This window comes from Ponticaulis koreensis DSM 19734, from assembly GCF_000420665.1.
Lineage (GTDB): Bacteria > Pseudomonadota > Alphaproteobacteria > Caulobacterales > Hyphomonadaceae > Ponticaulis > Ponticaulis koreensis.
The window spans coordinates 1,745,588-1,803,258 of the sequence record NZ_ATVJ01000001.1; the positions used below are offsets into that span (position 1 = coordinate 1,745,588).

Genomic DNA, 57,671 nt, shown 5'->3' on the forward strand with positions numbered 1-57,671 from the left:
CTATGCGAGATGTGCGTACCTTCGGTCCGCCGCTATGCGAGATGTGCGTACCTTCGGTCCGCCGCTATGCAAGATGTGTGTTGGTCGTACCTCCCGCCACCATCTTGTTGAAAGGGGCTGCTCCGTGCCGCGCCCCCGTTCAAACTTCCCCCAGGCGATTGGATGCCCTCAGGCTCACTTCTTACACTTTAGCTTACGTGGATGGCTTGAGCCAGCTCCACTCCAGTTTCCGTTCCAGATCGTGTGTCTTCGGTCATCCAACTAATCGTATCGTCGATTAATCACTCAAAACGCGCGTCCGTTTCATCAGCGGTCAAGGTAACGGCGCCCGACACCCAACATCATGGAGGCTTCGCTCTCCCTACACCCATCGATCCCTTCAGGAGGATCAGGGTAAATTTCGCTTTCCTCGCATAGTTTGCTATTTTTTTGGGCAAGAAGGAGCGCCTTTATCGTCAAAAATTCCCCTGTAAACAAATCGATCTGGGTCTGTGAGAGCGGCGATTTGTAAAATCTATCCAGATACTGAAAGCTCGCTTCAGCCAGTCTTTCGGTCGCATCGAGAACATTCTATTGAGCCGTAGCGTTCGCGACAACATGGCCATCGCCAATCCCTCGCTTTCCATGGATGACGTCATCAGAGCCGCTGAACTTGCGGGCGCGCATGACTTTATCCTGGAGCTTCCGAATGGTTATGACGCGGAAATTGAAGAACGCAGTGGAAACCAAAGCGCTGAACGCTATCGTCGATTAAGAATAGAAAAAACGCGATCTCGTTAGTCACCGCAAGTCGAAAGGAGGCCTCAGGCCTCACGTCCAGTATGGCTCGGTGTACTCTAGCCAATTGTATCCATAGTAGAGAAGCGGCGCAGATGAGATCAGGATTACGATCGGCATCAATGCAGCAACACTGATCCATGCATACGCTTTGGCCAATTTGCATTTTCTGCGCGCCAAAAAATTTTTCAACTTTCGGCCAAAGATGCACCAGCGCAAGCATCAAATGAACAAAAGCATGCATGGCGATCAGGGAAAGACAAACAATGTATTCAATTTCCACATGCTCACTCACAAGGGAAGTCGAGTTCGCCAGCAGCTTCTTCAGCCGCGTTGGCCAAAGGCTTGAACCATTGGCGCCTCGGGCTCGCTCTCACCCTCAAGCGATTTCAGACGCTTGACCTCAGACATTGCCGTGCCGTTATGTTTCGATCGCCACTTGTAAAACGTAGCATATGCAGCTCAGGAAGGATGGGCTGCCGCCACCGAGCCTTAAGAACGAGAAAAATGATTTTTAATAGATATCATTTTGATAAATCTTTGAAGGAAATCGCCTGAACACGCGACGCACTTAATCTGGAACAAACTAGCCCGTCTCACGTCGTCCCCGCAAATCACCTCAACGAAACAGACTTTCGTTAGTTGAAGGTGCCATTGGTGACCGAAGCTGGCAGCTCAGTTTTCAGCTCTACAATTTTCAATTCCATCTGAGGTCACCGTCTGCCACATTTCACCCGTTCTCTCTGCATTCAATACTCGCCAGTGCACATTCAAAAAATGGAGTTCGTTGTTGCGCCAAGGTGAAGGCTCTAAATTTGAGAGCGCTATGAAAATCGTCCGCTCATGTAAGCACGATGCTTGTATGGGATGCCCCAGTCGCTGAGCGAGCTCATAAACGTCGATCCCCCAATCGAAATCGCCTCGATCTTCGGACAGCTCCAGTTGGTAGAAACTCCACAGCGGATCGTCTCGAAATCTTGGTACCTGCATTGCCTGAGGATTCTCGTGACCGTAATATGGCGAAATATTGATTGGATTGTTGCAGTTCGCAAAAACACTTGCGATTGCGATGCCCACGAGATCTTCCGAGACTACTGAATTATCGAATTCAGCTCTCCCAACATTACGGGTATCTAATACCACCCCCCAAAGTTGATTGTAACTTGGGGGCCGGTAGCGCCAAAAGCAGATTATTTCTTCTTGGTAATGCACCCCTCCACTAACGAGCTCAGGCGCAGGGATAACCCGCATGAAATCATCAATTTCCCACGACTCGTTTGAGACTTGAGCTTCCGAACATCCAAATATTGAAATGCAGGTCAGCAGGGTAAGCCACTTAAAGAAAGAATTCATTTTAATACGCTCCCAATAGCTAAAACCTACTCGAAGAGTACGCGTTTGAAGGCCCTCCCCCGCATGCGGCGACACGATCTCGACCTCCGCTAACGGAGCCCCAGCGATAAATACTGTACTCCAGTTCGACTTCTCCTCTTAGACCATCAAATGCAAAGCTAAATGGTTGATTTGTCAGGAGCGGGTGCGAACCTGACTCACTATAGCCAGTAGCATCAGTAATTCTGTAATGTATATCACCATAACGATATACTCTCGTATCTGGCTGATGGGATCGGCTGTCGAGCCAATCTACAAGAGCCATCATATCGGCAACAAAAATCAATGTATCAGCAGATAAAAGATCTTTTGGCAGCATTGGGAGGCTCATAACTCCCGCTCGTTCAAGATATGTGTTGGCGCCTGAAACCCTAACATGGCCGTTAGCAGTTGACAAACGTAACCGACGAAAAGTGGGCCCTGAGGTTGTGGCCTCATCACATTGATTTGAAATCCCATAACACATTCCTGCGTCTCCACCGCTCGCGAGACAAACAGCCACCTCCGAGTTAACGGCTCCTAAGTGAACCGAACCGGAAACGTTATCATTTCCCGAAAAAACACTGGCTGATACACCAGCATTTGTGAACCCGCTGTTCTGATTAGTTGCGGCGCCAAAATTGTCCCAACAAGAGAAATCGGTATGCGTCCCATTGGAGGTAGGGACAGTCCTGCCCCTAACACAATTGTCGTACGTAGTGCCTCTTCCTTCCAAGCCCCACGGATCGGTCGCATTCACTGGATCGCCGCCCACATAATTGTACATGTTGAGGCCGTCGCCATATCCGATCGGATCTGTTTGCATGAAGCGGCCGAGTTCCGGATTGTAGATGCGGGCTTTATAGTAATAGAGGCCGATCTCTTCGATCCAGAGCTGGCCGGTATACTGGAAGCGCCCAATATTGCCCGCATCCGGAATACCAAACACATCATAGGTGTTGATATTGATCACACCGCCAGAGTTGTTCGTGATCAGCGCCACGGAACCACGTTCATCCGAAGTGAGATAGCGCCGCGTTGTATTGTTAACAGCAGCGCCTTCATACCAGACGAGCGGCTCATCCATGCCAGGACCATGCACATAACGACGCAGCACGGTGCCGGATGTATTTTTCTCCAAAATGAGCTGGGCCCCCGCATAGACGAATTCGGTATCCGCAGTTGAATCAATTTCCTGCAGACGCCCGATAGGGTCGTAAGCAAGGTCGACACTGCCTGCATCCGTCATCCGGTTGAATACATCATAGGTATAGCTGGTTGCGCCATCACTCGTCATATTGCCACGCGCATCATAGGAGGTGCTTGTGGCATCGATCAACGTGATCTGGTTCAAATTGTTCAGGCTATAGTCTGTCGGGCCGAGCGGTTGCGCCGAAATCAGATAATCTGTGTTGTTCGTGGTACGCGATGCGATCTGACCGACAGAGGTGTAATCGAAATCGACCTGCTGATTATAGCCGGACGCGGATGGGAGGCTGAAATCAAGGTCTGACAGCATGCTTGCTTCGTCAAAGCCGTAATTTGTCGTGACGCCATTGCCGAGTGTCAGCGAGCTTCGGCGCCCATACTGATCATAAGCGATGGTTGCCAGCACAGTTGAACCATTTTCGCGGACTTGAGTCGTGCGGCCCAGATTGTCGGTCGTGTATGTGACGTAGAAGCTGTCCGGATAGGTCATCTGTTGCAGGCGACCAACGGCATCATAAGCATAGCTTACCGTGCCCGCGGATGTGACTTCTGATGTCAGCTGGCCGAGCGCGTCACGGTTAAACGTGACACTGGAGCCGTTTACTGTGACAGATTCCCGGCGCCCAAGATAATCATAGGTGATCGTCTGATCATTCACCGTTCCCGGTGCGTTGACAGTGATGACACGTGCCAGATTGTCATAATTATAACTGACTGTCTGACCATCACGCAGTCGACGGCTCGTTATATATGGTGTCGAACGGCCGCTGAAGAGCAGATAGTTTATCTGTTCGTAATCTGTCGTTGAACTGCCGGCAGAAGTTGGGTGTGGGAAATAGGTACGGAAGAGACGGCCAAGACCATCATACTCGTACGTTGTGAGGTTTCCTTCGCCATCCTGAACGGTCAACGTCTGATCATTGTCATTATATGTTGTGTACTGACTGAACGCTTCGTCATGGCCATAGCCACTATCGACACGATATATGCGGCTGAAGTTATCATAATAATATTTGGTGATGGAATCGTTCAGCGGTCCCGAGCCTCCCGTGATGAGGCTACATGCCGACGATGGAAGCATCCCCTGGTTGGCTGGTTCTATGCGAACAGCCGAGCAGTCCACTCGCCCATAGGTGTCATATGAGACCTGGTTCAGTGACAGGACATTTGCAGATGCATCGGTCGTCCATTGTTCGATTGGGCGGCCGTGAGTGTCGAAATCTATGAATGCATTACCAATCACCGTGAACGAGCGCGATGTGCCGATACCGGACACGCGGCCGACCTGAACCTGAACGGCGCGACCGTCATCATCATAGACAGTCTGCTGATATTGGCGCTCCAGATAGCTTGCACCATCCGGGTCTGCTCCGGTCGAGCGGAGCACGCGACCCATTTCGTCATACTCTATGCGAATGGTGTCTGAATCACCCGCGATTGGTCCATCCTGATACTCAAGGCGGCCCCAATGATCATAGTCGAACGAAACAGTTCGGATTACAGAGTTGTCGCCTGAGCGGGTTGTGACATGGTCGAGACGAACATTGCTCGGAACGGACGCGCTGCCTGTCTCGTAATAGTAATCGGTGATCCGGACGTCAGAACCGGATGTCGGGCAATCTCCGTCAGATGTTGACACTGTGCAGGAGCGTGCTTGCTCCAGTCTCCAGACTGGTGTCGATCCCTGAATTAATGTTGAACTCGTGCTATTTCGGAACCAAGGATAAAATTGCTCGTATTCAAAATTCTGTTTGAGAAATTCTCCTGATCCGGCCGCGGTCTGGTGAGATCGGATTTCCGTTACTCCACCATGATCGCTGTCGTATTCATACCGGGTAACTCGGTCCCGCGCATCCCACACAAAACGTGGGCGCATGCAGTACCGGAAGGTTGTGGAGTTGCACGCGTAGTAGCTGTATTTGGTAACAATGTTCGCCAAACCTGACCCAGCGGACGCGATCTGTCGAACTTCTGTTACGCGTCCTAAAGTGTCGTAAACGTACTCTGTCTGGTTCCCTTCAGGAAAGGTTATCACTTCGACCTGATTGTCGTCAGTGTAATCATAGGTTGTGATTGGCCCTGAGGACTGACCTGTTTCTCGGCGCTCAACTCCAATTGTGTTTCCATCGCCGTCAAAGGTGTAGAGTACTGTGTGCCCTGAGTTCGCGGTCACTTGGGTCACGGAATAGGACCCAAGGACACTATAGGTGTAATAGGTACTGACGCCACCCTCAATAATGCGGGTTACTTTACCATTCGGGCCATCCAGATATGCGGTCATGGTATAGCCTTCGGGTGATGTAAGGTGAAGACTGTAACCGTTTGGGCCTTGCGAGCCTTCTGTGAAGGTGAACGTCTCACCCGCGGCGTTTGTGAAGGCAGAGGAATTCGGCCATGAGGCATTCGGGTATCCCACGCAATCATCCGTCGACATTGAACACCAGGCGTAACCCAGGTTCAAAAGCGTGTTGTCGTCATCGCGGCGATACTGATAGCCAAGAGAGCTTTGAATGTTAGCTCCAGTATACGTCCAGACCTCACCATTCGGATAGGTCATTGAAAGAAGTTCGGCTTCATTCGTTGTGCCGTCCAGCATGCCGAACTCAGCGACAACGCCGGACGCAGATGTGTATGTAAACGTGCCGAGTTCATCATTCGCGGCATCATAATCCGTCCAGTCGCGCTCAAGGCTTGCAGGGCTAGGGCGGAACGGGGTATAGGTCGCCGATGTTACTTCGGGCTCGCTCGTGCCGTTCGACGATTCGAACTGCGCAACTGAGCTGCCAAGACGGACAATGTAACGATCCGTCACGTCATCAAAATACAGGTGACCATCAAGATTGCCGCGCGCCTGCCCATCAGACACTGATAAGGAATAGGTAAAACCGCCCTCACCGCCGGAGTCACCAATACCCGCCATAGCGAAAGTCCGGCTGAAGCGCCCCGTATAGAGGTTTACACCATTCCCTCCAAACACCTGAACCGTCTCAACTTCCGGCGTTGGGTCATAATCGCCGCCATCGAAGGTGAAACCGGCTGCGGCCTGAGGAGCGAAAACCGAGAGCGCAAGACCGGTGAACAGCGCGACGACAGACTGCATGCAGCCGTGAAGAAATTTTTTCGTCATCATTTCCTAAAAGCTCTCCAATGCCCAAACGACCAATTCACCTGTATCTGTCGCGCCCTGATCGTCAGACACAGTGTATGTCCAACCGTAACTGCCGGGGCTGTTTGGAACACAGAAATACCATTGAGTGTTGTTATTATAGATGCTGCCCGTGGTAACGTTTGTGAACGTTATCGGATCTCCGTCTGGATCATATGCCAAATAGGTAGCGGTAAAATTAGTGCACTGACCTGGAGAAAGAAAAATGCTCTGATCGGACGCGACTGGTGCCTGATTTGGGACCATTCCGGATGGCGTATCAACGCTGACTCGATTGTGAGCATCGTCGTACTCGAAAGAGAGATTTCCCGCTTCCGGGTTGGTTTCGAGAATCAATCGACCGTGCGCATCATACTCGTAAGTCACTGTCGCCGACTGCGCATTTACTACGAATTGTACACTGATAGCTGCCGGAAGCGTGATCAACGCTGCCAGGGAATGGGTTAACTTCAAGATATTGCCCCTCCAGAACCAACATAAGCTGCAACAGTAAAAAATTCTCGTCAATGTTTTAAGTTGAAAATTGTTCTACTAGACATTTAAAAATATGCCGTCCAAAATCCTTAAATTAAAGTTTTGGGAGGTGGTCATGTTTCGTGTTGAATTTGCAATATTGCGTCAGACAACAACAATCTTGCTGGGCTTTGCTGTGTGCTGCGCGATGGCAAATGCAGAAAGCTGCGACTTCGTGGGATCTTATGAAAATACTTGCGTAGAGGCTCTCGCAGGAGAGCGGAACGGAGGGGTACTTTTGATTTGGATGCCAAACCAGGGCGCCAGCTGTGGTCAACTCGTTGATACGGCAAACTTTACGGCACATCAGTACTGTACGAGCGAGATGGTCAATGGAACTCGAGCCAATCATAGCGCCGCGGCAGGAGCGGTCCCGTTAACCTGCGAGGGGACCATTCAGGGATCCTATATAGAAGACCGAGATGCGGCCCTGACGCAGCTTTTGAATGATGGGACTGGAAACTTGGCCAGTTCTGGATTTCCAACGCCGGCGACAAATTCCACACTCGCATACTCAAAATTTCTTTGCGATTGAGCCGTGCGAAAAAGTGATCACTATGCGGAGATTTTCCTCCGCAGCTTGCAGTTGAGCGATCACTGGCAAACAAACTTCGAATAAGCGAGCGTGGCCCCCTCTGGCGGCGAAGGAAAGCCTGAAGTCAGAATACTTTCAGTCCCGTCATTTAGCAGCTCGGTCAACATTTCGTCGCGATCTGAAGCAAAATTTGCACCGATTGCACCCTCGCATTGTAGGGCTAGTCCGCCGAGGCCAGATGCCGTTGACGAGAGGCTGGAAGAACCATTTTGTACTGCACAGAACTGATGCGCGGTGACTTCGGCTGTATCGGTGAGTTGTGAGCAGGTTGCAGCTTCTCTGGTTGACCAGATCAGCAGAACTCCTCCTACTCTGTCACTTTCGAGACTTCTGACACAGGTTTTAGAGTAGCGCCCCTGAAAGTCGCAGTTTTGCGCAAATGAATTTGGTACAAAAAAACTAAATGCTGCGCAAAAAACTAAACACTTGGTCACTGATACAAATTTCATACGTTTTCGCTCCAAAAAGAAACTTACCCGCATCACAGTCTCGCCTTTTCATAAATGACAATAGCTGGCGACGCGCTGTCATAAAAAATTCACACCTGAAATTGAAATTGTGAATAATCTATAGCTAGGATTTTGTAGTGGAGGGGCGTTTGAAGTTCAGAAACTTGTGCTCCATTTTGGCGTTTAGTGCGAGTGTTTATAACGCCTCTGCGCAATCAGTATTGATCACATATGAGTACGACGCACTCGGTCGGCTAATTGAGGTGGTAGATCCACATGCAGGGGATCGCAGCTATGAACTCGATGATGCCGGAAACCGAACAAACATGTCTGTTGCCGGCTCGGGAGGCAACCAGCCGCCTATTGCGCAGAATCTGACCTGGTACTTTGATCCCGGCGAATGCGACAGCATGCTTCACGCAATCTACGTCGCATCAGATCCGGATGGGGACCCTCTGATATATACATTCGTTTCAAGCGGGGCCATCGTCAACGGAGGTGCGTCGTGGAGTTACTGCGCTCCGCCCAATGACGGCGATGAAGTGACCTACACATTCACAGTAAGTGATGGAAATGGCGGCACGGCCAGTGGCTCGCTCCACATCATCGTTGAACTGTAAAATTGAACCTAACTTTACCTAAAACGGCGGGATACTACCATGAGCGCTTTGACACGTCGCCTATTGTTAACAATGGTAATGGTCGTTTCTCTGTTTTCAGTCGACGCGGTGGCTCAAAGCGAGCTGGCTCTTACTGTGCCTCCTCCACTAACAAATAATCTCGTTACGGCACAAGGCGTAAATCCGATAACGGGCGCGTTCAACATTTCTAATGAAGACCTGTCGACAGGGTACTCTGGAACTAACGCTACGTTGTCTCTGCAGCGGACTTATGCGTCGACCTCGGATGTTTGGAGTTCTCTTCACACTATATCGGGGCCGTTTGGTGTTGGATTTGATCATAACTACAATGGCTATGTTTACCTTAACACGCAGTCGCCCGCTCCGACTCGAGTCGTTTTGCTAGGTCAAACCTACGAGTTTCAAGGATATCCAAGTTTGAATGGCGGGATGGTGATTGATGATGCCAATGGCTCGTCAATAGAGATTGTCGCCGGTCCAAACAATGGAAACAGAGTACGCTTTGTCGGTCGAAATGGAATAATTGCATTTTTTGATTTGATTGAAGGCTACGCAATCGGAGAATATACAAACAATCCGACAGGCCCTCAGTTTTCTGCATTCGTAAACTATGTCGAATTTCCGAATGGCGAATTCCTTACTTTTGACTACCAGCCATACAAACGCGGCTCCTTGTGGAGCAATCGGCTCATCCACGTCACAAATTCACGAGGCTTTCGCCTGTCATTTGACTACGTCAATCCAAACACGACCACAGGAAATGACATAGATCGGCGATTGATTGAAAGCGTTAGCGCCTCACGGTTGAGCTGTGTTTCAGGAGCCACTGACTGCACTGTCGGTGCTTTCGCGAGTGTTTTTTATGAATACGATACGGTTTCCGACCCTGAACATGGGCAAGTTCCAAGGCTAAGAACATTTACTGATATGTCAGGCGAAGATACATTCTACGATTATGTAGGATGCAACGATACCGGGACACACTTCACCTCGGCACGCTATTTGCAATCGGTCCGTCATCCGCATGCGCCGTCCGTGCCATTGATGATCAATCAATACTCTTCGCCCGGTGAGTTTTTTGTTGAAAGCAACGTGGTTTACTATTCCTGCCGGGTGGATTCGCAAGCTGATCATTTGGGGCAGCTCACGACCTACGAGTACGACCTGAGCTTCCGTACGCGAACTGAAGTATCCTATCCCAATGGTGCATCAGAAAATTATTGGAGCGACTATGATGAAGCGACCGTCACTAACGATGCAATGACGGCGCCGGGCAGCTATTTCCCGCCAAAACCTGTACCTTCATCTGTATCAGACACGTTGGGCCGAGTTGCAAATTACACGTGGGACAGTCGGTTTCGGATGTTGTCGGTCTCCTGGGACGGGATGACGTCATCCCAGACCTATGATGCCAGAGGTAACATTACAGAAGTCCGGCAAGAAGCTCGCGCTGGATCAGGTCTGGCTGATATTGTAATGACAGCTGGTTATCCTAACTGCACGACGTCCAATTACCGTGTTTGCAACAAACCGACTTATATTGAAGACGGACGTGGCGCTCGAACAGATTTTCAATATTCATTCGCACACGGAGGATTGCTAGTTCAATTGTCTCCGGCGGATCAGAACAATTTGAGGGCCGTCACCCGCCATGATTACAGTTCCTTTCACGCGGCACCTTCGGTGAACGTGCCGACAGGTGTCACAATGCCTGGTGGAGCTTATCTGAAAACCGCAGACGTCGTTTGTCTCACGTCCAACATCACAGGTACCAGTATAAACTTTGGTTATACTTGTGCTTCTGGAGACCGTGTCCGCACCGGTTACCACTATACGTCATCGTCATCATCCTCGCGAACAGCATATGAGCTGATAAGCCAAACCGTGGATTCCGACAACGTGGCAGCGACGACAACATTTGGCTATGATGCAGTCGGAAACCTGATCTCGGAAGACGGCCCTTTGCCTGGAACGGCTGACACCACGAGTTACAGATATGACGTATCCCGGAGGAGAACTGGCACTATTTCACCTGACCCGGATGGCGCAGGCGTTCGCGTCTTGCCGGCAGAGCGGATTATCTATGACATGTCCGGGCGCGCAACCGCTACGCAGTCGGGGGTTCTCAACACTTTGCAGTCCGCGGCTGTCGATCCAGAGATTTGGACAGGCTTTACGATCTACACGACCGTTGAGACCGACTATAACAACCGGGATCAGGTTGTTGAGACGAGATTGCGTCAGGGCGCGACCGGCACGATCTTTAATGTGTCTCAAAACAGCTATGACAATATGTGGCGTCTGGACTGTTCTGCGACCAGAATGAACTCTTCTATCTTCGCATCTCTCCCGACGGATGCTTGCGTACTTGGCACCCAGGGCACAGACGGACCGGACCGGATCACGCAGAACATATATGATAATGCGGGGCAGCTCATCCAAATCCGACAGGGCGTCGGAACGAGCGTAGAAAGAGCTTACGCGACCTACAGCTACACTAATTCCGGTCAGATGGAGTACATTGTCGACGCGAACGGTAACAGAGCTCAAAGACAGTATGACGGGCTGGACCGTCTGTATCGCTGGGTGTTCCCGTCACAAACTCGTCCGAGCAATTTTGACGCATCTACGCCATCTTCCGCGCTGTCGAGCGCGGGGAGCGTCAACAATGCAGACTATGAACAATATCTGTATGATGCGAACGGAAACCGCACACAGTTCCGCAACCGCGCGGGCCAGACAATTACGTATTCTTACGACAGCCTGAATCGGATGACGCTCAGGAACGTACCGGAAAGTGGGCAGGACGTTTACTATACGTACGACCTTCGCGGGCTTGAGCTCACGGCACGCTATGGTAGTGTGGGCGGCGCTGGTACCACCAACACCTATGACACAATGGGTCGATTGAGCTCAACATCGAGCTCACTCACGGGAAATCATCAACTCAGCTATGAATATAACGCGGTCGGGAATCGTACGCGCATAAATCACCCTGACGGGCCTTATTTCACTTTCGATTATGACACGCTGAATCGTCCGACTTTTGTTCGCGAAAACGGCGGTTTCTGGGTTCATTATCGCAACTACAACAATGCGGGGCGCATGAATGTTTCCCGGAACCGCTTTACAAGAATTCTACCGCGCTTTGACGGTGTTTATCGAACGCGCGAACTAGAATATGATTTTGAGATAGACGGTACGCTCGAGCTCGAAGAGATTTATTCCTACAATCCGGCGAACCAACTCACTTCGCGTCAGGTCTCGAATACAGCCTTCCTGAATACCAATAATGACAATCTTTCTGGCTCCTACCAGACGAATGGCCTGAACCAGTATGACGCGATTGCCGGTATGTCACTGGATTATGATGCTAACGGCAATCTCACGGATATCGGCTCTGACACATATACGTATGACTCCCTGAACAGGCTGGTTGCCGCGCCAGGTGCGCAGTTGAGTTACGATCCGCATGGCCGACTTTACGAGATCAATTCAGGCGGAACGATCACCCGGTTTGTGTATGACGGTGACAGCCTCGTGCTGGAACTCGATGGCTCAAACAACATTCTCCGCCGCTATGTGCATGGCGTTGGTGTCGATGTGCCTGTTGTCTGGTATGAAGGAACTGCGCTGAATGCCTCTACCCGGAACCATTTGATCAGGGATCGTCAGGGGTCGGTCATCGCAGTCGCCAATGATGCCGGTACTTCGTACACGGTCAACAATTATGATGTCTTCGGTATTCCGGATCCGAATAATCTTGGCCGGTTTTCATATACGGGGCAGATGTATCTGCCGGAAATCGATCTTCTGTTCTACCGGGCACGCATGTATAATCCGCAACTTGGGCGTTTCATGCAGGTCGATCCGATTGGCTATGAAGACCAGATGAATTTATACACTTATGTCGGAAATGATCCGTTTAATCTGGTCGACCCCACGGGTATGATCAGTACTGAAAAGCCTGAGCCAGAGGCTGTCAGGGAGTACGATGTGATATCGACAGTAGGGGGCTCAGATAATTCAGAAACTGATACTCGATATCATCTAAGTTTTGGCGGTATAGCTGATGAGGGAAGTGCAGTCCCCACCGGCAGCATTCGGCGGTTGGATCAAACTCAAACACGCCCCGGAGTCGCGGCGACGGTGTCGGAAGCGATGCGGGGGAAACTTCTTGATTTATCCGAAGATATTGGTGAGACTGTTGATGTTCACAGTGGTATTAGAACACCGGCGCAACAGGATGTACTCCGACGTTCTAACGCTAATTTCGTTGCGAATCGTTCTCAACATGATGTGGGAGATGCCGCGGACATTTCCGTCAATGGGATGACAGGACGAGAGTTGTCGCGTGCAGCCATTGAAAATGGCGGATTTGAGAGAGTGAACCTTTATCCGACTGGCGCTGTGCATGTTGATCAAAGAGATGTCGGACGTGGTACGCAGTTTTACGAAGATTGGAATAGGGCGACAGGTCCATGAACCGAAATGTATTATTCGTGATCTTTATCGCCGTTATCGCAGGTGGTTGTGTTAATGGACACCCTTTCGAAGGACAAATAGATTTTGAGAATGGAGTTGCAACAGGCTTTTGCGAGATAGAGCTGGGAGCGCAATTGGAAGCAGACATCTATTCGAATTCGATTGATTTGCTGGCGGATGCCGACTCTGACTTATCCCGCCGGGAAATAAGAGTGTGTGAAAACGATATCCTCGTTGAAGTAACATATAGCTCTGTTGTTGAAGCAATATTTATTAAAGACTCAAGTTATTGCGGGCCTAACTTTTGCGTTCGCGACCAGTTTAGATTCATCGAGAATAGTTATCCAAATTATGCTAAGATTTTAACTTTAGAGGATGGGGGGATATATTCATTATACTCAGACGTGAATGTGAGCTTTGTTTTTGATACTGATAGTATTCCGCCGAATTGTTTTGTTGACCAGATCATATGCGAAGAAACTTTGGCGAGTGTTGAGTTGCTCGGGGTGTTCATTACTTTGCCTGCCACAGGTCGATAGAGGCGATGCGCTCTTTTACGTTGGCGCACTTGCTGTTTCCACGCTAGAAGATAAGTCTTTTTACTTGCTCTATGACCTTGATGATCGGTAGTTTTTGGACTTTGAGTAATCACTTTAAGTGGTAGTCGCTCTTATAGCGTTTTAGTTGTAAAAAAGGGCTGAGCGCTTTGGTGTAAACTTTCCACGCATTTCTAAGTTTCGGTATTGCATCAAATATCGATCAATTCGATGAAAGCCGAATAATTTCAAACAAACCGATCAATTGTGCTTAGGGCGTGCTGACTGAACTTTTCGGTTTGATTGGTGTCATTTTTTACAGAAGTTGGATCAAATCGTTGGGAGAAGTTTGTTGCGTCTCGGGCCGAGTAAAAGCGCTTTTTTGGCTATCTTATTCACGTTCACGGCGGCGTGTTCGAGCCTGCAATCGTCTGACCGCATGGAAAATGATGCCCTGCGACAGTTCCAAGTTCCATCAGGACCATCTCATGAAAGAACGTCGGAAACTTCAGACTTTCCAGAGGCTCACGTTTTAGATGCCTGGGTCTCGCAAGGGAACCACGGACTCTTTGAACGCGCTCAGCAGGACATTGATGACAACAGCAATAGTGGGTCTGGCGCAGGCCAATCCTTCATATTTGATAACGCGCGTCTCGAAACTATTTTGGCCGAAGTGCTCGGTGACGGATTTGGAGCATCTTTCTTTGTCGATCCGTCCTTTAGTTCCCAGTTTTCAGTCCGGTTATCCGGTATCCGGACGGTGGAACAAGCGATAACCGCGCTGAACGCGATCCTTTCCTCGCAAGGTTACTATCTTCAGGATTCTGGCGGTGTTTACATTGTATCTCGCGGTCCACCACCGGAAGCGTCATCTTCGACCGTTTCAGTATTAGATACCACAGGGCAGCTGGCAGGGGACACCGGAACGGCAATTCTTTTCCTGAGTTACCTCGAAGCGGAACGCTTTACGCGATTGATTGAGCCGGTTGTCGCAAACGGTTTGCGTGTTCGTGCAGATACTGAGCTCAACGCAGTCGCCATCTCGGGCACTGCGCGTGCTGTGGCAGAGGTGTTCGCAGTTGCCCGTTCTCTTGACGTCGACTGGCTGCGGGCCGTTTCTTACATGATTTTGCCGCTGAGTGACCTGACCCCGACCGAGGCAGTTGAGCAATTGGAGCCTGTGTTTTCGCAATTGGGTGGAGTTCAGTTTATTCCTCTTGGCGCATCGCAATCATTGCTGGTCATTTCCAACCAGGCAGATCGACTGGAGCCAATACGCGACTTTCTCGTCACAATTGACCGTGCCTATAGCGATGATGCGAACCGCCGTATTTTTGTTTATGAGGCTCGTTTTCTGGATGCAGACGCTCTGCTGGAAGGTGTATCCGACTTGTTTTCCGATACCGAGGCAGGGGTATCAGCCACTCAGAATGCTGGAGATGGTTCTCAAACATCGTCAGGCGGCTTAGCAAATGGATTGAGGCTTTCGGTCGACAGATCACGCAATGCGATTTTGGCGCGAGGTGACCCGCAGGAACTCGAAGAGCTCGCATCCCTTCTCGAGGAGCTGGATCAGGAAGAACCTCAAATTCTCATCGAGGCGACAATCGTTGAAGTGACGCTTTCAGATGGATTCCGGTTCGGCGTCCAATGGCAAGCTATCGAAGATCAGCTGCAGATCAATTTTAACGATGCTAGTTCCGGCGACGTGACCGCGCGCTTCCCTGGCGCATCACTTTCCTACGTGGATACGAATATTCAGGCAGTAGTGAATGCGTTGTCCAACCTGACGGAAGTGGAGATCGTCTCCTCGCCTCGCGTCACGACACTTAATAATCGCGTAGCGAGATTGCAGGTCGGTGACCAGGTGCCGGTTATCACGCAGTCTGCGGTTAGTGTTTCGGATTCCAATGCTCCAGTGGTGAATTCTGTGAATTTCAGAGACACAGGCGTCATTCTGGAGGTTCGCCCCCGCTATCGTGGGCAAAACATGGTTGAAATTGAAGTATCACAGGAGGTTTCTGCGGTCGCAGAAACAACGACCTCGAATATTGACTCCCCAACCATCACGCAGCGCCAGATTGAAAGCGTCCTTGTCGTTCCTGATGGTGCAACGGCTGTTCTGGGCGGATTGATCAGCTCTACGCGGTCCACGGCTCAGACTGGCATTCCGCTACTCGAGGATATTCCAGGGATTGGAGGCGCTTTCCGTGCACAGAACAATTCTGAACGTCGTACGGAGCTTATTGTACTTTTGCGGCCATCGCTCGTGGATACACGTTCAGGATATCTCACCTTGTCTGAGCAGATTGCGCAGGCGCTCAATCATGTCCGGCCTGACTATTTTGAATGAAGAGCGAGCAAGGATATGCGACACCAGTCGTGCTTGGTTTCATCGCCGTCATGTCTCTCGTGGCGGTCTGGGCTTTCAACCTGGCGCTGGCGCAAAACAGAGAAGTGCAAGCGAGGCAGCAGCTCTGGCTTTTAAAATTGAGTTTTTCCAGCCTGATTGAAGAGCAGATTTTTCAGGTTCTGGATCGGCCTCAAAATGTACAGCTGAGGCCTCAATTTCTGACGGTGTCTGAAACCAATGCTGTTTTAGAGGTCACAAATGAACACGCCAGACCGAACCTGCTATACGCGGATGAAGCGCAGCTTCGAACTGATCTGCAAAGATTGCTGCCTCCTGGAACGGACGCCGAACGGATTTTAAGAGACCGGAACTTATGGCAATTGGGAAGTGCGCCTGGATCCATAACCGAGCTCATAGGTGATCTTGAATTGACTGGACGATTGGAAGAATGCGTCGCTGATCGTTTCACGGTGTACGCCTCTACGGTTGATCCACTCGCATCAGGTCAGATCAGGAGTAATTTGGCGGGCGCAATTTTGCGCATAATTGTGAAGACATTGCCCGATGAAACGCCTAGTTTAAGGCTACAGGCAATTGTACTTTTTACGGGAAATGCGGAGCGGCCCTTTGAAATTTTGGAATGGGTGGAAGACCAACGAACCCAAGACGTGTCCTGCAGCACGAGGTGATGCCGGGTTCACGTTGACTGAGATGCTGGTCGTGATGGTTATTCTGGGTCTTCTTGCCGCAGCAATAGCGCCCCGAATAGTCGGTAGGCTGGATAGCTCGAAAATTCGCGCGGCACGACTGCAACTTGATACGGTTTCAGCTTCGATAGACGTCTATCACATTGATACTGGACAGTATCCGCAAGGCGAGAACGGCCTGGACGTATTGCTGTTCGCGCCTGACGGTGTTGCGAGTTGGGATGGGCCTTACGTACGTTCTCCTGATAATCTGGTCGATCCATGGGGCACTCCACTTCGTTTTGAGATTTCATCAAGCGGGATTCCGACTGTCATTAGTCTCGGCGCCGATGGCGCGCCAGGCGGCGATGGACGAGCGGCGGATATAGTGTTTCCGGATTTCTCGCAAAATGACTGATGTACAGTATAAGCACCCGCTATTGCGGCAAGGGTTTGTCTCTGAAGGTATATTTTCCAGAGCTGAGAAGCTTTCCAGACTTCGAGGGCATTCAATCGAGCTCACGCTCAATCAGATGGGAGCGCTCAGTGATGACAAGCTCGTCAGTTACTGGCGCGAGTCGACCGGTTTACAGGTCGCGGACGCAAGCGTTAGCGAGGAAGCCTTGCAGCACGGAAGTATTCTAAATCTTGAGTTCTTCCGGCACAATTTCATGTTCCCCATCGATGCGAGCGAGAGTGCTTTTACTGTCGGCATGGTTGACCCTACAAATGCCGAAGCAATTAGGGCGCTAGAGTTTGCGGTTAGTAGCAAGGTTGAGGTTCGCATTCTACCCGCTGGAGTGTGGCGAAAGCTTTGGCTAACTCATATAGATGCGGAATCACAAGATACGGTCAGCACTGTGGATAGCGAACAGAATGAACTTTCCGCTCAGGACCGAAATGCGCCGATAGCGCGCAAACTCACCGGCTGGATCGAAAATGCCGCGGAAGTCGGTGCTTCGGATATTCATTTCGAGGCAAAAGCTTATGGTCTGGAGGTTATGTACCGCGTAGACGGGCGCCTGCAGGCTATATCTTACGAACCCAAGGAAGCTGCACCATCCATTCTTTCTCGGTTGAAAGTCGTGTCGGGTCTGGACCTGGGAATTAAATCCAAACCGCAAGACGGTCGCACCAGTCTCGTCTTGCAGGGTAGGAAACTCGATGTGCGAGTTTCCGTTATTCCCTCAATTCACGGCGAGAGTGCGGTTCTACGCTTATTGGATAAGCCTACAGGCCTCCTTGATTTTGCATCGCTTGGATTTTCAGAAACAGATGAAGGAGAAATTCTTTCTATTCTCCAACACCGCGATGGGCTGTTTCTAGTAGCCGGTCCGACCGGCTCGGGGAAAACCACTACACTGTACGCCTGTATAGAAGCTTTGCGCGAACAAGGCCTGAAAATTCTGTCGGTAGAAGACCCCGTTGAATATCAGTTTGATCACGTCACGCAGGTTCAAGTTTCCGAAAAAGCAGGGCTCGATTTTGCGGGCACGCTCAGAGCATTTCTAAGACACGACCCAGAAGTTATTCTCGTGGGTGAGATACGAGACGCAGAAACTGCTGCTGTTGCCGTGCAGGCGGCCTATACAGGGCACTTTGTGATGGCGAGCATTCACGCAATCGATTCAGGAGCTATCCCTACTCGTCTTGAGAACATGGGGGTTGAGCGGTTTAAAATCGATGCCTGCCTCAGAGGAAGTGTCTCGCAGCGGCTGGTTGGGAAACTCTGCACTGATTGTCGGCAATCCAGGTCCGTACAGAGTTCAGAGGCCAGTTTGTTTATTCACCACGGATTGGAAGCTCCGGAGATGCTATTCGAAGCGAGTGGATGCCCCGCTTGCGAGCAATTAGGAGTAAGTGGGCGTACACTTGTTTGTGAAATTAATAGAGTGGGCTCTGATGATAATCCATCGTTGGTATCGCAGGCTCTGCGGCGGGCATCACTCGGCGAGATTAACTTTTCTTCCGCGGCGAGCCTGGCTTCAAAATGAAGAAGTTCCGATATGTCATCTTAATGCCAAATGGGAAGCGGCGATCAGGTCATTTAGAAGCAAGTTCTTTCCGACTGGCAACAATGGAAGCTGAAATGCTCGACGGCGTTCTGCTTGATCTGCGGTCCGAGGATGGAAAAAGATGGTACCAATTTGAGCGTAGCGATGACGTTTCGGTCGCGACCTATGAAAGATTTTTGTCCGCATTGACACCACTCCTCCTAGCCGGCGCTAATCTCACGACCGCTCTTGGAGCCGTTGAACAATCTACTTCCAAAAACGAGGTTCTGGAGCTCACGTCGAACCTTCGATCTAGATTAAATGCCGGTGAACTGCTTAGCCAAGCAGTGCGACGTGACGGCGGCGCAGGAGAAATTGTCGGAGCTTTCATTGCTGCGGGTGAAAAGGGCGCAGGCATCAGCTTCATGTGTGAAGAGGCCCTCAGCTATCTGAAGACAAACTCTTTGTTGAGAAAGGAAATCGAGAACGCGCTAGCGTATCCGATTTTCGTGATCATGATGGCGATTGTGGCCTTTGCAGTTCTGGCCGTACTTGTGGCACCTGAAATAGCGCCTCTTTTGCAAGACAGTGAAAACGGATCAATGATCCTGATGCTATCATCATTTGGTTCATTTTTGAGGGATCATTTCAGCACGATAATGCTATCGACCGCAGCTGTAACAGCATTGTCGTTTGCATTGCGCAAACAGCTTCGTTTGGGAGTGCTTTGTGAAGTTTTTCTTTTATCAGTTCCCATCTTCAAGGATGCTTACAAGGACTGGCGATGCGCTCCCGTGGCGAGAACTATGGGGAGCTTGCTCAGCGCTGGAATGAGCTTCAATTCTGCAATTGAAGCAAGCAGTTCCGTCGCCAAAGGCGCTGTGAAATCCGATTTACTTCGTATGAACGAGGCAATGAAAGATGGAGTTACTTTGGGCGTTTTTCTGCGCAATGAGAAAACGCAATTTCCCGAGCGGTTTACGCGCCTGATCTTAGTTTCGGACGCTGTCGGGAATTTGGAAATGGGTTTTCAGCAAGCTGGAGAACTCTGTCAAGCAAGTGCAATCTCGAGGATAAAAAAACTGTCATCCATTTTGGGACCTACGGTCGTCGTCGTCATCGGTGGATTTGTCGCCGTTCTTATGTTGTCATTTATGTCAGGCTTGCTGAGTTTAAGTGAGGGGATTTCTTGAGAACGCACGCCGATAACGGTTTTGCCATAATTGACACGCTTGTCGCGTTGTTCGTGCTTTCTTTGGGGGCTACTTCTTTGTTGCTTCTTCAGATTCTCTCCACAGAGCTCTCCGAAAATTCGCTACGGCGTAGCGAGGCCATACAAATTGCCTCTGAGCTACTTGAAGGGCCCCAGCAATACATCTCAGAGCAAAGAGTCATACATAATCGGATGTATCAGGTTGATTTGCAGTCTGAAGTTACGGCCGCCCGAAGTCACCCTCAACTTAGCTTAATTCAAAAAAACCTTACTATATCCTGGGAAAGCGACGGCGAACATCAGCTGGTTCTGACACGCGCGATCATTGAGGCGCGCCAATGAACGATTTGGGTTTTACGCTTGTCGAGACACTAGTCGCTTTATTGATTTTGGGTCTAACTTTTACTTATCTCGGCTCCATGGTTCAGATGCAGTTACTCGTTCTTGATCGGCTTGAAAGGAGCAAAGAAGTGATTTCGGAACTGAACGATCTTCCCGTATCTCGACCCCGACTATCAGAGCTTGATGCTAATTGTGTTTTTGATGCAGCGAGCAGGCAATGCCGCCCAAGCTGAGTCATGCCATCATTTGGACGGGAACAGGCGTTTTCGATCGATTTTGGATTTGGGCGTTGTCGTGCATCGTCTTTGCGGTTTCGTTTGGCCGATTTGGGAAAAGCTACAGATCGCTGAATACCAGTGAATACTTCTCCGGAGAATTTGACCGAGACGGTGTATCAGGGCGGGATCTGAAGCGAGCCTTTAGGGTAGCGATACAGCACCTTTCGCCGGTCCCACTCGACGAGGCAAGGATTCTTGCCATGCAGACGAATCGTGGGACGATTAATTATGTTGTGACGCGAAACAAAACCGAATTGGTCAGCTTTCAACATTTAGGAATAAACGTAGACGGTCGGCGGTATATTACCGGTCCTTTTTCTTCACTACGTATCGTCGTCCTGATTGTCATTGCCCTCTCGTTAATCGGCTCGTTAACTACTTCTGTTTTGCGATCCAATACTGAACGCGACGCTTTGGAAATTCAGCTTCAAGACCTGCAGTTCTCAAATGAACAGCTGCGTTCTCGACTAGTTCGAACTCAATCAAACTCTCAGATTTTAGCGGAAGCCAATCGATACATCGACCAGATTGAAAGTTGGAGTTCGCCTTCGTCTCACCATGCGATTCTTGAGAACATGTCCAACCTGACACCGGATGGCGCTTGGTGGAATACGGTTCAGTTTGACGGACAATCGGTTGTTTTTGAAATGCGTGCTGCAAATGCAAACGCCGTTTTATCGGGAATTGCTCAACCTGAAACACATCCACATCTACGCCCGGGACCACGAATATCGACGGAGCGACAAGGAGTTGAGTCTTTTTCAATCGTGGCAACCTCTCCTTATGGAGATTCGAATTGATGTCGTCACACGGCATTAAAGCATTGATAGGGTGGTCAATGATCTTGGCCATCTTCATTAGCTTTATGTACATTTCTTCTATCGGAAGGGAGCGTGTCAATCGATTGCGCGCGTCCGTTGATAATCTCGCGGCTCAGCGGCAACTTTTTTCAGACAGATTATCCGATGCTCGCTCAGACAATGCGTCTTTTGGTCAGCTTGAGCCAGAAGACTTCGAAACATTTAAACGAGCAAGACAATCGCAAGTCATACAGATAATTCGTCAACATGCGATAGAGTTACAAAGTGTCAGCGAAATACCAGTTCGAAGCCCAATTCTCAACGCGGCAAGCTGGCGTATAGAGTTCGAACTCACTCCAATGGCCCTATCCGAACTGTTGGACGAGTTTTCTCAGATTCCCGATCTTGTCCTGGATGCATATTCCATTCAACGACGGAGCGCTGATACTTTAAGCGGGGATTTCCGGATCACAACGGTGATGGGCGTGGATATTCAGCCAGTGCGTCAAGTCGACAATTGGGAGGCTTTCCATTCGCGAAACCCTTTCGATGAGCTGAGGAGGCCGATGAACTCAAGGGCACCAGAGTGGGTCGAAGCTGATCGAAGTGAATTTCGATTAATTGGATTGCGTTATGACGGCGCCGAGTGGCTCGCGCTTATGAGTGTCAATGGAAACTCTGAACCTGAAGCGCGAAAAGCGGGTGAAGAATTGGAAGGCCAAACCATAGCAAGCGTAACACATAACGGAGTTATCTTGATTTCAGCCGACGGCCAAGAAACGCGATACTCTCTTTTTTCTTCAGACTAGGATCTCAAGTTGCGCTCATCTGTTGAGCAGTATCATAAAACCTGAGTAATATGAGCTGGAGTTTCAACCTGGCAGTCTAGTGTGGCTTGAGGCTTAGGGCGTAATCGAAACAGTTAATGCTGATAAAATCAGTATAGCGCGCCATTCGGATCGCTCCGCCTCATTCTATGCCGTTCCCCGTGTTGCTGCCGCGAGCCGGTAGGCAAGTACAAATTTTCGTCTTTTTATCCTGTATCAAGTGCCGCTTCAGGATGAGCAATTAAACGGGAAAGATCGCCGGACTGTGTCCAATAGATTCTAGCGTTAGCTGGATAGATTGATGAGAAATTGGCACTTCCATCTTGATGTTTCACTTTGGATTCATTTTTTTGCCCGGTAGATCGAGAATCTGTTGGCGAAAAAGCTTTGTGGCCGCCACATCAAGGGATTTCAGAAGTGCCTTGACAGGAACTCATACAGATAGGCTTCGATCCTTTGCGCAAGGCTTAGGGCTGCTCGCCCTCAGCGCACTTCGTAGAAAATAGAGCGGTCTCCCGAGGCTCGGGTATTCCCTGCGCCCGCCGCCGATTTTCCCTCCGTTTGCACACCCCGCTTTCGCCAAGGGGCAGGTTTGCATGTGCAACCCATACCTGACGGAGGTTTTAAGATGAAAAGCGAAGGAGAGATCAGAATCTATGTGGCGTGTCTCGCCGCCTATAATAACGGCTATCTACACGGTCAGTGGATTGATGCGGCTTTAGGTGATGACTCAATCTGGAACGGGATCAGAGAGGTGCTCAAATCCTCGCCAATCCCTGACGCGGAAGAGTGGGCAATTCATGATCATGAAGGCTTTGAGGGGCTTGATATCTCGGAATATGAGGAGATTGAAAGCGTCTGCGAAAAAGCCGCCTTCATTGAAGAGCATGGGCGATTGGGCGCTGAACTTGCCTCACATTATGTCGGTGATCTTGAAGAGGCCAAAACTGCGCTCAATGATCACTATGCGGGTCAGTATTCCTCTCTTGCGGAGTTTGCAGAAGAGCTGACCGAACAGATCACACAAGTTCCGGACTCCCTGCAATACTATATCGATTACGAGCTTATGGGGCGGGATCTGGAAATCAGTGACGTGTTTGTCATTCGTCTTGGTTATGAAGAGCTGCATGTCTTTTGGAATGGCTGACCGATATGGTTCACTAACCGTCTCGTGAAGGGGTGATGCCCTTACACGGACGGATGGTGTCGATTTACCAATTTGCTGTGCAGCTTGAGAATAATGTTGCTACCCGTTCTCTTGAACATAAAGGGAAACAGCGCGTGCGCAGAGACAGCAATAGCGCCCATAGCCATCAAACCACCAACGCGCATTGCGAATAAAGCATGTTGAAGATAACTCTCTCCAACGCGCGTTGGGTGTTCAGTAAATAGACTTTTTATTTTTGAGAAGACTTCAGTCTGCATTTCCTTTTCCTCGGTTTCAATGTTGATTTTCCGGCGAAGTGACCGCCTCTAAGTAACTGAATTCAAAGTTATTTTTAGGTCTTAAGCGCTGGAGGGCGTCAAGATTTCTACGATAGTAGGTTCGAATCACAGATCGTGCTTTGATCGTCCCATCATCGTTCTGAGCAGATGCTCGACCATGCAGCATATAATCCTGAGGGAAAACAAAGCTGTCATTCGTTTTGACAACTATTTCGCGGGTTACCGCTGATATCGCATCGTCAAGTTCGTTTTTCGCTCCGAAAGCCACTCGGTCTGAATCGTTCGCGACTTTCGTTCCATAGCTTGAATAGGCGATCGAAAGACGACCACTGGGATTGATCCAGAGAACCGGTTTTTTTACACCGGGGTGGTCAATCCCGAAAGATGGCGACAACTTATGAAGGAATCGGTCCGACTGCTTCAGGACCCTTATAGTTTCCTCACTCAACCGACGAATGATGTCAGGCAACATCGCGAAATGTGTGGAGACCGATTGATCATTGTATTCGGCTGTCAGTTGAATGAAATGCGGGTGAAAATGGGGTGAACCAGCCGACAAGTCGGAATGAATTTGGTGAAGGCCTGGAGCAGAATTGCTGTTTGGCGTACCGTGCTTTTTGGGTTTCTGACTGTCAGCGAGACCGGGCAAATTCTCATCAACGTACGTAAACGGTCGCAGGTCTAAAGCAATGCCAACTGCGAGGTGACGAACTCGCTTGAAACTCTCGTGCGCGACGTCGTTCAGGAGACCAGAAATATAAAACGGCTTTGCAGCAGCAAACATTTTTAGAGCTCTCAAACGACAGAAGAAGGAACACCCTTGAAAAATTTCTGCAAAAAGAACTTCTTCTCTATGTCCACGAGGAATGTCGAAGATCTTTAACAGAGTCATTTCTGCCGCTCTGAGTTCCACAATCTCTTCAGGGGGCAAATTGACAAACACCTTTGGATCTGTAGCACCACAGAACTCGGTATTGCTCCAGACCACGTGTTCTGAAGAAAGGTGACACGCTTCTATTTCGGTGTCTGTATTTTGGACTGGCCTCAGTTGATTAGCGTCAGTGTTTGCTCGAAGGGGCAATCTGTTCATCGTGAATCTCCGATGACAACTGCATGCCTCACAGCCTTTTCTCGCGCTTGTTGGTACCGATAGCCAGCCAGATAGAGAGCTTTTCGTTCCGTGTTCCAAACACCCGGGGGCGTCTCATCTTGATAGTGATCAAATGCTGCACAGCCAGCTTTGAAAGCCTCGTGGGTTTTTACTTCAGTCTCGGAAAGATGACGGAGAGCGCGGCAATTTGTGTACGCTTCGATCGATTCATAGGCGCGATCAAACGAGACATGGGTATCTACATTTTGTGTGTCGGCGAATTTACGAAGATGCATTGGTAATCCTCCCTCGGTCCGAAGGAAGGATTATTTTAAAAAGTTATCTATGTCAATTACAATTTATCCGACCCGTAATGCGAGATCGGGCTGAGGTTCTAGCTTGGAAACCTCCTGTATGATCGCAATGACAAAATCTTGTGGTGTTAGGTTTGGAACATTACGCTTGTTGCAAGCAGCTTTCAAAAGATCGTAAGTTGCCACGGTAGGTTTCACATTCAGTCTATGAGTCGGCTCTCTATTGGGATCGGGACGTCCTTTTCGCGTAAATGCCCGAACGGACAATTCGTCAAGATGTTCTTGAGTGACCGTGTCTAACAAGCTGTTCACTGTCCCGGTGACCGTTTGATTCGGACAGCCAGTTTTAACCGGAATTGCCTCGACGAAAGTTCGAAATTTCTCATATATCGAAACTGGAACAACTACTCCTAACGTTTTTCGGTCGCGTGCAATTTCAGTGATCTCCAGGCGCAATGAAGGGTGTTCTCGAAGTGCAACTCGAACGAACTCTCCGCGCGACAAACCAGCTAGACGCGCCGCTGCTGCCAAAACGTACTCGGCATCATTCGAAACTGTCTCACCCAAGTTCCTCCTCTTCCGAACCGTAGGTTTGCGGTCAGAATGATTATTCTTTGCAGAAATACCTTGATTTTGCAAGGAAAAAGAAGTTTTTGGCTGATTTTTTAGTTTCTTGCTATCTCTTAGAAGGCCGGACTTCCGGGCTCGTTTCTCAGAGCTATCCACAGACGTTTCCGACTCTGCGGGGTCTTTCTTAGAAGCCATTATAGGAACCATCTCCTTAATACCAAATCCAATTCAAGCCGTCTGTGATGGCCAATGCGAGCGTGTGCAGTAATCAGTAATAGCATAAAAGTAAACCGTTAGCGTGCAGAATATGTAATTATACTTCTGGACCCAAGTTTGAGCGAAAATTTTACTAACTGCAGTCAGGGATCACCTCGGTTTCTCTCAACGAGATTGTGTTCGAACGTTCCCACAGGTGTAAGATTAGTTTTGTCCCATCGCGCGACAATCAGGCCTCCAAACACACCGGGCCATGGGCAGATTCTGTAAGTGATGAATTTGGTGAGGTCTTCTAATTCCTCGTAAGCAGGAATGTTGCGGGTACTATTAGCGGGCTTAAGTCGTTGTTCGAAGTGATTTCTGACGAGCGTTAGAAAGTATCTCTTTCCTTGCTCGGTTCCGTTCGGACCTCGCGAAATAAGACCGCCGATTGCAATACGACGAGGAGCAATAAATTTGGTAATCAGATGACAAAAGTCGGCGACGTAGGCGGCAGCAATATCCCAGATAGGATCGCCAATTTTTGCGAATTGAAGAAACTCGTCATTCCTCAATTTTGGATCTTCGTGCGTTCTGATTCTTGTCGAAAGAGCATGAACGCTCACTAAACCTTCGAGGCAGTCTCCATGGATCGAGCAGGAGCCCGGGAAATCGTCTATCTGTCCGTCGAAACTCAATTTTCGGGGAAGATGCGCATTCATCTGAGCGTGGTGACGTCCTCGACCGATCCAGCCGACGTCTGTAAAGCCGACGTTGACGGAATGACTTATCTTCACATACGCAGTCGTCGTGCGTGACCATCGCTGATACCAATGTGCTACGTCATTCCATTTGCGCATATCTGTTTGGCGAATTCTCGACGGCACGCGAGAGCCGGCCAATGAGAAAGTGTTGTGAAGGAGTTTCTTGCCTTCCTCGTCTTTGTCAAACAATCGATCTAATTCGAAGTAATGCTCTCCCAATGCACTGACATTGACGTCTAGACACACGAGGATTTCAATTTCCAGTTCCTTAAGTGTCACGTTCAGAATGTCGGCTAGAATAGTCCGAGATCGTTGGTACAAACTCTCGCCACTCCATTCGGGATAATTCGTGAGATGTTTTGGAAACCTGCCATATTCATCTGGGTTGTTTTCTCTATTGTATTTGCCCAAACGAACAAAGGGTCCGAAAGACGCCACTGCAACGTGGGTCACCTGTGGGGCATATTGCAGGATCAATTTAAGTGCGAGAGCAACATCTGTTAGCGTGATGATAGTGCCAAGTCCCGCGCTATCATGACCTGATCCTTGGATTTCTCCGTGGACACACAAGTCAATTTTCGACATTGCATTCTGTACCTGACCTGGAACTGGGCCGAGACTTCTCGCAACGCCAAAAAAAATCGAATCCTTAGTGAGACTGATACATCCTAAATCTCGCTCGTTTGCCGACCAGCGATTCATTGCTTCCGCATATTCGATGATCTCAATCTCTTCGGAATCTGGCATCTAATAATGCACCCCACCCCCCACGGGTTTTCTCGTTGTAGTACTGATAGTGCTTTTTTTCGGCTTCACAAGCATGATTGATTGTCGAAATTTATCTGTTCCGTACTCCGTATACGGACAAGTAGACTCCAATGTGTTCGCTTGAGCTAAGAACTTCAAATAAGTTGTTGTCGAGATTATCATCCGTCTCAGTCATGACGACCTGCATGTATTCTGGTCTCACTGAAGTCTCGGGCCAGACATATCTTTGATGAGCGAATGCGAGCGGGCCATATCCGGCTCGCGTTCCAGTTCGCGCAGCTTGTTCAGCCGCGCCCTGATTTGAAGCTCCAGCTCTCGTCGCTCTTTGCGCTGACGCGCGCCGAGGATTTCGCGCTCCCTTCGGTCGCGCGCCTGGCATTCTGCCAGATGGAGGGCATTTTCTTTGCGGAGTTTGGCGCGCTTGCCGCTCACAAACTCCCAGATCAATCCCAAGCCTCTTGCAAAGCGAGAAGAACGCTGTCGTGCCTCTTCAGTCGCACGGGAGGTTTGCTGGCTTGAGAGAGCGCGACGCGCGGCGCGATGCTGGGCGATCATTTCCTTCCGTGCCACGAGCATCGGCTTGATCCGCGATTTAAGCGCTTCAGCGCGTTCCTCTAGCGCGCGCTGCTTTTCGGCTTCGCCTTCGGATATCAGAACGGCGCGCACCGTATCGATATCCGGAAGTTCATCTGGTTTACCAAGGCGCGCTTTTAACTCTCGCGCTTTCACACCGCACCAGCGCGATAGTGAGTAGATTTCATCGCTCGTATCCACAGCGACAAATCCCCGGCGATCTCCTCTCGCAAGCCCAAAACCCTGTTCACGCAAGGCAGCGCGAAAGCTCGTCAGATCGTCAGAAACCTCCCAGCAGTTTTGGAATAGCCGCTTGAGTTCCTCAGGATCACATTTGGCGCGTTTTGATTGCTGGGCTTCAGCCAGCTCGTAATTCTCAGCACGCGCTTTACCATGGGCTTCAAGGCCGCTCGGAAGTTGCCAGCCATGCTCCAGATAGAGATCGTGCGCGATATCCATGAGCTTTCGCTTAAAGTGTGGTAGCTGTTTCGCTGTCATGGTTTCGGCGTCAATTTTTGACCAGACGACATGGGCATGTAAGCGGCCATTCTTGTCATGCAGAACCAAAGCGCGCGGCTGGCCGGACAGTCCGAGCTTTTCTTCAATCCGCTGCGCCGCGCCTTCAAAATCCTCCAAAGTGGCGTTCGCATCCTCAGGCGGATTGAGGCTCAGTGAGAAGAGATATTTGCTGGTGCGCTTCGTGCCACGGCAAAGCGCTTCGGCTTCCTTAAAAGCCTCGGCAAGGTCATCCGAGATAAAGCCACGCAGCTCGACCAGTTCGACATGCTCATTGTCTTCGACATTGAGAAGATGCCGAGCCAGGTTTTGCCCATAGGCGCGTTCGGAGGCTTTGAGGATCATGAACGAACCTCAGCGGCTGAGCGCTTTGATCAGCTCTTGGCGCATTGTGATCAAAGCAACCAGCGCCGTATTCAGTTGTGCCTTTGTCTCGGCATCAACGATCAGTGCGCCAATCTCTGCAGATCGGGCGAGCGTTCGAAGGCTTGGGCCGATCTCAGTCTCGCCCATTCGTGCCAGAAGACGCGCAAGCGTTTCTCTGTAGGGCGCATTGCGCTTCGATTTATCCCCAAGGATTTTAGAGCGCACATAGGCATTGATTGACTGATCACCGGCCAGCTTTTCGAGCCGCTTTTTCTCATCCTCTGTCACACGGATAGACAAGGGTGGGAGCCGTTTCCGGCGGGGTTTCGGTTGCGTATTTGCTGCGGTCTCGAAATTGTTCTGAAGCGTTCCCGTCATGGTTCCAGCTCCATAACGGGTGAATTCAGGTCTTCAAGAATGCGGTTCCAATCTGCTAATTCTTCAAACAGTTGGTTCGAGTTTGGTAACTCGGGCCGCACCATTTTCCCGACATTTTTCTAAAATGAAAAATCGATCCAGTGGATCGATTTGAGGGAAAACCGTGTTTGATGTGCCCCGCACCGTTGCAAGGCATTCCGTCCTTCGTGGCGATTTCAAATAAACACAGTATAAATTGCTGTTATGCGCCGTATGTCTTCGCGCGTGCCGATCTATACCGGTAGTTTTATGTCGTTTAGTTCATAACTAATATTCCGGTTTCGATTGCATCCCTTATGAAATGATGGGTAAGCTACATCTAAACACGCTGCATGACCGGAAAACCGGCCCCCAAATTGAGCAGCGTCGGGAGGAACAATATGAGTGTGACGTCAGCTCAGGGTGACAGCCCTGGCGTGATGGAAGGCTTCGGCACGCGCGCCCAGCGTACATATGTGCTGAACGCTCTTCTTCTTATCTACATCATGAACTTTATCGACCGCGGACTTCTGTCTGTCGTTGCCCCGGTCATGAAACCGGAACTTGGTATTTCCGATACCGCATTCGGTTTGCTGACCGGTTTCGGTTTTGCATTGTTCTATACGATAGTCGGTATCCCACTGGCGCAGATTTCAGAACGCCGTAATCGCGTTGCGATTATCGCGATCTGTCTCGCGCTTTGGTCGCTCATGACTGCGCTATGCGGTCTCTCGCGTGAAGTCACGATTGGTGGTTTGGTAATCGGAGGCTTCTGGAGCCTTCTGCTGTTCCGAGTAGGCGTTGGCGTAGGTGAGGCCGGCTGTACGCCGCCTGCAAACTCTCTGATTTCCGACTATTACCCACCCCGCAAACGGTCTTCAGCGCTCGGCTATTATGCTATGGGCGTGACGCTTGGAACCATGCTGGCGAACCTGATCGGTGGTCCGATCACAGACGCTTTCGGATGGCGGGTCGCGTTTTTTGCTCTCGGCCTTCCGGGTGTTATTTTTGCTGTTGTTTTCTTCCTGACAGTAAAAGAGCCGCCGCGCGGCTATTCCGATCCGGGGGGCGCGTCTGCACCGCGTGAACGTGTACCGTTTGCGGCCGGTTTGAAAGAGCTCGCGAGCAAGTCCTCGTTCTGGTTCATGACGGCTGCTTGCACGCTTGCGGCCTTTTGCGGTTATGGCGTCTCGTCGTTCCAGTCTCTTTATCTCGTGCGTTCGTTTGATCTGACGGCTGGTCAGGCCGCGGTCTGGATCAACGTGCCAGTCGCACTTTCTGCAGCGGTTGGTACATTCGCGACCGGCTGGATTGTCAGTAAAATCGCAAAGAAGCGGACGACAGCGATTGCCTGGTTGCCAGGTCTTGGCCTTGTCCTATGCGTGCCGTTTTACATTATTGCATTCATGACGAATACTCTCTGGTTATGTGCTGTTGGCCTCGCTATCGGTGCGTTCGTCAAGTATGGCTATCTCGCAGCTCAGTACACTATCGCGCAGGGTGTTGTGCGCAACACAATGCGTGCCGTGTCTACGGCGATCATGCTCTTTGTGGTGAACCTGCTTGGCTATGGGCTCGGCCCGTTGTTTATAGGGGCGTTGAGCGATATCTTCTTCAATATGCAACTTGCTGCCGCCGACGTGGGCGATGTAACTCGCGCTTCTTGTGCTCTGCTCGAGCCGGGTAACACTTCAGCGCTTGCAGAAGCTTGTGCGATGGCCAATCCGGTGAGTCTGCAATATTCAATGCTGGTGACAGTTTCGCTCTATGTGCTGTCTGGCGTTCTTCTGATCATGGCGGCCAAGCCTTTGAAGAAAGAGCTACAGGCAAACTAGTCTGATGCGACGCCCCGCCCGAAACGGCGGGGCGTTGTTTTTCTACCGCATTCATTGCGTTGCCCGCGCCTACATCCTAAACGTGTTAAGGCATATAAGGGGGAGGCCCGGATGACATTCACTAAAATTGGTAGTCTGATCATGGGCGCTGCGGCGCTCGTCCTGACGAGCTGTAGCACAACACCGGCGACTGAAATTTCGGATGGAACGGCTATAGAGCTGACCGAAGTGCAGGTGAATGGAATCGAACTGCGTGTCGCTGAAGCCGGTCCCGAGGACGGCCCTCTGATTGTATTTGTGCATGGCTGGCCGGAGCTCTGGTATTCCTGGCGCTATCAGATGCCTGCGCTTGCCAATGCAGGATATCATGTGATCGCCCCTGATATGCGTGGGTATGGAGGTAGCGACGCACCTGCAGAGGTTGAGCCGTATCGTATCCAGACTCTCACAAATGATATTGCAGGTCTTGTCGACCATTATGGATACGAGCAGGCGACGATTGTCGGCCATGATTGGGGCGCAATCGTAAGCTGGTATTCTGTATTACTCCATCCAGAAAAATTCGACGGCCTGTTCGCGATGAGCGTGCCTTACAGCCCGCGCGGAGATGTGTCTCCGATTGAACGAATGCGCGCAGGCTTCGGCGAGAATTTTTACTACATCCTCTATTTTCAGGAGCCTGGCGTAGCTGAGGCCGAGTTCGATGCTGATCCGAGAGGTATTCTTCAGCGACTCTACGCTTCGCCGGAAACTCCTCGTACACCACCGGAAATTCGTGACCCACGCCGGTCGGCTGGAGGGTGGACTCGTCGCCTTGGTCAGCCAACGGAGTTGCCGGACTGGCTGAGTGAAGCGGATTTGCAATACTATATCGATAACTTCACAGAGTCCGGGTTTCGCGGCGGCATCAATTATTACCGCAATTTCCATCGCAATTGGGAAACCACGGGCGAACTGGACGGCGCACGGATCGATATTCCTGTCGTCTTTCTGGCGGGTGAACAGGATGTCGTGATAGGCGGTGCGGACGCAGAGCAGCTTAGGGCAGGTCTGGAGCGAACAGTGCGTGACTTGCGTAACGTGCATCTGATTGAGGGCGCGGGTCACTGGGTGCAGCAGGAAGAGGCTGATCAGGTTAACGCCTATCTCCTCGAGTTTCTGTCAGACCTTCATGACTGACCGCGGGTTCCCAGCCACGTGTGTGACTGAAATTACAGCTTTTGCAGCCCAGAAACCTTTTGGGCTGCGATAGACATTGATTATTTTCGCGCACTCTGAAACTAACTCAATGAGCTGAAACACGTTCTGCGGAGGGCGCCATGGAAATGGATGACGAGCGAGAGCTTCCCGCTGCACAGGAGCTCAGCGAAGACGAGATCGAGGCCGCTCGCGTTGCTGAATTAGAGGCAGCGATTGAGACTGGGCGTCAAGCTGAAGTCCTTGAAGTTCTTGAGCAATATCACCCGGCTGATGCTGCGGATGTCATTGAGGTTCTGCCGCGCAGCCTGATCGGTGCAGCAACCGACATTCTTGCCGACAGCTTCCCGACTGAAGTACTTTTGGAGATGCGGGACGAGTATCGTGAACTCGTTGTCGAGCGTCTGCCCGACGCACACCTTCAGGAGGCTCTGAACACGCTCGATACCGACGATGCAGCCATGCTGCTCGACGACCTTGAGGACGAGCGCCAGAACGACATTCTGCAAAAGCTGGAAAGCAGTGACCGTGAAGAGCTCGAACGCGCAATGTCGTTCGATGAGGAGTCAGCCGGTCGCCTCATGCAGCGCGACTTTCTCGCTGCACCAGAGTTCTGGAATGTCGGTCAAACCGTCGATCATGCTCGCGGGAATGCTGAAGAGCTTCCGGATGTCTTTTTCGAGATCTACGTGATCGACCCGACTTTCCGCGTACTTGGCTGCGTTCCATTGCACAAGATTATGCGCACTCCGCGCAACGTGCCGCTCGGCGAAATTATGGAAGAAAACAAGGTCGAAATCCCTGAGGATATGGACCAGGAAGAAGTCGCATACCTCTTCCAGAAGTACGATTTGACGTCTGCACCGGTTGTTGATGAGTCGGGCCGGCTGACGGGTATGGTGACAATCGATGACATCGTAGACGTTATTCAGGAAGAAAACCGCGAAGACCTTCTCGCGCTTTCCAACGTATCGTCTGCTGAAGCGCTGGACACTGTCCTGTCCACCTTCCGTTCGCGCGCACCATGGCTGGCGATGAACGTGCTGACGGCCTTTGTCGCGTCCATTGTGATCTCTCTCTTCGACAAAACGATAGAGACCATTGTTGCGCTGGCTGTGTTGATGCCTGTCGTCGTCGCGCTCGGAGGGAATGCGGGTTCGCAAACGCTCGCTGTTTCTGTACGTGCGCTGGCAGAGCGGGAATTGTCAGGCAACACGACGCGCCGCGCGATTATTCGTGAGGCGCTGACTGCGCTCATAAATGGTGTTGTGTTTTCTGCCGCGGTCGCTGCAATCGCTTATTTCTGGTTCAGAGACCCTGTTTTATCAGGGGTAATTGCCGTGGCGATGCTTGCAACTTTCCTTTGGGCTGGCCTGTCCGGGATTATCATTCCTCTGACATTGAAACGACTAGGTGCGGACCCGGCTGTTGCGTCTTCTGTCTTTCTCTTAACCACGGTCGATATTATCGGCTTTTTGAGCTTTCTGGGGCTTGCCACGGTCTTCCTTCTGCCGTGATTATCCGGATAGGTTCTGAAATTGCATGAGAAGCGCTCAAAGCGCCACAGTGTGCCAGAAAGAGGCAATTCATGGGTCAGACAAATCGAATATCCCAGGCAGGACTTGATCTTATCAAGAACTTCGAAGGGTTGAGGCGACGGTCGAGCAAGCTTCCGACGGGAGGCTGGATCGTGGGCTATGGACATACGCGATCTGCGCGTGAAGGCATTGAGGTTTCAGAGCGTGAAGCGGAATATCTGCTGCGCTACGATCTGCAGGAAACCGAACGCCTAGTTTGCGATGTCGTGAGGGCACCGCTGCACCAGAACGAGTTTGATGCTCTTGTGTCGCTCGCCTGGAATATTGGTGAAGAAGCCTTCCGTCACAGCGATGTTCTGAAATATGTGAATTCCGGTGAGATGCTTGCGGCGGCTGAAAGCTTTGCGGCATGGCGTAAAGCACGCATTGATGGCCATCTGATCGTTCTGGATGCGCTGGTACGTCGACGCGCCGCTGAGAAAAACCTCTTCCTCAGCCACCCTGCCGGTGCGCCTGCTGCCCCGAGCCTCGTCGTTCGCCCGGTTCTTGATTCTGCTGCGTCTGTGCTGGCGCTGTCCAACGGCGCGCTGTCCCTTGAGAACAAGCGTACTGAGGAAGCTAAAGCGACTGCACTACTTCCGGCTGCCGCGCCTGAATTGAATGCGGCGAACAGCAATGGTGAAGGCGAAGCGGAGGCTGAGTCTGAAGCGGACGTTGAAGCGGAAGTCGAAGTCGAAGAAGAAGCTGTTGCCGAAACTGCTGAAGAACCGTCTCAGGATGAAACAGATGCGGTAGAAGCCGAGCCTCAGACCATTGAGGAAACGACAGAAGAAATCGGAAACCGTGTTCGCGCAGAAGCATCTATCTGGGATGCAAGCGACGTCGTTGGCGACGAAGAGCTCGCCGACTATGACGAGATCGAAGACGATGTCGAAGATGACGGCATTGACGATACGCTTCTGGCGGCAGCAATCGCTGCATCAAACCTTTCCCGTCGTGACGATGAAGCGGAAGATGAAGCTGAACCTGTAGACGAGACTACAGAGACGGTCGCGTTCGCAACTCTGTCTGATGACGAAACAACTGCCGAGCCTGTTATGCTTCCAGACCTGGAAGCCGCTGATGAAACTGAAGCCACAGCATCTGATGATGCGCAGGAAGATGATGCGACGTTGGAGGACAACGTCGCGCGTCCTAGCTTTCTGGACGATGCAGAAGCAGAGTCAGAAGCAGAAGCTACCGCTGAAGGTGCTAAGGAAAGCGAGACAGATGCCGAGCCGGTTGAGAAGGAAATCAACTTCCTCGCGTCCGAACAGGAATCCGAGACTGAGACGAGCGCTGAAGAAGTAGAGCTCAGCGATCTCGATGAAGCTGAAGCAGACGAAGATGCTGGCGAAGCGCCAGTTACCGAAGCGCTTGGCGACGAGGACGAGGTAGAAGACACGATTAAAGCAGAACCGGTCGCGGTTGAAGGAGCCGAGATCGAAGCTGTTGCTGACGTTGAGGAAACGACGCTGGTCGAGGCTGGGGTCGTGGAAGCCGAAAATGTTTCCGAGGCCTTGGAAGAGGCAGCTGATCTGGATGAAGAGCCTGCAACACTTCTCGAAGTCTCAGAGCCTGTAGAGGACGCAGTTGTCGAAGTTGCTGAGACGGAAGTCGAGGCTGCTGAGGAGACAATTGGCGAAGTCTGGCAGGAAGGCGAAAACTTCGTCGCCGAAACGCCCGAAGAGGCAACGGAAACCGTCGAAGCGCTGGATTACACGTCCGAAGACGACGATGACCGCCGCGTGACGATTGTTGATCCGCTCGTATCTGATCACTATCCGGGCGAAGACAACGGCGTTGATGCTGATGAGGTTCACGCGCCAATTTCAGGCAGCCGCAAGTCTGCTGGTGACTTCTGGTTCGGCGTGTTCCCGTTCATTCTGCTCGCACTTCTGGGCGCTGCGATGTGTGTGTTTGGCGTCATGGATTGGGGGGGGTTGATCGGTTCTGATGAGCCCGTCGCCGACAACCAGCTTTACGCGGGTCCATTCCTGACACTGATCGGTGGTTTTGGCCTGATCTTCGGTATCTACTTTATGATCCGCAAGCTTTCCGGCGTTGAAGACTAATCAAAACCGAAATGACAATTTTAAAGAAGCCGGGCCTCGTGTCCGGCTTTTTTTATTTGCCAATGGCGTGGTGTTGAACCGGAATTACAAACTCGGCTTTCAGCCCGCCCATACCGGACTGACCGAGATAAATATCGCCGCCATGGCTACGGGCGACATCGCGTGCGATAGCGAGGCCCAGACCGACGCCTTTGATATTCTGGTTGCGTGCAGCATCGAGGCGAACAAATGGCTTAAAGGCATCCTGCAGCCTGTCTTCGGGGATGCCTGGTCCGTTATCTTCGACCGTTACGCGCGCCATATTCTTATCCTGATGAACTGTAATCATCATGGCAGAGCCATAGTCAGCTGCATTATTGATCAGGTTTGAAAGCGCCCGTTTAATCGCCAGAGGCCGGATACGGACAATGACGCCGGGCAGGGCGGTGATCGAAAGCTGCGCTCTGTCTCCCATCACGCTTGCCGCATCATGTGTGATGGTGGAGAGGTCGCAGTCTTCATAGGCTTCGCCTTCTTCACCGCGTGCGAAGGCCAGATATTCGTCGAGCATGGCCGCCATCTCATCCAGATCTTTGCGGGCCGCTTTAAGGTCGTCGGAAGGTGGCAGCAAAGCGAGCTGTAACTTCAGGCGCGTCAATGGTGTGCGCAGATCATGGCTTACGCCTGCGAGCATGGCTGTGCGTTGTTCGGCGTGGGCCACAATTCTGTCGCGCATCTGGCGGATGGCGAGCGACGCCTGACGGACTTCGGTCGCGCCTGACGGCTTCAGGTCAGCCATATCTTCGCCGCGCCCCCAGGCTTCGGCTGCCGTTGCCAGCCGCAGAACCGATTTCACCTGATTGCGCAGGAAACCGATGGTGATGATGACCAGTAGAACAGAAAAGATCGCCACCCAGGCGATGAAGTTGTGTCCGGTTGTCGCAAATGCGCGCTTCTGGTCCACGAAGAAACGGAGCATCTGATCGCCCGCTGCAGCAGGCTGTACCAGGATCTCGATTTGGGAGGCTGAATAGGCCGTGTCGAACCAAAAGGGCGTCTGCCCGAGACTGATGTCGAGTTCGTGGCGAAGTATTTCATCGCGGCTTTCGCGCCAGAATGCGCCTTCAATCGGATCGGGCAGCGGTGCACGTGGAATGAACTCGACCTCGAGACGCAGTGCATCTTCGGCGGTTCTGATGCGCTCTTGTACGGGGCGCGTGTCAGTGTCTGCGACGAGCAGCCTGGTCACTTCAGCGACTTCGCCAGCCACTGATTGAGACATTTTCCGGCTGACCTGCTGAATATGTGAGTCATAGAACAGCCATGTCATCACGATGAGCAGCAATACGAGTGGCAATAGCACCAGAAGCAGGCTGCGCGCGTAGAACCCTCGCGGTGTGAAATCTCTCAATCGAAGCATGAATCAGGCGTCCGGCATTAAGCGGTAGCCAATGCTGCGCACCGTCTGGATATGGATTGGCTCTTTCGGGTCCGGCTCGATCTTGCGACGAAGGCGCGTGATCTGAACGTCGACGGACCGGTCTGCGCCAGCACTGGTTCCATTGGCCAGCGCTTCGCGGCTGACCGGCTCACCTGCATTCTCGGCCAGAATTTTCAGGAGCTGTGTTTCTCCATCAGTCAGGCGGACCAGCTTATCACCGTCCTTCAGTTCTTCACGCATCAGATTGAAGATAAGACCTGACATTTCGATCTCTTCGACAGGCTCCTCAACAACAACACGGCGAAGTACAGCCGCAATGCGCAATGCCAGTTCTTCCGGTTCGAACGGCTTGGTGAGGTAATCGTCGGCGCCAAGCTTCAGGCCTTCAATGCGATCTGTCGTTTCGCCGCGAGCTGTGAGCATGATGACAGGGGTGGTTTTGTCCGTCTGGCGCAAATGCTCCAGCAGCTCGAACCCGTCCACTTGTGGCATCATGACGTCCAGGACAATCAGATCAAAGACGAGTTGCTCCAGTAGCTTCTTCGCCGTCACACCTCCATTTGCAGCTGTGACGTGATATCCGAGATTGCTGAGAAAACGGCGGGTGAGATCACGGATACGGTCATCATCATCAACAACAAGAATATGACTTGGCGCACGGTTCATGGTTTCGGCTGCTCCTCATGAATGCTGATGATGGTTTGTAGAAGCTCGATGGCGCCGGTAACGGACGGTTCGCCAGACTGGCGGTAAACTTGCGTCATACCCTTGCGGATTGCAGCTAGCGCGTGGTCGATCAGTCCCATGCCCTGACGCGTAAGACGCAGTGCGCGGCGCCGGGCATCGCCTTCAGCTTTCGGACGGTCAATCAGTCCTTGTTTCTCAAGCCCCGCCAGAATGCGCGCAATGGTCGGCGTCGTGCCACCCACGCGGTCTCGTAGGCTGGAGACATCTATGCCGGGTTCAAGACAGATTTCCGTAAGTACAGCCACTTCTGTCGCGGATAATCCTGCATCGGAAATTGAACGGCGCAGCTGGACTTCTATTTTGCGCGCGGCAGCCAGAAGCGTGAGCGTGCCCCTGTCTAGATTTTCCTCTGTCAGGAAAAGTCTGCCATCGAGGCGCTCCGCTCGCGGCTTATTGGGGAAAGAATTGACGCTCATTGGGCTATTTTGACACGATTTTATCGGTTTCTGCCAGTGCGATTTCCATTGCCAAGCAGGCTATAGAAGTTATTCAGTAGATCAGATACTCATACTGAGATGAACTCAGACGCATAAAGAAGGAAAAAGGCTTTGGCCCCCTACGACGATCGCGACGGCTATATCTGGATGGATGGGGAATTCGTGCCGTGGCGGGATACGAAAGTACACCTGCTGACGCACGCCCTGCATTACGCATCTTCCGTTTTTGAAGGCGAGCGCGCTTACAATGGTGTGATTTTCAAATCTCGTCTGCACTCTGAACGCCTGCATAATTCTGCGAAGATTATGGGCTTCGAAATCCCGTACACGGTCGATCAGATCGAAGACGCAAAGAAAGAAGCTCTGGCGCGTTCAGGCCTTGAAAGTGCTTACATCCGTGCGATTGCATGGCGCGGTTCTGAAATGATGGGCGTGTCTGCACAGCAGAACACAATCCACCTCGCAATTGCGGTCTGGCATTGGGGCGACTATTTCGCAGACAAGATGAAAGGCATCCGCCTCACTCACGCACAATGGCGTCGTCCGGCTCCGGACACTGCGCCATGCCACGCGAAAGCTGCTGGCCTCTACATGATCTGTACGCTCTCCAAACATGCTGCGGAGAAAGATGGATATGCTGATGCGCTGATGCTGGATTACCGCGGTCAGGTCGCTGAAGCGACAGGAGCGAACATCTTCTTCGTTCGCGATGGCGCGATTCACACGCCAACACCTGATTGCTTCCTTAACGGTCTGACCCGACAGACGGTTATCGGTCTCGCCAAAGAGCGCCAGATTGAAGTCATTGAACGCGCGATCATGCCGGATGAGCTATCGACATTCTCAGAATGCTTCATCACCGGCTCGGCGGCCGAAGTGACGCCTGTGTCAGAGATTGGCGAGCATATCTACAAGCCGTCAGACATTTCCCGGTACATGGTGGATGACTATTCCAACCTCGTTCGGGGCGTGAAGGTCTGATCCGAAGCAGAACTTAAAACAAGAAAGGCGAGCCGCGCGGCTCGCCTTTTTCTTTGTGGAAGTCGGGTGGTCTTCCCTGTGCAGGCCAGATCCTCGTGAAATCGGGCATTATATGCTCTTCAGAAAAAGTTGGCGGCCGGTGACCCGGCCGCCAGTGATCGGAGCGTATCCCGTCTCCTGAATGAACAAAAACACGTTTACCTTTTAAAAGTTAATAGGGTGACAATAAAACACGTCGAAATCTTGATTTATTAAGTTGTATATACTGTAATTGAGACTGTTTCTCAAAATTTATACATTACAAACAATGATTTAAAGCTAAAACGGTTTCCTGACTTAGTAAGTATGTTTTTTCAAAACTATGCAGAAGCGGGTGCGGCGGATAACCGCAAAAAATTTAGGGCTGGAACCTTGTGTTGTAAAAATAGCACACCATGTTTCTTGAGACGGTTGCCGCATCCTGCGGCATAGATTTTCGAAGAGTAGAGCCATGAACCCAGAAACCTATACAGAACGCGCCCGCGCGGTCATTCAGGCTGCTCAATCCTCCGCGCTTGCGGCACGCCATCAGCAATTCACGCCGGAGCATTTGCTTAAAGCAATGCTGGAGGATAAAGACCAGCTCGCTGCTAACCTTATCACGGCTGCCGGTGGACGTGCCGATCTTGTGCGCTCAGCTGTGGACGAAGCCCTGACTAAACTGCCAGCCGTTTCCGGGGTTAATGGTCAGATCTATCTCGCCAGCGAAACCGCACAGGTTTACCAGACGGCGGATAAGGATGCGAAAGCGGCAGGAGACAGCTTTGTCACTGTGGAACGCATTCTGATCGCAATTGCCAAGACACAGTGTAAGGCGGCTGACGCGCTGCGGTCTTCCGGTGCAACGCCAGAAGGTCTCCAGCAAGCTGTCGACAAGCTACGCCAGGGCCGGACAGCGGACAGTGAAAACGCCGAAGAAGGTTATGAGGCGCTTAAGAAATATGCGCGCGATCTCACTGAGGATGCCCGTTCCGGCAAGCTTGATCCCGTTATTGGCCGCGACGAAGAAATTCGCCGCACGATTCAGGTGCTTTCCCGACGTACTAAAAACAATCCTGTGCTCATTGGTGAGCCGGGTGTCGGTAAAACCGCCATTGCAGAAGGTCTCGCCCTCCGCATCATCAACGGTGATGTGCCTGAGAGCCTGAAGGATAAACGTCTCCTCGCGCTGGATATGGGCGCACTGATTGCGGGTGCGAAATTCCGCGGTGAGTTCGAAGAGCGCCTTAAGTCTGTTCTCAATGAGGTTCAGACGTCCGAGGGTGAAATCGTGCTCTTTATTGACGAGATGCACACGCTGGTCGGTGCCGGCAAGTCGGACGGCGCGATGGATGCATCCAACCTGTTAAAGCCTGCGCTTGCGCGCGGTGAACTCCATTGTGTTGGCGCAACCACGCTGGATGAGTATCGCAAATATGTTGAGAAGGACGCGGCGCTGGCCCGTCGTTTCCAGCCGGTCTTTGTTGATGAACCGACAGTGGAAGATACGATTTCTATTCTGCGCGGTTTGAAAGATCGTTATGAAGTACATCATGGCGTGCGCATTTCTGACGGTGCGATTGTGGCGGCTGCGACGCTCTCCAACCGCTACATCACAGACCGCTTCCTGCCGGATAAAGCCATCGACCTGATGGACGAGGCGGCATCGCGCCTGCGTATGCAGGTCGACTCCAAACCGGAAGAGCTGGACGAGATCGACCGCCGTCTGATGCAGCTGAAGATTGAAGCCGAAGCGCTGAAGAAAGAGAAAGACGAGGCGTCTCAGGACCGGCTTGAAAAGCTGGGCTCGGAAATCTCTGAACTTGAGACGAAGTCAGCGGAACTCACGACAGCGTGGCAGGCGGAGAAGCAGAAACTGGCCGGGTCTACCGAAGCCAAGAAGAAGCTCGACCAACTGCGTGCAGAGCTCGCTGATGCTGAACGTCGTCAGGACTGGGGCCGCGCGAGCGCGCTCAAATACGGCGAAATTCCACAGCTCGAACAGCTGGTGAAAGATGCTGAAGCGCGTGATGGCGACGGAGCTGGTGCCGAAGAAGGTCTGGTTTCTGAAGTCGTTCGATCTGAAAACATCGCGCAGGTTGTATCCAAATGGACTGGCGTGCCTGTCGACAAGATGATGGAAGGCGAACGCGAAAAACTGCTTCGTATGGAAGATGAGCTTCGCAAACGCGTTGTTGGTCAGGAAGAGGCGCTGTCGGCCGTTTCTAATGCGGTGCGTCGGTCGCGCGCAGGCTTGCAGGACCCGAACCGTCCGATCGGTTCATTCCTGTTCGTCGGCCCGACCGGTGTCGGTAAAACCGAGCTTACCAAGGCGCTTGCCGGTTTCCTGTTTGATGATGAGCAGGCGGTGCTGCGTCTCGATATGTCGGAATACATGGAGAAACACGCGGTTAGCCGTCTGATCGGCGCGCCTCCGGGCTATGTCGGTTATGATCAGGGCGGCGCGCTGACTGAAGCGGTACGTCGAAGGCCGTATCAGGTGGTTCTGTTCGACGAGGTCGAGAAGGCCCACCCGGATCTGTTCAATGTGCTGCTCCAGGTGCTAGACGATGGTCGTCTGACTGATGGTCAGGGCAAAACGGTCGACTTCAAGAACACGCTGATCATCATGACGTCTAACCTTGGCGCAGATGCTCTGGCGAATGACGATAGTGACGATGAAATCTCTGACGGCGCACGGGAGTCCGTGTCTGCAGCGATCCGGTCCCACTTCCGTCCGGAGTTTTTGAACCGTATCGATGAGACCGTGTTCTTCAAACGCCTTGGTCGTAACGAGATCGACCGGATCGTGGACATTCAGGTCGACCGTCTGGCACGTCTGCTGGCAGATCGTCAGATTGAGATTGATCTGGATCAGGCCGCTAAGACCTGGCTCGCAAATCGCGGCTATGACCCGATCTATGGCGCGCGTCCGCTCAAGCGTCTCATTCAACGTGAGCTGCAGGACCCGCTTGCTCGCCTGATCCTTGAAGGGAAGGTGAAGGATGGGGAGACTGTGAAGGTTTCTGCTGAGGCGGGTATGCTCGAACTCAACGGCATGCCGGGCTCGATGGTGAAGGGCGAACGCGCAGTTAGCTAACGCCTTTTGCGAAAGCAATTTCAGAAACGCCCTGTTCGAACGAGCAGGGCGTTTGTCTGTTCAGGGCGTTTCAACCGCTGACGAAATCTTCTCCAGCATGCGTACGATCTCGTCCTGTTCTTCGCACGTGAGTGCAGAGAGCATCGTATTCATGTTGGCTAGATCCTGCCGGATTATTGCCGCGAGCATCTCATTCCCCGCCTCGGTCAGACGATGGGCTTTTGAACGCTTGCTTGTCGGATGCGGGGTGCGTTCTACCAGCCCCTGCTTTACGAGCCTGTCCATAACCGCCTGCTGCGTCGTTGGGACGACACCGAGGAACCGCGCGACATCTGCGGCGGACGTGTCCGGATAGTCCGCCAGATAGCGCAGGGTCTGAAAGTCCAGAGGATTGTAACGCATGCGTCCTTCCGCTGACGGATACTGTTGTTCGTCGACGGTAAAAATACGCAGCAATGTATTCACGCTCTGAAGCAGGCTCTGTGCGTTCCGGCTCGTCATTTATGCAGCTCACAATTTTATGATTATACGAAGTCCGTATAATTATTGTACGTTCCTCGTATTGTTAATCACGCGGAGAGGGTAAGTCGATGAAAACTATGTCCCGGACAATTACGGCAGGTATCGTGGCGGTCACGATGGCGGCGTGCAGCGCGAATATCGCGCCTCCCGACGTGCCACCGACATATACGGGTGAGGCGCCAACCATACGAGACGGCCAGTATGCGGAATACGAAACGCGCCGCGTCTTTAACGCGCCTCTGGTCCCACTTCGTGAATTCATCGAGAGTGAGCAGCGCATTGTCGGCGCGATGGAAGAGACCGATCAGATCCGCAAACCGATCGACGTCGTTGTGGTGCACGGAGAATGGCCGCAGGAGGGCTCTGTGCGTCGTCTTGAGTTTTCGGATGGCCATTTTGCGATGGAGCGTGTTCTGGAAAACGACTTTCCAACGCTGTTCCGCTATCAAGTCTGGAATTATACGAGCGCAGCGGGCCAGAATCTGGATTATGCGCTGGGCCAGCAGGCATGGCGCGAACTGCCAGATGGTCGTAGCGAACTTGTGTGGACTTACAGGCTGAAACCTAATGCCTGGTACAAGCACCACTTTATCCAGCAGTTCGTATCAAACGATATGCGACCTCTCATGGACAATGCACTGGATACTGTCGTGGAACAGGCGCACGCGCATTTCGGAGGGGAGTAGTTTTACTCCCCACTCAATGCGGCTTCGTATTCTTCGCGGGAGAAGCGTGGCAGAGAGCACATCCATGCACCAAAGCGCCCGCCATTATTGTTCGCGAGAACGATAATGTCAGAATCGTCTGCATAGCTCACGCCGCAGGTCGGATTTCCCGGTCTGCCTGTGTGAAGATAGATTTGGCTTGTTGGATCGCCCTTGAAAACATTGGAAATCGAAATGCGCGAAATCGCACCGCCACCTTGCGGATACGGCGGTTGGCGCGGCGGTGGATTTTCAGCGTAAAAGTCGTCGCTAAATTCATCAAGCCCACGTGTATCCTCGCCAGCTTCCACCGCTTCCACATATGCTTCCAGAGCGATCGTATAGACGCGTTCATACTCAAACATGGCTTCGCTCCCATCATCAACAGGCAGCTGCCAGACGTCTTCTACATGACCGAATGCAACAAAATCGAATTCTTCAGCGTGTTGCGCGGCGTCAGCATAAGGAGGGCAAGTGCACGCCTCTGCCATGCTTGTGACCGATAGCGCAGCGGCGCTCGCTATAATGAGCTTCAGGTGTGTCGACATAAAAATCCCCCCATTCGAGAGAATGAGGGGACTACGACAATCGTCAGATGTCAAACGCGGGCGACAGCGTCGCCGCTGCGCAATCTGTTCAGCTTATGCGATTTCGACGAGTTCGAGCGCGAAAGTGAGGTCTTCGCCAGCCAGACGATGGTTTGCGTCCAGTGTAACTTCTGTTTCTGTGATCTCTTTCACAGTTACGACCATGACCTGACCGTCCGGGCCTGAAGCCTGAAGCTGCAGGCCGACTTCCAGAGGAATGTCTGCCGGAATGTTGTCGCGCGGAATAACCTGAACGGCGCGAGGGTCTGGTTGGCCATAAGCCTGATCAGCAGGAATTGTGACAGTTTTCTTCTCGCCAACCGCCATGCCTGTGACAGCTGTGTCAAAGCCTGGAATGACCTGACCGGATCCGACTGTGAACTCAAGTGGGTCACGTCCGGCGCTGGAGTCAAAGGTGGAGCCGTCATTCAGTGTACCTGTGTAGTGAATGCGGACTTTATCGCCGGCTTTTGCTTCGGACATAGGAATTCCAATTCTGTTCGGAGGTGGATTTGCAAGGCTGCGTATCTGGCGCAGGTGCTTAAGCTTATGCCAGAACCTAGTCATCACGAGCGGCGCTGTAAACGTCACAAAGTCGATAAATTCAAGGTGGCTGCTGACGTGTCTTTCTGAGCCGGATCGTTCCGCTCTCTGTGTAATGCGGCCGGCATACCGAATTGATGCACTTTGGGTTGATTATGTTTGCGCTTCTTTTTTGGGTTGCTGAGGTGCTCTATTTTGTCGAAATTCGGTGAAATTTTCTGCTTAGCGAGGGCCATACCTTAACCATGTTCATGCAGATTCAGGCCAAAAAACCATAACGGTTGGATTGAGGAAACGGACATGGACTTCAAACCTGAAGATCGGATCATTCGATTTAGCACCGGCGACAGTGAGATGGGGCAGCATATCCGCGAGATGTTGGAACCGCATCTGGAGGATATGATTAATTTCACATATCAGAATGGCACTAAACCGGTTGATGTCCTTCCGCCAGAACTCATGGCGGCTGAAAAATTCAAGTTTGGTAAGATTGTACCGGGTGATTTTGATGCCCAGTATCTCGGGGCGCAGGAGAAAATTTCTGAGCGCCTCGCACAGTCGATCGACTTCTTTGATTACATGTTTGGCTATCACGCCTATGCGACGTCACTGGTCACTACGCTGATCAATAATATGCCCAAGAAGTTCGAAAGTCAGAGAGATGCTTATGTGAAGCTGGTACTTCGTTCGGTGTTCACGGATGCTGCAGTGACGCTATGGCACTTCTTCCGCGTAGCTCAGAATGATGCGGCTAAACAGAGAGAGGAGCTTGCGCAGGCATTCGACGCAGAGGTTCGCAGCTCGTTTGAGTCTATGCGTGAGACCATTGACTCGGTGGCGCAAATGGCAAAGTCGCTTGGCGATGAAACGCGGCGTGTGCGCGAAAGCGTGAGCGGTTCAAACACAGCGCCGGATCAGGTTCAGGCCAATGTTCAGTCCGTTGCAGCAGCATCCGAAGAGCTTTCAGCGACTATTCGTGACATTTCTGGAAGCATGGAAACCAATTCCAGTCATATTGACCGCATCGCGCGCAACGTCGAAGACGTTGTCGGGACTAATACCCGTCTCATGGAAGTTACCGGTCAGATCTCCAGTGTAACAGGCCTGATCAATGGCATCGCCAATCAGACTAATCTGCTCGCGTTGAATGCGACCATTGAAGCCGCGCGAGCGGGTGAGGCAGGCAAGGGCTTTGCTATCGTCGCGCAGGAAGTGAAGAAACTTGCACAGGATACCTCGCAGGCAACCGAGCGGATTGCAGATAATATTGCCCAGCTCGAGCAAACTGTTGCGGTTATTACTGAGGCGTTGGGTGACGTTAATTCGAGTGTGAATGAAGTTACTGAAGGTGCGGCTCACATCGCTGAAGCAGTTCGCCAACAGGAGCAAAGTTCATCTGAAATTGCAGGTAATGCTGAAAACTCCAGCGTAGCGGTACGGCTTATGGCTGAGAATGCGGGTATGACGTCGCAGGTCGCAGCAAAGAGCGAGCGCCTTGCTGTTGATACGGTGGATGCTGTTCGGATGACAAATGAACACGTTGCTCGAATTGATGAGGCGATGACGCGCTTCATGTCGGCACTTCGTCAAGCTAGTTAAGCACGAAAGTGCAATTTTAACGGACCTGAGACTGAAAAAAGAAAAAACCCGTCACTGAAAAGTGGCGGGTTCTTTGTATTCGGAGGGTGTCGGTGTCTATTCGAACGTAGACTCTTCACCTTCTTCCAGCTGAGAAGAGCTGGCGAATAGAGTTTCTGTCTCGTTTACACCGCGAATACGGTCGATCTCGGCTCGTGCTTCGTTGAACTCTTCAAGAAGAGGACCTTCAAGCTGGCGACCTGTTGGCAGGTCGAGAGACATTGCGTTGATATGGTTGCCATTCTCCAGCACCTCATAGTGGAGGTGAGGGCCGGTGGAGGCGCCTGTAGAGCCGACATAACCGATAATGTCACCTTGCTGCACGCGGACGCCGGAGCGGATGCCCGGGCCGTAGCCGTTCAGGTGAGCATAAGCCGTCTGGTAGCCGTTTGCGTGACGAATACGAACATAGTTTCCGTATGTGCCAAAGCGGGACGCGCGCTCAATAGTGCCGTTACCCGCCGCCATGACCGGTGTGCCGGTTGGTGCAGCGAAGTCGGTACCCTTATGCAGGCGGGTGTAGCCGGAGATCGGGTGTGTTCGGTAGCCGAAGTTGGATGAAAGACGCGCGCCGTTGATTGGCGTTTTCATCAGGAACTTACGGGCTGCTTCGCCTTCAGCGTCGAAATAGTCGGTGATGCCATCATCAGATGGTGTGAAGCGGTAGAATTCGCGATCGGTTGCGTAACCGTCCAGCGCTGCAAACAGAATGTCGCCGCTGCGGATATAGTTGCCGCGCTCGTCGACATACTCTTCGAATACGATCTCGAATTCGTCGCCAACACGCATTTCACGTTGAAAGTCGACGTCATAAGCGTAGATCTGAGCAAAATCGAAAACCTGCGCATCGTGTGCGCCAGCGTCGAGTGCTGCTTCGTAAAGGCTTGTCTGAACTGTGCCAGATACGCGGCGTGTCACCGGCATAAGGCGTGTGTGCAGTTCGTGAGCGGTAAAGCCGCCATCAGATGTGCGCGACACAACGAGGCTTGCTTCAGAAGCGTGCTTGAGTGTGAGGCCGATCAGGCGAACAGCGTCAGGGTCTTCTTCAGTTGGTGAAGCTTCAACGTGGGCTGTGACTTCAAGCCCGGGACGGACGCGGCGCGGGTCGATAAACTCTTCATCATAAAGAGAGTAGAGCGCGGAGTTGGCTTCAGAGCGGCTCACGCCAAGGCGGTCCATCAGGTCCGTAAGTGTGTCACGTGGCTGAAGTTCGTCTGTACGTTCGTAAATCTGTGGGAGTGGTTCCAGTTCCTGGAAAGACGTAAGAATGAGCTGAGGCTCTTCTGGGGCTTCTGAAATTTGTGGCGCTTCGAGGGAGGCAAGATAAACATCAGCCTCTGTTGAAGGGGATGAAGTAAGAGCTGACCAGCTCATTACACCAATGCCGCCAATTGCAATCGCTAATACGCCGATTGAGAGTTTAAGCCGACCAGAACCTGATGTTTTGGTAGTTTCCGACTTTGGATCAAATACTCCGACCACGTGGACACTCCGCTTTTTGTGTAAAGAAAACACACTCACTCGTAAAAATTCACAAGAAACGTTAACAATGAGCCAATTTATTCACGAATTATGCCAATATACATGGCTCATAGTTAAACACTTCAGCGGCTGGGTATGACTTCTGATAACACAATACCTAAACGACGTTTGAAACGTCGTTACTGGCTTTTATTGGCCGTTGGCGTTGGACTGGTCGTCATCCCTGCTTCTTTTTGGCTTTTCCGCATTCCGATTGCAGAAATAGCTGTTCGTCAAGTGTGTAACGATAGAGGAATTAACTGTTCGGTTCAAATAGACCAATTAAACTTCAGTTCTGTTAGTTTTTATGAACTCGAATTAACCAAAGACGGCGTAGAACCGGTCACTGCAGAGCGACTCGCTTTGACGATGGACTGGAATGGCTGGTTCAGCCCTGCGGTCACATCGGTCAGTGTTTTTGAGCCACACCTGACCGTCGACACACGCGGTGGCGAGGTAAAAGTTGCCATGCTTGAGGCACTTCAGTCCGGCGAGAGCTCCGGTTCGTCTGGCATGGAGTTACCACCTTTTGCCATTGAAGACGGTCGGCTCACTGTTTTGACTGATGCCGGGCCTGTGACAGGCACAGTCTCATCTTCTGGCGCTCTGCAGCGGGAAATTACGTCTAATATAACGTTAGAACCTGCTCAGCTTGCTATGGATGGTCACCAGCTGGATCTGAGAAGCGCGCACGCAGACCTTATTATTGCTGAAGGGCGTATCTCGGGTCAGGTCGAAATCGATCTACGTACAGCAGAGCTTGAAACCGTATCCTTTGCTGACGTGGTGCTTGAAGCGAACATAACGCCGGCGAACGACCATGAGTATGAAGCGAACTGGCAAATGCGCGCTGAACATCTGTCGCGCCCGGGTCAGAGCGGGCGAGGCATTCAATCTGACGGGCTTGTTCGGCTCACCTTCACAGGCGGGGAGGTCTCTACAGAAAACCTGTTGCTGGACGCAGTTGATGCAACGCTGTCCCTGTCGAGTTTCAACGCGGGCAGTCTGAACGGCGGGCAGGTCGCAGCCCAGTTGCGTCTTGATGCTGAAGGCGAGCGCCTTGTCGGTGAGATCGCAGGCACATCCCGGCTTGAGCTTGTGAATGTCATGCGTGCAGAGCGGTCCGTTCTGACCGGCAATCTCTCATTGGACAGGACTGCGCTGTTCAACGGTGCAGGGTCTTTGGAAGGCGTCGTGAGTGTGACCGATGCCGCGCTCGAGCCCGCATTCCGGCAGACACTGTTCAGCAGCTTTACCTTGCCACAGCCATTTACCGCCCATGCGCAGAAGGTTCAGGGCAGCCTTCTGAATCTCGCCAGCGGCTTTTCTACCGGCCTGGAATTTGAAGCCGGCTTTACCTTCATGCCGTTCACCTATGAGCTGAATGCTCTGCGTCCCGGCAATATTCAGGGCGATGCGCGGAGTGAAATTCTGCGCATTGGAACAACTGGCACCGACCCTTGGCTGCATATAGACGATGACCAATTCGTGGTGCAGGGCGATTTGCAGTTCTCGGCGCCGCGCTCCGGTGTCAACCTCTCGGCAAACCGGCTCGGGTTGATGCTGGACAGGACAGACAATGCGTTGCAGCTCTCTACGCGTCGCCTGCATCTTGATGAGATTGAGGCCGAAGGTCGTGAGATCATGATCGATTTTTCGCGAACGGACTTTCAGTCGAGTGAAAGTCAACGCAGCCTTTCTGCAGACGGTCACATTCATTTCACGGGCGATGCATTCGGTTTCGACTTTGAAGATGCTGAAGTTCGTGCGCGAGTTCAGGGTTTTGATGCCGGCAATGGCTGGAACTTCCGGTCCGAACGTGACAATTGCCTGGGTCTGGACTTTGAAACGGCAGCCCTTCCGACCGTCGCTTTTGGCCCGGCTGCGCTGGAGCTGTGTGCGCCGAACGATCTGCTATTTGTTCAACAGGGCAGCGCTTTTTCCGGCGGCTTTCTGACCGAAGCGATAGACATTCCGTTCTATACCGGTTTTGCGGCGGGCAGCATTTCGCTTCAGAATCCTCAGATTATCTGGCGGTATGACAGCGTGCTCGATCTGGAACTCGCAGGGGATAACCTCATGATCCCAATGCGGCTCGCGATTGAAGAAGCCGGACGGGCCGCACATTTCCGTTCCGAATTTGCGTCGACAGCGCTCGCTACGGATGAGCGTGGGTTGAATGTCCGTTTTGATCTGACGGACAATGATGCATCTCTGGAAGACCTGCCAGTGGATATTGAAGTCGCCGAAATACAGGGCAGCGGACACGCTGGCGCTGGCGGGCTTAATATCGACTACACCATCCTGGGTGCACTCTTTACCGATAGTATGAACGAGCCGGTCAACGCGTATTATCAGCCGCTGGTGCTCAACGGGTCGGGTGAGTTGTCTGCAGAAGGAATCTCATTGGACGGGCGCCTCAGGCTTTCCGATCAAACGGCCTTTATTGGCGATGTGAGTGCTATTCACTGGTTTTCATCTAACCGTGGGTCTGCGGTGCTCGAAAATGGGGCACTGACCTTTGAGGCTGGCGGGCTCCAATTGCATGATTTATCGGAACGGTTGCGCGGTCTGGCGGTGAACGCTGAGGGTGCTCTTCTGCCCTTAGCGCAGTTCAGTTGGCAGGACGGTGTCATTGAGTCTACGGGGCAGATCGAGGTTGACGGGTTGTCCTTTGATACCTTCCGGCTCGGCCGATTGAACGGTCTGTCCGGCACATTGAACTTTACTGATCTGATGGGCTTTCGAACGGCTGAGGCGCAGCGTCTCACGCTGGACGAATTTCGCTTCACACCAACGCTTATTCTGAATAATGGCGTGGCCGATGTCTCACTGCTCGGTCCGGACGGATTTTCTATAGAGCACGCTGAATGGCCATTTGTCGGTGGCCGTATATTGATCGAGCCAACAATCTGGAATTTCGACGAGCCGAGCCAGATGGTCATCATCGAGGCGGACAAGTGGGATTTACATTCCTTGCTGGGCCTGTTTTCGCTCAATGATCTGGATATTGCAGGGCGCGCGTCAGGCAGGTTCCCAATCGAGATTGTCGGGGCGAATGCTTATCTGCGCGACGCCTTTTTGCGTTCAATCGAGGACGGCACTTTGAGCTACCGGGGGGATGTGGGCGAGTCTGCTTCGACGGCGAACGAATATGCGGGCATGGCATTTGATGCGCTGCGCAACTTCGAATACGAAGTTCTCGGCGTCAGCGCGAATGGCAACCTTGTGGGTAACATCGTTCTGGGGCTTCAAATGCAGGGGCATAATCCGGACGTATTGGATGGCCAGTTATTCAAGCTCAATATTTCGATCGATTCAGAGCTCGCAGAACTTGTTCATGCTGGGTCAATGTCCGCTTCAGTACAATCCACTCAAGACATGATCACTGATCTGATCAGAGAGGAACGGGAATCGCAACAGAATGATTGACCAGTCGCAACGGACGCGTGAAGGTCGTCATCTGACAGGAGACTTAGGTGTGAGACTTTTAATCACAATTGTACCTTTGCTGGCATGCGCATGCACGCCAACAGTTCGAGTAGCTGCGCCGACCGAGCCGATAACGATCAACCTCAATGTTCGTATCGACCAGGAAGTCCGGGTTCGTCTGGACCGGGAGGTTGAAGAACTGATCGCTGATAATCCGGATCTGTTCTGACGGGAGTATGGTAAAATGAAATGGTTCAAAACTGCACTGACCGCCATGATTGCGGGCCTCGCACTGCTCGTCAGCCCTGCACAGGCACTTGATCCGCTCCTAGAGCGCGCAATGGATCAGGGCGTGGTGGGCGAACGCATTGATGGCTATATTGGCATTATCGGTGGCGCAGACGCTGCGGTGATGCGCAAGGTGGATGAAGTGAATGCTGGCCGCCGGGCTGCTTACGCCAATATGGCGGCACGCGAAGGCGTCAATATTTCAGATGTTGCACGCATTACGGGTGAGCGCCTCGTCGCGGCACAGCCATCGGGACATTATGTCTACGATGATACTGGCCGATGGGTGGTAAAACCCTGATCCATGATCAAAAAAGTACTTATTGTTTCCGGCCTCGGGTTTGCAGTTTTCCTGCTCGGGGTCGGATTTATTGTCTTCTCCAATATTGATGGCCCGACATACATATCGGGGCATGGATGGTTCGCGTTTATAACAGCATCCTTCCTTTGCCTGCTGCTGTCAGCCGGGCTTTATGCGCTCGCTTTTTTCAGCGCGCGGTCCGGTCGGGACGAAATTACTGACCTGTCTGAAAAATCCTCTACCCATAATGATCCCCGAATCAGGTAGCTTGTTTATCTGATTGGGGAGACCGGGCGTTTTCGGTCTCCTTTAAGTATCTGACAGGATTATGCGGCCCTTACTGAGCGAGGCTGTGTGACCCGTCGGACAATAAGGACGATTGTCTCATGCTGCTCGATTCAAACCGACTTGCGTCGTATCTGGCTTCTAAAATCTGTCACGACCTTGTGTCGCCGGTGGGCGCTGCCTCGTCCGCCCTGGAGTTCATGCAGGACAGTTCTGCGCAGGATATGCGTGAACAGGCCGAACAGCTTTTAGAGCAAAGCACATCGCGCTCTCTCGCGCGCCTCCAGTTTCTTCGTTACGCCTTTGGGTCAATGGGGATGTCTAAAGGGGCCGCTGAGCTTCATGAGGCGAAAGCCATCGCTGAAGGATATGTCGGGTCTCATAAGGGCGAGATTGAGTGGAACATTAATGCCGGCAGCCTGTCCTTCGCGCAGGTGCGGGTTATGATGAATGTTATCATGCTGGGCCTTGCCTGCCTGTCTCGTGATGGCTTACTTAAAGTGACGATTGATCAGGACGATACGCTCACCATCAAGCTCGTCGCTTCTGGTAAACGTGCGCGCATGGCTCCGGATGTTCGTGCAGCATTGTCGAACACCGAACCGGAAGACGGTTGGGACCCACGTACGATCCAGCCATACTTCATGACAATGATTGTCCAGGAACTCGGCGGGTCTTTCCGCTTCACCGAAGGCGAAGAAACCGTGAGCTTCACTGTAACTGGACTTTAAGAAGTCCTAACTGGATTTGATCTAATTAAATAGAAACAAGCACTCGGCGGCAGCTAATGTCGCTGAGCTTGCAATTAATTACGCAACGAAAGCATTTTTTTAACCCAGATAAGCGAAGGTCAGTCCGTCTAACTCTATAAATTTATAACAGGTGGGTTTTATGGACGATCTTCTGAGTGAATTTCTCACCGAGACATCGGAATCTCTGGAAGTTATCGACTCCGAACTGGTGCGGTTCGAAGCGGAGCCGAATGATCAGGGCATTCTGAACAATGTTTTTCGACTTGTGCATACTATTAAAGGAACGTGCGGGTTCCTCGGATTACCTCGTCTTGAAGCAGTAGCCCATGCGGGTGAAACACTTCTCGGCAAGTTTCGCGACGGTACGATTGAAGTTACACCGCCTCTGGTGACTTTGGTCCTTGAGTCTATCGACCAGATTAAAGCGCTGCTTGCTCACCTTGAAAATCACGAGACAGAGCCGGAAGGCGATGACGCCGAGCTGATCTCTCGCCTTGAAAAGGCTGCAGACGGCGAACTTGGTGCGCCTCCTGAGCCTGTGGCAGAAGTGCCTGCGCCAGCTCCTGAGCCGGCAGCAGCCGAAGCCAAGCCAGCAGCGAGCGATAAGAAGCCTCGGCCTGCGAACCTCGCTGACGATGTGCGCTGGGATGAAGATTTGGGCCGTGAACTGCGTCCTGGTGAAGTATCTCTTGCTGAACTGGAAGCCGCGTTTGCGTCTGTTGAAGTTGAAGACTTCTCCAATCCGCCTGACGCCACAGAGGAAACAGCTGAAGCCGCTGCACCTGAGGCAGCTACCGACGACGCCGAAGAGCCAGAAGCCGTTACTCCGGCAGCTGTTGCTGCAGCGATCGAAAAAGCGGTTGCGAACGAGCCAGAAATGGCATCGAACACACCGCGTGCCAGCCAGTCTATCCGTGTAAACGTGGATGTGCTCGAGCACCTGATGAACATGGTGTCTGAACTGGTCCTCACACGTAACCAGCTTCTTCAGATGGTTCGTCAGATGGACGACTCTGAATTCAAGACACCGCTGCAGCGTCTTTCTAATGTAACAGGCGAACTGCAGGATGCAGTCATGAAGACCCGCATGCAGCCAATCGGAAATGCGTGGAAGAAAATTCCTCGTATCGTTCGTGACGCTGCTCAGGACCTCAACAAGAAGATCAAGCTGGTCATGGAAGGTGATCAGACTGAACTCGACCGTCAGGTTCTTGAACTCATTCGCGATCCGCTGACACACATGATCCGCAACTCCTGTGACCACGGTCTGGAGCTGCCATCTGATCGTATGGCTGTCGGCAAGCCTGAAGAAGGCACAATCATTCTGCGCGCTTATCACGAAGGTGGTCACATCCACATCGAACTGCGCGACGATGGTGCCGGCCTCAAAACGGCTCGTATTCGTCAGAAAGCGCTCGATAACGGTGTTATTACTCCGGAAGAAGCGACAACAATGACGGAAGCGCAGATTCACCGTCTGATCTTTGCACCTGGCTTCTCGACTGCCGAGAAGGTGACAAATCTGTCCGGTCGCGGTGTTGGTATGGACGTTGTTCGCACAAACATCGAGCTGATTGGTGGCGCGATCGATCTGGTATCCCGCGAAGGCGAGGGTACGACCTTCACGATTAAAATCCCGCTGACACTGGCTATCGTGTCTGCACTGATCGTCGGGTCTCAGGGCCAGCGCTTTGCTGTGCCTCAGCTCTCTGTCGTGGAACTGGTTCGCACCGGATCGAACAGCGAGAACAAAATCGAATCTATCAACGGTACTCAGGTTCTGCGTCTGCGTGATCGTCTTCTTCCGGTGCTTCCGCTTGCGAATGCACTCAAGCTTGATGACACCAACGCCGAAAACAAGAACCGCTTTGTCATCGTGATGCAGGTTGCATCCCAGCGCTTCGGTCTGGTGGTCGATGAAGTCTTCGATACGGAAGAAATCGTTGTGAAGCCGATCAATAGCGTGCTGCGTGACATTACCGAGTATTCCGGTTCTACGATCCTCGGCGATGGCTCTGTGATCATGATCCTTGACCCGAATGGCATTTCCAAACTGGCGGCCTTCGATAAATCAACAACTGGAACCAAGCCGGTGATACAAGAGACACGCAAGATCGTTTCTCGTGGTGATCAGAAAACGAGCCTTCTCGTCTTCTCTGCGGGCTCTGCAGAACCAAAAGCGTGCCCACTCTCGCTCGTCACGCGTCTGGAAGAAATCGAAGTCGATCGCTTCGAGATGACAAACAAAGGCCCTGTGGTTCAGTACCGCGGTCAGCTTATGCCGGTCATTCCGATGTCTGGTGGCCTGACAGCGAACGAAGAAGGCCGTCAACCGGTGCTCGTTGTGAACAATGGTGACAGCGTTGTCGGTATCGGCGTCGATAAAGTTCTCGATATCACAGAAGACGTGCTGAAAGTTGCTATCGGCGACACAACACCGGGTGTTCTGGGTACGGCAGTGATCGGCGGTAAGGCGACAGAAGTTATCGATATCGGTCACTTCCTCGGCCAGGCTGACTATGACTGGGCGAAGGCAATGTCTGAAGGTCCAAAAGAGCCTAAGTCTCTTCTGCTCTTCGAAAGCCATGACTTCTTCCGCAACATGCTTGCACCGCTTCTCGAAGCGTCCGGCTACCGCGTGACTACAGTCTCATCTGTTGAAGAAGCACTTGCTGCGAACATTGAGCCGTCTGACTTTGATGTAGTGCTTGCTGATATCGACAATGATGCAGAAGCCCGCGCCTTCGTCGACAAGCTTTCTACTGACGCTGAATGGGCCGATGTGCCACGCGTTGCAATGTCTAACCGCGAAGAAAGCCTCGTGACACCTGACTTCGCTGGCTGTGTCCGCAAGTCTGACCGTCATGGCCTTCTCGCAGTTCTCGATCAAACCGCTAGCCTTAAAGGACAAGCCGCATGAGCAGCACTGAATACATCACGCTCTATATTGGTGGGCAGCTCTTTGGCGCCGCAGTATCGCGTATCCACGACGTCTTCGCACCGGAATCTATTACACCGGTGCCACTGGCAACCAAGGAAGTCGCAGGCCTTCTGAACCTGCGCGGACGGATCGTGACAGCAATTGATGCACGCTCCCGCCTCGGTCTTCCGAAGCGCGAAGATGATGCCTCTGTAATGGCCATTGGTATTGAGAAGGGGACTGAATCTTTCGGTCTTCTGATCGACGAAGTTGGCGAAGTGAAAACCCTGGATGATGGCGACCGGGAAGACGTACCGAGCAATCTCGACCCTGTTTGGGCGCAGATCGCATCGGGTGTCTACCGACTTGATGACGGCCTTCTGGTTGTCATCGATATCGACAAAATTCTGGCATTCGAAAGTGAAAATGACGCTGATCGCGGCGCTAAAGCTGCGTAGTCTCTGAAAGGGAATTTGAAATGAAGCGGTGTTTGATTGTTGATGACTCGCGCGTCGTGAGAAAAGTTGCACGCCGCATCGTGGAAGATCTCCATTTTTCGACGGAGGAAGCCGCCGATGGTTCTGAGGCTCTGGAAGCCTGCCGTCGGACAATGCCGGATGCAGTTCTTTTGGACTGGAACATGCCTGTGATGAACGGCATTGATTTCCTGCGGGCCCTGCGTCGCGAACCAGGCGGCGAAGATCCGATCGTTGTCTTTTGCACGACTGAAAATGACATGGACCATATCGCCGAAGCGATCCGCTCTGGCGCGAATGAGTACATTATGAAGCCGTTCGATAGCGAAATTATTGAATCAAAGTTCGCCGAAGTCGGCCTCGTCTGATCGGACACTGAATGACCATTGCAGCAACAATAAAACCCCAGACCGGGGCGCCTATCCGGGTGCAACTCATTGACGACAGCGCAGTCGTCCGCGGCCTTACGCGTCGCTGGCTGACAGGCGTAGACGGCGTTGAGCTTGTCGTGGTGAGCACTGACGGTATGCAAGGGGTGGCGGATGCCACGAAAGTGCGTCCGGACATAATTATCCTGGATGTTGAAATGCCGCGCATGGATGGGCTTGAAGCTCTCCCGCACCTGCGACGCGCTGCACCAAATGCCAAAATCATTATGGCGTCGACGCTCACTCATAAGGGCGCCAACGTTACAATTTCTGCGCTGTCGAAAGGTGCGACGGACTATCTTCCAAAGCCGGAAGCAAGCCAGCTTGGCGGCGCCGAAGCCTATCGCGATGCGCTGATTGAGAAGATCCGTCTGTTCGGTAAGCCGGAAGAAGCCAAGCGCCCATTCCCTGCGCCAATGCCGCTACGTCCGGCGTCGGTGAAAGCGAATGAAGCGCCGCGTCCTGCGATCAAAATTCCATCCAAGCCGGAGCTGCACAAGCCGCCGACACGCTGGACTCGGCCGAATGCGATTGTTGTCGCCAGTTCAACGGGCGGCCCACAGGCTCTGCAGGCTGTCCTGCCGGAAATTTGCAAAAAGACGGACCTGCCAATTCTGGTCGTCCAGCATATGCCGCCAACCTTCACGTCTATCC

General features: G+C 52.0%; 49 protein-coding genes (1 of these 49 cut by a window edge). 30 read left to right on the forward strand and 19 right to left on the reverse strand.

Going from position 1 to position 57,671, the window contains the following annotated elements:
- The first annotated feature begins 573 nt into the window (after nt 1-573).
- Nucleotides 574-780, forward strand: a complete 207-nt coding sequence (locus tag G523_RS0109000) for a hypothetical protein (protein WP_155802628.1) — start codon at nt 574-576, stop codon at nt 778-780.
- A 30-nt stretch (nt 781-810) separates the two neighbouring features.
- Here G523_RS0109000 and G523_RS21290 read toward each other — a convergent pair whose 3' ends face one another.
- From G523_RS21290 to G523_RS0109020, 4 genes are all read right to left on the reverse strand, one after another.
- Complete coding sequence (locus G523_RS21290; protein WP_267879327.1) at nt 811-936, reverse strand: hypothetical protein; 126 nt, start codon at nt 934-936, stop codon at nt 811-813.
- 516 nt (nt 937-1,452) lie between these two features.
- Entirely contained in the window at nt 1,453-2,130 is a 678-nt protein-coding gene (locus G523_RS0109010) for a hypothetical protein (RefSeq protein ID WP_022694724.1), read from the reverse strand.
- A gap of 19 nt (nt 2,131-2,149) precedes the next feature.
- Complete coding sequence (locus G523_RS20270) at nt 2,150-6,487, reverse strand: RHS repeat domain-containing protein (protein WP_022694725.1); 4,338 nt, start codon at nt 6,485-6,487, stop codon at nt 2,150-2,152.
- 3 nt (nt 6,488-6,490) lie between these two features.
- Nucleotides 6,491-6,976: an Ig-like domain-containing protein gene (locus G523_RS0109020; protein WP_022694726.1), complete on the reverse strand. Its 486-nt coding sequence runs from the start codon at nt 6,974-6,976 to the stop codon at nt 6,491-6,493.
- 136 nt (nt 6,977-7,112) lie between these two features.
- Here G523_RS0109020 and G523_RS0109025 point away from each other — a divergent pair, with 136 nt between their 5' ends.
- Complete coding sequence (locus tag G523_RS0109025; RefSeq protein WP_155802629.1) at nt 7,113-7,571, forward strand: hypothetical protein; 459 nt, start codon at nt 7,113-7,115, stop codon at nt 7,569-7,571.
- 59 nt (nt 7,572-7,630) lie between these two features.
- On the opposite strand, the gene G523_RS20915 is transcribed toward G523_RS0109025, so the two are convergent.
- Entirely contained in the window at nt 7,631-8,080 is a 450-nt protein-coding gene (locus G523_RS20915; protein WP_155802630.1) for a hypothetical protein, read from the reverse strand.
- Nucleotides 8,081-8,301: 221 nt separating this feature from the next.
- Between G523_RS20915 and G523_RS0109030 the strand changes: the two genes are divergently transcribed.
- The 12 genes from G523_RS0109030 to G523_RS0109090 all read left to right on the forward strand — a co-directional run bounded on the left by G523_RS0109030 (nt 8,302) and on the right by G523_RS0109090 (nt 23,382).
- Entirely contained in the window at nt 8,302-8,700 is a 399-nt protein-coding gene (locus tag G523_RS0109030; protein WP_162141040.1) for an Ig-like domain-containing protein, read from the forward strand.
- 948 nt (nt 8,701-9,648) lie between these two features.
- Entirely contained in the window at nt 9,649-13,206 is a 3,558-nt protein-coding gene (locus G523_RS20275; protein WP_162141041.1) for an RHS repeat-associated core domain-containing protein, read from the forward strand.
- Entirely contained in the window at nt 13,203-13,745 is a 543-nt protein-coding gene (locus G523_RS0109040) for a hypothetical protein (RefSeq protein WP_022694730.1), read from the forward strand. The genes G523_RS20275 and G523_RS0109040 overlap by 4 nt, the downstream gene beginning before the upstream one ends.
- 379 nt (nt 13,746-14,124) lie before the next feature.
- Complete coding sequence (locus G523_RS20280) at nt 14,125-16,095, forward strand: secretin N-terminal domain-containing protein (protein ID WP_155802631.1); 1,971 nt, start codon at nt 14,125-14,127, stop codon at nt 16,093-16,095.
- Complete coding sequence (locus tag G523_RS0109050; protein ID WP_022694732.1) at nt 16,092-16,784, forward strand: hypothetical protein; 693 nt, start codon at nt 16,092-16,094, stop codon at nt 16,782-16,784. Before G523_RS20280 ends, G523_RS0109050 begins: the two co-directional genes overlap by 4 nt.
- The gene (gspG, locus tag G523_RS18720) at nt 16,723-17,199 is read left to right on the forward strand and encodes a type II secretion system major pseudopilin GspG (RefSeq protein WP_022694733.1); all 477 of its coding nucleotides are present in this window, start codon (nt 16,723-16,725) and stop codon (nt 17,197-17,199) included. Before G523_RS0109050 ends, gspG begins: the two co-directional genes overlap by 62 nt.
- Nucleotides 17,192-18,775, forward strand: a complete 1,584-nt coding sequence (locus G523_RS18725; RefSeq protein WP_022694734.1) for a GspE/PulE family protein — start codon at nt 17,192-17,194, stop codon at nt 18,773-18,775. The genes gspG and G523_RS18725 overlap by 8 nt, the downstream gene beginning before the upstream one ends.
- Nucleotides 18,772-19,968: a type II secretion system F family protein gene (locus G523_RS0109065; RefSeq protein ID WP_081648747.1), complete on the forward strand. Its 1,197-nt coding sequence runs from the start codon at nt 18,772-18,774 to the stop codon at nt 19,966-19,968. The genes G523_RS18725 and G523_RS0109065 overlap by 4 nt, the downstream gene beginning before the upstream one ends.
- Nucleotides 19,969-20,326: 358 nt before the next feature.
- A complete protein-coding gene (locus G523_RS21350; protein ID WP_022694737.1) occupies nt 20,327-20,563 on the forward strand; it encodes a prepilin-type N-terminal cleavage/methylation domain-containing protein in 237 nt (78 codons plus the stop codon).
- Nucleotides 20,564-20,808: 245 nt separating this feature from the next.
- Nucleotides 20,809-21,408: a hypothetical protein gene (locus G523_RS20920; protein ID WP_199285720.1), complete on the forward strand. Its 600-nt coding sequence runs from the start codon at nt 20,809-20,811 to the stop codon at nt 21,406-21,408.
- Nucleotides 21,408-22,217, forward strand: coding sequence for a hypothetical protein (locus G523_RS0109085; protein ID WP_155802633.1), 810 nt, complete (start codon nt 21,408-21,410; stop codon nt 22,215-22,217). The genes G523_RS20920 and G523_RS0109085 overlap by 1 nt, the downstream gene beginning before the upstream one ends.
- A 646-nt stretch (nt 22,218-22,863) precedes the next feature.
- Entirely contained in the window at nt 22,864-23,382 is a 519-nt protein-coding gene (locus tag G523_RS0109090; protein WP_022694740.1) for an antirestriction protein ArdA, read from the forward strand.
- A gap of 41 nt (nt 23,383-23,423) precedes the next feature.
- Here the strand turns inward: G523_RS0109090 and G523_RS0109095 are convergent, their stop codons facing one another.
- From G523_RS0109095 to G523_RS0109125, 7 genes are all read right to left on the reverse strand, one after another.
- On the reverse strand, nt 23,424-23,660 hold the full coding sequence (locus G523_RS0109095) for a DUF6356 family protein (protein WP_022694741.1): 237 nt from the start codon (nt 23,658-23,660) through the stop codon (nt 23,424-23,426).
- Between the two features lie 16 nt (nt 23,661-23,676).
- Complete coding sequence (locus tag G523_RS0109100) at nt 23,677-24,771, reverse strand: hypothetical protein (protein ID WP_022694742.1); 1,095 nt, start codon at nt 24,769-24,771, stop codon at nt 23,677-23,679.
- Entirely contained in the window at nt 24,768-25,067 is a 300-nt protein-coding gene (locus G523_RS0109105) for a hypothetical protein (RefSeq protein WP_022694743.1), read from the reverse strand. Before G523_RS0109105 ends, G523_RS0109100 begins: the two co-directional genes overlap by 4 nt.
- Before the next feature lie 63 nt (nt 25,068-25,130).
- Complete coding sequence (locus tag G523_RS0109110; protein WP_022694744.1) at nt 25,131-25,850, reverse strand: hypothetical protein; 720 nt, start codon at nt 25,848-25,850, stop codon at nt 25,131-25,133.
- Nucleotides 25,851-26,014: 164 nt separating this feature from the next.
- Nucleotides 26,015-27,361: an ROK family protein gene (locus G523_RS0109115; protein ID WP_022694745.1), complete on the reverse strand. Its 1,347-nt coding sequence runs from the start codon at nt 27,359-27,361 to the stop codon at nt 26,015-26,017.
- Between the two features lie 219 nt (nt 27,362-27,580).
- Entirely contained in the window at nt 27,581-28,816 is a 1,236-nt protein-coding gene (locus G523_RS0109120) for a relaxase/mobilization nuclease domain-containing protein (RefSeq protein WP_022694746.1), read from the reverse strand.
- Between the two features lie 9 nt (nt 28,817-28,825).
- On the reverse strand, nt 28,826-29,215 hold the full coding sequence (locus G523_RS0109125) for a hypothetical protein (RefSeq protein WP_022694747.1): 390 nt from the start codon (nt 29,213-29,215) through the stop codon (nt 28,826-28,828).
- Between the two features lie 419 nt (nt 29,216-29,634).
- Here G523_RS0109125 and G523_RS0109130 point away from each other — a divergent pair, with 419 nt between their 5' ends.
- The 4 genes from G523_RS0109130 (at nt 29,635) to G523_RS20285 (ending at nt 35,917) form a co-directional block, all read left to right on the forward strand.
- Nucleotides 29,635-31,068 (forward strand): spinster family MFS transporter, encoded by a 1,434-nt coding sequence (locus tag G523_RS0109130; protein WP_022694748.1) that lies wholly within the window; start codon nt 29,635-29,637, stop codon nt 31,066-31,068.
- 111 nt (nt 31,069-31,179) lie between these two features.
- Nucleotides 31,180-32,247, forward strand: coding sequence for an alpha/beta fold hydrolase (locus G523_RS0109135; RefSeq protein WP_022694749.1), 1,068 nt, complete (start codon nt 31,180-31,182; stop codon nt 32,245-32,247).
- Between the two features lie 140 nt (nt 32,248-32,387).
- Nucleotides 32,388-33,782 carry a magnesium transporter gene (gene mgtE, locus G523_RS18730; protein WP_022694750.1) on the forward strand — a complete coding sequence of 465 codons (1,395 nt, stop codon included), beginning with the start codon at nt 32,388-32,390 and terminating at the stop codon, nt 33,780-33,782.
- A 71-nt stretch (nt 33,783-33,853) separates the two neighbouring features.
- Complete coding sequence (locus G523_RS20285; RefSeq protein WP_022694751.1) at nt 33,854-35,917, forward strand: lysozyme; 2,064 nt, start codon at nt 33,854-33,856, stop codon at nt 35,915-35,917.
- A gap of 52 nt (nt 35,918-35,969) precedes the next feature.
- Here the strand turns inward: G523_RS20285 and G523_RS0109150 are convergent, their stop codons facing one another.
- From G523_RS0109150 to G523_RS0109160, 3 genes are read right to left on the reverse strand one after another with little or no spacing between them, the layout of a single operon-like run.
- Nucleotides 35,970-37,316, reverse strand: a complete 1,347-nt coding sequence (locus tag G523_RS0109150; RefSeq protein WP_022694752.1) for an ATP-binding protein — start codon at nt 37,314-37,316, stop codon at nt 35,970-35,972.
- A gap of 3 nt (nt 37,317-37,319) precedes the next feature.
- Entirely contained in the window at nt 37,320-38,003 is a 684-nt protein-coding gene (locus G523_RS0109155) for a response regulator (RefSeq protein ID WP_022694753.1), read from the reverse strand.
- Entirely contained in the window at nt 38,000-38,500 is a 501-nt protein-coding gene (locus G523_RS0109160; RefSeq protein WP_022694754.1) for a MarR family winged helix-turn-helix transcriptional regulator, read from the reverse strand. The genes G523_RS0109155 and G523_RS0109160 overlap by 4 nt, the downstream gene beginning before the upstream one ends.
- Nucleotides 38,501-38,632: 132 nt before the next feature.
- On the opposite strand from G523_RS0109160, the gene G523_RS0109165 reads away from it, so the two are divergent.
- Nucleotides 38,633-39,502: a branched-chain amino acid aminotransferase gene (locus tag G523_RS0109165; RefSeq protein ID WP_022694755.1), complete on the forward strand. Its 870-nt coding sequence runs from the start codon at nt 38,633-38,635 to the stop codon at nt 39,500-39,502.
- Nucleotides 39,503-39,992: 490 nt separating this feature from the next.
- Complete coding sequence (gene clpB / locus G523_RS0109170) at nt 39,993-42,620, forward strand: ATP-dependent chaperone ClpB (RefSeq protein ID WP_022694756.1); 2,628 nt, start codon at nt 39,993-39,995, stop codon at nt 42,618-42,620.
- Nucleotides 42,621-42,680: 60 nt separating this feature from the next.
- Here the strand turns inward: clpB and G523_RS20290 are convergent, their stop codons facing one another.
- Entirely contained in the window at nt 42,681-43,121 is a 441-nt protein-coding gene (locus tag G523_RS20290; protein ID WP_022694757.1) for a MarR family winged helix-turn-helix transcriptional regulator, read from the reverse strand.
- Between the two features lie 89 nt (nt 43,122-43,210).
- Between G523_RS20290 and G523_RS0109180 the strand changes: the two genes are divergently transcribed.
- On the forward strand, nt 43,211-43,828 hold the full coding sequence (locus tag G523_RS0109180; protein WP_022694758.1) for a hypothetical protein: 618 nt from the start codon (nt 43,211-43,213) through the stop codon (nt 43,826-43,828).
- A gap of 2 nt (nt 43,829-43,830) precedes the next feature.
- Here G523_RS0109180 and G523_RS0109185 read toward each other — a convergent pair whose 3' ends face one another.
- On the reverse strand, nt 43,831-44,394 hold the full coding sequence (locus tag G523_RS0109185; RefSeq protein WP_022694759.1) for a hypothetical protein: 564 nt from the start codon (nt 44,392-44,394) through the stop codon (nt 43,831-43,833).
- A 93-nt stretch (nt 44,395-44,487) separates the two neighbouring features.
- Nucleotides 44,488-44,916: an FKBP-type peptidyl-prolyl cis-trans isomerase gene (locus G523_RS0109190; RefSeq protein ID WP_022694760.1), complete on the reverse strand. Its 429-nt coding sequence runs from the start codon at nt 44,914-44,916 to the stop codon at nt 44,488-44,490.
- 360 nt (nt 44,917-45,276) lie between these two features.
- On the opposite strand from G523_RS0109190, the gene G523_RS20295 reads away from it, so the two are divergent.
- Nucleotides 45,277-46,575 carry a methyl-accepting chemotaxis protein gene (locus G523_RS20295; RefSeq protein ID WP_022694761.1) on the forward strand — a complete coding sequence of 433 codons (1,299 nt, stop codon included), beginning with the start codon at nt 45,277-45,279 and terminating at the stop codon, nt 46,573-46,575.
- Nucleotides 46,576-46,671: 96 nt separating this feature from the next.
- On the opposite strand, the gene G523_RS18750 is transcribed toward G523_RS20295, so the two are convergent.
- On the reverse strand, nt 46,672-48,096 hold the full coding sequence (locus tag G523_RS18750; RefSeq protein ID WP_022694762.1) for a M23 family metallopeptidase: 1,425 nt from the start codon (nt 48,094-48,096) through the stop codon (nt 46,672-46,674).
- A gap of 135 nt (nt 48,097-48,231) precedes the next feature.
- Here G523_RS18750 and G523_RS0109205 point away from each other — a divergent pair, with 135 nt between their 5' ends.
- From G523_RS0109205 to G523_RS0109245, 8 genes are all read left to right on the forward strand, one after another.
- On the forward strand, nt 48,232-51,567 hold the full coding sequence (locus G523_RS0109205; RefSeq protein WP_081648748.1) for an intermembrane phospholipid transport protein YdbH family protein: 3,336 nt from the start codon (nt 48,232-48,234) through the stop codon (nt 51,565-51,567).
- 49 nt (nt 51,568-51,616) lie between these two features.
- Nucleotides 51,617-51,796 (forward strand): YnbE family lipoprotein, encoded by a 180-nt coding sequence (locus G523_RS0109210; protein WP_027441594.1) that lies wholly within the window; start codon nt 51,617-51,619, stop codon nt 51,794-51,796.
- Between the two features lie 15 nt (nt 51,797-51,811).
- Nucleotides 51,812-52,156 (forward strand): YdbL family protein, encoded by a 345-nt coding sequence (locus G523_RS18755; protein ID WP_022694765.1) that lies wholly within the window; start codon nt 51,812-51,814, stop codon nt 52,154-52,156.
- Between the two features lie 386 nt (nt 52,157-52,542).
- On the forward strand, nt 52,543-53,172 hold the full coding sequence (locus tag G523_RS0109225) for a histidine phosphotransferase family protein (RefSeq protein ID WP_022694767.1): 630 nt from the start codon (nt 52,543-52,545) through the stop codon (nt 53,170-53,172).
- Between the two features lie 160 nt (nt 53,173-53,332).
- Nucleotides 53,333-56,113 carry a hybrid sensor histidine kinase/response regulator gene (locus G523_RS0109230; RefSeq protein ID WP_022694768.1) on the forward strand — a complete coding sequence of 927 codons (2,781 nt, stop codon included), beginning with the start codon at nt 53,333-53,335 and terminating at the stop codon, nt 56,111-56,113.
- Nucleotides 56,110-56,571, forward strand: coding sequence for a chemotaxis protein CheW (locus G523_RS18765; RefSeq protein ID WP_022694769.1), 462 nt, complete (start codon nt 56,110-56,112; stop codon nt 56,569-56,571). Before G523_RS0109230 ends, G523_RS18765 begins: the two co-directional genes overlap by 4 nt.
- A 20-nt stretch (nt 56,572-56,591) precedes the next feature.
- Nucleotides 56,592-56,957, forward strand: coding sequence for a response regulator (locus G523_RS0109240; protein ID WP_022694770.1), 366 nt, complete (start codon nt 56,592-56,594; stop codon nt 56,955-56,957).
- 11 nt (nt 56,958-56,968) lie between these two features.
- Nucleotides 56,969-57,671: the 5' portion of a protein-glutamate methylesterase/protein-glutamine glutaminase gene (locus G523_RS0109245; RefSeq protein WP_022694771.1), read on the forward strand. It continues 446 nt past the right edge of the window; only the first 703 of its 1,149 coding nucleotides appear in the window; it begins with the start codon at nt 56,969-56,971; its stop codon lies off the right edge, out of view.

Excerpts from the sequence above, each read along its gene's own strand:
- G523_RS0109010 (WP_022694724.1), bottom strand. The coding sequence starts at position 2,130 with ATGAATTCTTTCTTTAAGTGGCTTACCCTGCTGACCTGCATTTCAATA.
- G523_RS20270 (WP_022694725.1), bottom strand. The coding sequence starts at position 6,487 with ATGATGACGAAAAAATTTCTTCACGGCTGCATGCAGTCTGTCGTCGCG.
- G523_RS0109025 (WP_155802629.1), top strand. The coding sequence starts at position 7,113 with ATGTTTCGTGTTGAATTTGCAATATTGCGTCAGACAACAACAATCTTG.
- G523_RS20915 (WP_155802630.1), bottom strand. The coding sequence starts at position 8,080 with ATGAAATTTGTATCAGTGACCAAGTGTTTAGTTTTTTGCGCAGCATTT.
- G523_RS20275 (WP_162141041.1), top strand. The coding sequence starts at position 9,649 with ATGTCAGGCGAAGATACATTCTACGATTATGTAGGATGCAACGATACC.
- G523_RS0109040 (WP_022694730.1), top strand. The coding sequence starts at position 13,203 with ATGAACCGAAATGTATTATTCGTGATCTTTATCGCCGTTATCGCAGGT.
- G523_RS0109050 (WP_022694732.1), top strand. The coding sequence starts at position 16,092 with ATGAAGAGCGAGCAAGGATATGCGACACCAGTCGTGCTTGGTTTCATC.
- G523_RS18725 (WP_022694734.1), top strand. The coding sequence starts at position 17,192 with ATGACTGATGTACAGTATAAGCACCCGCTATTGCGGCAAGGGTTTGTC.
- G523_RS0109065 (WP_081648747.1), top strand. The coding sequence starts at position 18,772 with ATGAAGAAGTTCCGATATGTCATCTTAATGCCAAATGGGAAGCGGCGA.
- G523_RS21350 (WP_022694737.1), top strand. The coding sequence starts at position 20,327 with ATGAACGATTTGGGTTTTACGCTTGTCGAGACACTAGTCGCTTTATTG.
- G523_RS20920 (WP_199285720.1), top strand. The coding sequence starts at position 20,809 with ATGCAGACGAATCGTGGGACGATTAATTATGTTGTGACGCGAAACAAA.
- G523_RS0109085 (WP_155802633.1), top strand. The coding sequence starts at position 21,408 with ATGTCGTCACACGGCATTAAAGCATTGATAGGGTGGTCAATGATCTTG.
- G523_RS0109090 (WP_022694740.1), top strand. The coding sequence starts at position 22,864 with ATGAAAAGCGAAGGAGAGATCAGAATCTATGTGGCGTGTCTCGCCGCC.
- G523_RS0109095 (WP_022694741.1), bottom strand. The coding sequence starts at position 23,660 with ATGCAGACTGAAGTCTTCTCAAAAATAAAAAGTCTATTTACTGAACAC.
- G523_RS0109100 (WP_022694742.1), bottom strand. The coding sequence starts at position 24,771 with ATGAACAGATTGCCCCTTCGAGCAAACACTGACGCTAATCAACTGAGG.
- G523_RS0109105 (WP_022694743.1), bottom strand. The coding sequence starts at position 25,067 with ATGCATCTTCGTAAATTCGCCGACACACAAAATGTAGATACCCATGTC.
- G523_RS0109110 (WP_022694744.1), bottom strand. The coding sequence starts at position 25,850 with ATGGCTTCTAAGAAAGACCCCGCAGAGTCGGAAACGTCTGTGGATAGC.
- G523_RS0109115 (WP_022694745.1), bottom strand. The coding sequence starts at position 27,361 with ATGCCAGATTCCGAAGAGATTGAGATCATCGAATATGCGGAAGCAATG.
- G523_RS0109120 (WP_022694746.1), bottom strand. The coding sequence starts at position 28,816 with ATGATCCTCAAAGCCTCCGAACGCGCCTATGGGCAAAACCTGGCTCGG.
- G523_RS0109125 (WP_022694747.1), bottom strand. The coding sequence starts at position 29,215 with ATGACGGGAACGCTTCAGAACAATTTCGAGACCGCAGCAAATACGCAA.
- G523_RS0109130 (WP_022694748.1), top strand. The coding sequence starts at position 29,635 with ATGAGTGTGACGTCAGCTCAGGGTGACAGCCCTGGCGTGATGGAAGGC.
- G523_RS0109135 (WP_022694749.1), top strand. The coding sequence starts at position 31,180 with ATGACATTCACTAAAATTGGTAGTCTGATCATGGGCGCTGCGGCGCTC.
- mgtE (WP_022694750.1), top strand. The coding sequence starts at position 32,388 with ATGGAAATGGATGACGAGCGAGAGCTTCCCGCTGCACAGGAGCTCAGC.
- G523_RS20285 (WP_022694751.1), top strand. The coding sequence starts at position 33,854 with ATGGGTCAGACAAATCGAATATCCCAGGCAGGACTTGATCTTATCAAG.
- G523_RS0109150 (WP_022694752.1), bottom strand. The coding sequence starts at position 37,316 with ATGCTTCGATTGAGAGATTTCACACCGCGAGGGTTCTACGCGCGCAGC.
- G523_RS0109155 (WP_022694753.1), bottom strand. The coding sequence starts at position 38,003 with ATGAACCGTGCGCCAAGTCATATTCTTGTTGTTGATGATGATGACCGT.
- G523_RS0109160 (WP_022694754.1), bottom strand. The coding sequence starts at position 38,500 with ATGAGCGTCAATTCTTTCCCCAATAAGCCGCGAGCGGAGCGCCTCGAT.
- clpB (WP_022694756.1), top strand. The coding sequence starts at position 39,993 with ATGAACCCAGAAACCTATACAGAACGCGCCCGCGCGGTCATTCAGGCT.
- G523_RS20290 (WP_022694757.1), bottom strand. The coding sequence starts at position 43,121 with ATGACGAGCCGGAACGCACAGAGCCTGCTTCAGAGCGTGAATACATTG.
- G523_RS0109180 (WP_022694758.1), top strand. The coding sequence starts at position 43,211 with ATGAAAACTATGTCCCGGACAATTACGGCAGGTATCGTGGCGGTCACG.
- G523_RS0109185 (WP_022694759.1), bottom strand. The coding sequence starts at position 44,394 with ATGTCGACACACCTGAAGCTCATTATAGCGAGCGCCGCTGCGCTATCG.
- G523_RS0109190 (WP_022694760.1), bottom strand. The coding sequence starts at position 44,916 with ATGTCCGAAGCAAAAGCCGGCGATAAAGTCCGCATTCACTACACAGGT.
- G523_RS20295 (WP_022694761.1), top strand. The coding sequence starts at position 45,277 with ATGGACTTCAAACCTGAAGATCGGATCATTCGATTTAGCACCGGCGAC.
- G523_RS0109205 (WP_081648748.1), top strand. The coding sequence starts at position 48,232 with ATGACTTCTGATAACACAATACCTAAACGACGTTTGAAACGTCGTTAC.
- G523_RS18755 (WP_022694765.1), top strand. The coding sequence starts at position 51,812 with ATGAAATGGTTCAAAACTGCACTGACCGCCATGATTGCGGGCCTCGCA.
- G523_RS0109225 (WP_022694767.1), top strand. The coding sequence starts at position 52,543 with ATGCTGCTCGATTCAAACCGACTTGCGTCGTATCTGGCTTCTAAAATC.
- G523_RS0109230 (WP_022694768.1), top strand. The coding sequence starts at position 53,333 with ATGGACGATCTTCTGAGTGAATTTCTCACCGAGACATCGGAATCTCTG.
- G523_RS18765 (WP_022694769.1), top strand. The coding sequence starts at position 56,110 with ATGAGCAGCACTGAATACATCACGCTCTATATTGGTGGGCAGCTCTTT.
- G523_RS0109240 (WP_022694770.1), top strand. The coding sequence starts at position 56,592 with ATGAAGCGGTGTTTGATTGTTGATGACTCGCGCGTCGTGAGAAAAGTT.